Below are 45,164 nucleotides of genomic sequence, written 5' to 3' on the forward strand. Positions count from 1 at the left end.
CCACCTTCGGTTGCACGGTACACTTGGCTACGAGACACCGGTTGGTTACCGTAACCAGAGATTGGCGCAGCGAATCCTTGATAATGAGCTCGGATGTGCTAACGCTAGCGAGGCAGTCTAACTTTAATTGTTAGCTCCTGCCGAAGATCGTCACATCCGAGGAGGCTCATTGTCAAGGACAATCGGAATAGCATACGGAAAGAAGTTCTGCACCTTATAAAATTTTTCAAAAAAACTGTTGCCATTCCAAAACGCTATATTTAAGATTTCAAACAACTATATTAATAGGAAGAAAATTTCATTTTTCCTCTTAGTTCTATAAAAAGTGTGGCTAATTTGAGGCAAAATATTAAATTAAATTTGCCACAAATTAATGGCTCCACTATTATTTTAAATCAAGAAGTAGTAAATAATCTTATTTTTTACTACCAGACTGTCTTTAGATATTAGCTTTTCGTCACCCACTACAGTTGACATAGACCCACAAAAAACTTAAAAACCTTGCGATGTAAGACTGGCACGGAGAAGACCAATCTATCATCACAAGGTAAGAGTATTCAAATCTTATTGAAGACTCAAATAATAACAAATTTTAATTAAGGATAGTAATATCATAGATTTTTCTAGAAGTTTCTTGAGGTGAAATTTTCGTTACCTGTCTTTTATCTTCTAAGAAATTACCTTCTTCAAGTGAAGTGGAGAGACCACTCCAAGGTTCCAAAGCAATGAATGGACTTTTATTAGTTGTAGACCACAGAATCAAGTTCGGAAAATCATCAAAATCTACTCGAAGACCTTTACCAGACTTCCTTGACCGAAGCGTTACGCTACGAGACTTGAGCTGGTCAAGTGTAATGGCATCATGGGAAAAAAGTGAGTAGTCCAAATCGAGAATTTTTTGATTTTCCAAAAAAGGTGTCCGATCTTGCAAATCTAATAATCCTGTCTCAGGAAAACTCTTTGGTATCGAGCAAGACTCAACCTCACTAAATTCAATATAATAATCCTCATAGTTTTCACCTTCTACTAAAGGACTATTGAATGCTGGATGGGCTCCAATAAAGTAAGGCATTGTTTTTTCCATTTCCAAGTTCGTTACCTGAAATTCGGTTCTAATTGATTTACCATTCAAGGTATAAACAACTCTCAGTTCAAACTGATATAGGTAATTATCAAGCATCTCAGCATTTGGTTTAATACTAAAGGTCACGCTATTATCATTGACTTCTTCCAGAATAAATTCTTCTTTTCGAACAAAACCATGTCTACGAATAAGACCTGTAAAAAAGGGTCTTTCTTGAGGTCTATAAATAGCCCAATCATTTCGTAAACTACCACAGATAGGAAATAGAATAGGCGCCTGTCCATTCCAATAATTTGGATCAGCTTGCCAGAGATACTCTATCCCATCCTTGTCTTTAATCGAAGTCAGTTGACCACCAAGTGTTTTAAACTGAACAGTAAGATACTCGTTTTTTAATTCGATAGTCACAACTAATTCCTTTCTTTTTATTATTGGAAAGGCAAATAATTTACCTCGAAGTGAATAGTCTCACGTATTTCTACATCGAGTGATTGTAAAAATTCCCATTCAAATGCTGATAACTCTAAATCAGAATGGCAAATCCACTCTTTTCCAGTTGAAACATACCATTTACCACATTTTAGCAACGGGGTAGCTTCAAGCTCAGGAATCATAGGACAATCTTCGAAACTAACAATATATACCTTTTCAAAGCCTGGTCTAAATAAGTGTTGTACTTTTTCTAAAGTATCGGATAACAATTTTTTACATTTTCAAGTAATATTACTCTATCACTTGAGTTTCTGCTACTTTCTTATACCAATGAGCTGATTTCTTAGGATAGCGTTCTTGCGTGTCAAAGTCTACATAGAATAGTCCATAACGTTTTTCGTATCCGTTTGACCATGAGAAGACATCCATAAGTGACCAGATGAAGTAACCTTTAACATTTGCACCATCCGCAATTGCGTCTGATAAAACTTCCAAGTGTTTCTTCACGTAATCAATACGACCATCATCATAAACGGTATTATCTACAAACTCATCTTTGTATCCAAGACCGTTTTCAGTGATGTAAATCTTCTTGTAGTTTGGATAATCATTTTTCACTCGCATGATTTGGTCATACAAGCCTTCAGGATAAATAATCCAGTCCCAATCCGTTCTAGGCACATAATCTGGTGCGATTCGGCGACCAACACCTTTAATCTGGTACTTAGAACTTCCTTTTTCACCCTTACCATTGTGAATGATTTCAGTCTCACCATCAAAGGCTTGCATCCAATCACTCATGTAGTAGTTGATACCAAGGAAATCGTTCAAATCTTTAGCTGCTTCAAGTGCTTGGAAGTCTTCATCACGAAGATCAAGTTCTCCACCATTTTCAGCTAGGATGTGGTTGACCCCTTCCATCGTTTTATCTGAATAGTGTCCAAGGTAGGTTGCATCCAAGATAAATTTGTTATGGATGATATCTTCTAACTCAGCGGCACGAACATCTGCTGGATTTTCTGGATCATAAGGGTATTTGGTTGGCAACGCATGTACTACACCAATTTCGCCTTTATAACCTTTATCTTTATACAATTTCACAGCACGTGCATGAGAAACCATCATATTGTGGTGTGATTGGAAGACTTTGGCAAGATCATATTGAATGCCTGGAGGGAATTTACCAACCAAGTATTGACCATCTCCAATTGGGCCAATTTCATTGAAAGTTGTCCAGTAGTTTACTTCTGGGAACTCTTCAAAACAGAAAGCGGCATAATCTACAAAGTGTTCTATATTTTCGCGGTTTAAGAAATCTCCATCTGAGTGAAGAACTTCTGGTGTGTCAAAGTGGTGCAAAGTCACGAATGGCTCAACATGACGTTTGTGGCACTCGGCAAAAAGATTATGGTAGAATTCAACACCTTTTTCATTTACTTCGCCATAGCCAGTTGGGAAAATACGAGACCAGGCAATTGAAATACGAATACCATTAACGCCATATTTTTCAGCTAATTCTAAATCAACAGGATATTTATGGTAAAAATCACTTGCAGGCTCTGCTGTGTACCAATAATTGTCTTCAAGATACTTATCCCATGCAACTGGGCCTTTACCATCCGTGTGAGTCGCACCTTCTGCTTGATAAGCAGCTGTAGCACCACCAAAAATAAAATCTTTAGGAAGTGTTTTAGTCATAACTATAAATCCTTTCAAAAAAAGCATTTGAGACGATATTCTGAGTTCCGGAAACCAAGGAAATGAAATGCAATGATATGGTTAACAATATTATAAGGAATTGAAAGAATAATCTCGTCTCAAATAACTTTTACAAATTTATTAATCAAACTGTTGTTGAACAAATGCAAGAGCACCTTGTCCATCACGTGTCAATTTGATATATTGAGCTCCTTCAGTTTTTGCAAGTTTAATGCCCAATTTATCCGTTTCAGCCTTCATATCATCGAAGTTTGAAGCGACCTGTGGAGCCAAGATAACCAAGTCAAACTCTGGCAACATTTCACGGTGAGCACCGTAACTACCCGCTGCCGCTTTGACTGGAACATTGTATTCTGCTGCTGCTTTGTTCAAGGCATTGGCAAGCAAGCCACTTGTACCTCCACCTGCACAAAGAACAAGGACATTAGTTTCTTTTGTGATATTATTGTTTGCTGCTACATCTTCTTTAGCAACGCCTGCTTTTCCAAGAACGGCATCTGCTTTAGCAGTATTGAAGTTTGCAGCTACTTTTTCTTTAAGAGCATCGTTTGTTTTACCAGAACGTTCTTCTTCAAGAATTTGTTCATCGTATACCTTAACAAATGGGTAATAAATGATAGTATCAACAACTACCAAGAGTCCGGCTAAGATAAATGATAGAACTTGGAAGTTAGTACCGAGTACAATTCCCAACGGACCAGGAGTAACCCATGGAAGGTTGGCAGAGAATGAGTTCATGTTCAATGTGTCAACAAAGAATTTAAAGATCCAAACGTTGACAATCGGAGCGAAAATGAACGGTACAAAGAAAATCGGATTCAATACGATTGGTGCACCAAATAAGATTGGCTCATTAACCCCAAAGAATGTTGGAACAACTGAGGCACGTCCGATGGCACGGTTACGTTCTGATTTACAAATCCACATGAACAAGAATGGAACAATCAATGTAGCTCCTGTTCCACCCATGGTAACAATAAACATTTGAGTACCAGAAGTGATAACTTTATCTGCATGTTGTCCAGCTTGGATAAGATGCAAGTTGGCATCGATATTGGCATAAGTGATAGCAGCGATTGCTGGTTCGACAATTGAAGGACCGTGGATACCAACAAACCAGAAGAAGGCATAAGCACCAAAGATAAGTGTAATTCCAAGGTAACCATCTGCAGCTGAGAAGAGAGGAGCAAGAAGGGTACCGATTGATTCTGCAACGGTTACACCAAGAGTTCCCTTAACAATGAGTTCAAATCCATAAAGGAGAACAACCGCTACAGTGAATGGAATCAAGTCTTTAAATACTTGAGAGATATTTGGTGGAACCTCTTCAGGCATACGAATAGTAACATTATTTTTCACACAGACCTTGTAAACATTAACTGTCACAAAGGCTGCAATAAATGCTGTCAAAAGACCTTTTGTTCCCGTGAAGGCTGTCAAGAAGCCTCCTTCTTTTGCAGGCTCAGCTGCCATCAAAAGGAACCCTACCATAGACGCTAGCATCGTAGATAAGAAGTTAATCTGATTGGTCGCAGGTAGGTCACGGTTCATTGAGTCCGTCAAAGCTTTAGCGGTAGTACCACCAACAAAGAATGCTAGGATACCCATCGAATAGCTATAAGGAGTCATCAAGAAGGTCTCAATGTCTTTTGACCAGTGGAATCCCCAAGCATTTGGGACATAGGCAATAAGGATAAAGATAGATGAGAAAAGGATGACTGGCATACCAGCGATAAATCCATCACGAATAGCACGAAGATAGATGTTTCGAGAGATTTTCTCAAAGAACGGTTTCCCTTTCTCAATAAGTTCAATGAGTTTATGCATTATTTTGCTCCTCTTTTATAAAGTTCGATGAGGTGATGAATCACATCTTTTAATAAGACAGTAGTCATTAAGTGGTCCTGACCATGCATCATGGTAACGCTGTATGGAAGTTCCTCCCCAGAAGCTTCTCGAGCCAACATAGCTGTCTGAGAATTGTGAGCCTCTGCAATACAGCTTCCTGCTTCTACTACAAGACTATCTGCCTTAGCGAAATCACCATTTTCAGCCGCTTTAAGCGCTTCTAAAAGTTTAGAGCGAGCATCTCCAGCATAAGCAACAATTTCAAACCCTAAGAGAGTCATCTCTTCTCTGTTCATAACAATATCCTCCGTTTTATGTTTTTACTATACTTTATCAGTCCATGGACTAGCTGTTTTAACAAGAACTTTGTTAAGTTCATCAATATTTTCGAATCCAGTAGTACGCAACCATTCACGTGCTGCTTTTTCACCTTCTTTGATGTAAGGTTCTACAGATCCTGCCCAAGTAGCACGTCCACAAAGCACACCATTAAACTTGGCACCTGAGTCGTGAGCAAATTGCAATGTTTCTTGGAACAATTTAGCAGATACACCTGCACTTAGGTAGATGTATGGAAGGTTAGTCGCTTCTTCTTGTGCTTTAAAGAAGTCAGCAGCTTCAGCTTTACTGTAAACTACTTCACCATCAGCAAAACCTTCGACATATTTAACGTTAACTGGTACTTCTACTTTAAGAACATCAATGTTAAAGCGTGGATCAGAGAAAACTTTCATCGCTTCAATGACTTTGCGAGGTTTCACTTTTGCATATTCAACAGAACCTGCATCTGAGATTTCTTCATCATAAGCAAGGATTTCCAAGAAGAAAGGAATATCTTCAGCGACACATTCAGAACCAACACGTTCAATATAAGCTTGTTTTTGTTGGTTAAGTTCATCTGAGCTGTCTACATCATAGTAAAGCAAGAACTTAACGGCATCAGCGCCTTGCTCTTTGATACGTTTTGCAGACCAAACATCCAAGCAGTCAGGCAAACGTTTTGTACTTGATGTATCATAACCTGTTTTTTCATAGGCAAGAAGAAGACCTGCTTCTTTATCCAATGCTTTTGTTGCTGGAAGTCCATATTCAGGGTCAAGCAACATTGAAGAAGCGTATTTTGTAAGTTCATCAGCAACCAAAACCTTTAGTTCTTCCATTTGAGCTACAGTTGGTTCTGTATCTTGATACTGTGCCATCAAACGTTTCAAAGCACCACGTTGGTCAAATGCCAAAGCTGAAATAACACCGTTTTTATCTGAAATTTTTTCCAAAGATTTGCGTTTCTGTTCTGTAAGTACCATTTTTATACCTCTTTTACTCCAATTTGTGAGTTTAGTGTTTCGTAATTAGTCATATTCACATGCCCTGTCATTGTTTCTTGAGCATTTAACATACCCAATGTCATCGCATGTTTTAATAAGTCAGCGTCACTTTTTTTACTATTTAAAGCTGATGCAATACCAGCTACCGTTGAGTCCCCTGATCCGACTGGATTAACAACTGGGATATCAGGAATATCTACCTTATAGAAAACATCACCATGTTTTGCAAAGGCACCGTTTCGACCTAATGAGACCACTATCCATTCGATACCACTAAAAAGTGACTCTTTAAGAACGTCTTTGAGTTCTTCAATATCTTTTGTTACTTCTTTTCCAAGCAACTGTGAAAGTTCCTCATTATTAGGTTTGATGGCAGTAGGTTTAGCCGACGATTTTAGAACTGTTTCAAGAGGTGCACCTGAACAATCCAAAACGACTGCTACTCCTTCATCCGAAGCAAGTTGGATAAGTTTTTCATAATAATCGTTGGGAAGTCCTGAAGGTAAACTTCCTGAAATTGTCACAACTTCTGATTGTTTAATAAGATTGCTATAGTGGTCAAGAAAGCCTTCTGCTTCTTCATGAGAAATTGTTGGTCCTTGTTCCAAAATTTCTGTTTGGTTACCCTCGTGTAAGATAGCAATACAGTTTCTAGTGTTTCCTGAGATTTTATAAAAAGCTGGACTAACAGGAGATTGTTCTAATTCGCTTTCAATAAATTCACCAATTTTACCACCTAAGAAACCTGTAGCAGTAACTTTATCACCAGATTCATACAAGACTCTAGTAACATTTAAGCCTTTTCCACCAGCTGTCTTACTAACATCTTTCACCCTATTCACTGTATCAATTTTCAATGTTTCTAGAGGATAAGAGATGTCTACTGAAGGATTTAGTGTGACTGTCAGAATCATTTGTTATACCTTAATCGTGGTAGTCACCACGGTCCCATCTTTCAAGGAATTCTGTAAAGAAATCTTCATCTGCTTGATGTGCATTATGTGTTTCAACGTGTTCGATTTTTGCAATCAATTTTTTATTTTCTTCTGTTGGTTTGTACTCAGCTTCAATGAAAGCTTCAATGATGTCATTCATAAGAAGACCACCAGTAATCTTTCCACCGAAACCGATAACATTCGCATTTAACTCTTCTTTTGCATATATAGCTGATGTCATATCACGAACCAACGCTGAGCGAACACCTGGAACTTTATTGACTGCATTGTTAATGCCGACACCTGTACCACAGATACATACTCCCAAGTCTGCTTGACCACTTACTACTGCTTCACCGACTTTTTTACCATAGATAGGGTAGTGAGTACGTGCGTGGTCATATGTCCCGAAATCAAGGACCTCATGTCCTTTTGATTTCAAGAATTCTGATACTGCCATTTTTTCATCTGTGACAATGTGGTCACATCCAATTGCGATTCTCATTCCTTAACTCCTTTTCTTAACACATTTTGTTAAGCATATCTACTCGGATTTGATGACGTCCGCCATCATATTTACCATTGACGAAACCTTTAGCGATGTTTTTAGCAAGCTCATCACCGACGATTTCAGCGCCAACCGTAATCATTCGTGAATTGTTATGTCCACGTGTCATATAAGCTGAGCGTTCATCTGAAACTTCTGCTGCAACCATACCTTTAATTTTAGTTGCTACCATGAATGGACCAGCTCCATAAGCATCAATTACAATACCTAAGTTTTGCTCATCTTTATTTACTTCAGAGGCAACTGCCAAGGTAACATCAACAAAATCTTGTCCGTCCTTAGTCACATCAATTACCTCAAAACCTTCTTCTACAAGAAAATTTTTCACAACATCTTTTAATCTCGTACCTTTGAGATCTGCACCAACAACAATAGCCATTTTGACCACCTCCTAAATTTTAGAAAGAAATGCTACGTAGAAGTAGAAAACATTTTGCAAAATGTTCGAAAAAACGTTTTCATCATTTCTTTGTTTATATAATATCAAGCATTCAAACAAAAAGCAACACTTTTTTGTTTATTTTTTGTTTTTTTTATTTGTTTTTTTAAAAAATAGATAACACCGTTAAATTATTGTTCATTTTTGTTCATTTAATCCATCACAAAATGGACGTGAAATATCTATTCAAGTATTACAAAAGTCTTTTACTTTCTATAACTTACTGATTAAGAGGTCCTACTTTATTTTCGTCTTATACAAAATCTGACCTAAGCTAATATACGTCAATCCTCTGTTCTTATTTCATCATCTAACATTTGTTTTTGTTTGAAATTGTTTGTTTTACCTTGAAAATATTGTCTTTTATGATACAATTAAAAGAGAATTATCTTTGGAAAAAAATTACTTTATGAAAGAAGGGTCTTCATATGAACAAAAAACGACGATTAGAAAAAATTTTAGATATGTTAAAGATTGATGGGACCATAACCATAAAAGAAATAATAGATGAACTAGATATTTCCGATATGACAGCCCGTAGAGACCTTGATGCTCTAGAAGCTGATGGACTTTTAACACGTACTCATGGTGGTGCACAATTGCTTTCCTCTAAAAAGCCACTTGAAAAGACACATATCGAGAAGAAAAGTCTAAATACAAAAGAAAAAATTGACATTGCTAAAAAAGCCTGCTCTTTAATCAAAGATGGCGATACTATTTTTATTGGACCTGGAACTACACTTGAACAACTGGCATTAGAATTGAAAGGTCGTAAAGGTTATAAAATTCGTGTCATTACAAATAGTCTCCCTGTGTTCTTGATTCTAAATGATAGCGAAACCATTGATTTATTGCTTCTTGGCGGTGAATATAGAGAAATAACTGGAGCTTTTGTAGGTTCAATGGCTTCGACAAATTTAAAAGCAATTAGATTTGCCAAAGCTTTTGTTAGTGCAAATGCTGTTACCCATAATTCTATTGCTACATATAGTGACAAGGAAGGTGTGATTCAACAACTTGCCCTAAACAATGCTGTAGAAAAATTCTTATTAGTAGACAGTACTAAATTCGATCGATACGATTTCTTTAACTTCTATAATCTAGATCAACTCGATACCATCATTACAGATAACCAGATTAGCCCTCAACACTTAGAGGAATTTAGCCAGTACACTACTATTTTAAAAGCGGACTAGAATTATGACTTATAAAAATATTGTTTTTGACCTTGATGACACTCTTTATGACCATCAACTCCCCTTTAAACGTAGCGTTGAGAAATGTTTTCCAACGATTGATATCCAACAAATAGATAACATTTACAAACGTTTCAGATATTGGTCTGATGTTGCTTTTCCTAAATACACGAAAAAACTCATCAGTATTGAGCAGCTTAGAATTTTTCGCTGTCAGAAGACTATGGAAGAATTTGGCATCGATAGTATTTCTAGGACAGAAGCTCTAGACTTCCAAGCTGACTATGAATATGAACTCGATCAGATTACGATGATTCCTGAGATACATCAACTACTGCTGGCTCTACATAAAAACCGCATCCCAATAGGTATTCTAACTAATGGCCCTGTTGACTTACAGAGTCGAAACTCCAAAATATTGGTGCCTATCAATATTTTGAAAAGCAAAATATCATCATTAGTCAGTCCACTCACGGAGGAGCTGCAGAAAATAGCTATGAAGGTAATGTAAAAAACTTACAAAGTTACCGAAATGTCCAATTATCTAAAAGGGCTATAGAAATTCTTAAAGAGGAAATTGAGTTAAATCACCAACATATGAGATTCAATCCTGATTATAAAGATAATGGATGGATTTTTACTTCCAAAAGTCGTCATAAACCCGACTATAATGGAACACCTCTTCATTATAGTGTCCTTAACAATTTCCTCAACTCACCTGAAAATGGAAAATTAAATCGAAAAGGTAATCCAAAACGAGCAGGAATTGATATTGATAATAAACTTAGTTTTAATAAACATATTACGACCCATATATTCCGTCATACGCATATTAGTTTCTTAGCAGAGTAAGGAATACCCCTAGAAGCAATTCAAGACCGTGTAGGGCATTCTAGAGGTAGTCGTGTAACAGAAATTTATTTGCACATCACTAAAAAAACAAAGTATCAAATTATACCTATCCTTGATACTCTTACACAATAAGTGTGGCAAATCTGTGGCAAAACATAAGAAAAAGGCTTGTCCATATTGGACAAACCCTTTATTTTCAAGCTTATATAACCTAATTAAGCTTTACCAGCTGATTAGAATAGGATGTTGCATGTTTTACTACGTCTTTTTCATAGAGTTTCACTAATTCGTCAAAATTTGGGTGCTGTTGTTTGAACGTATCATTATCAATGATAACAACATTTCAAGATCAAGTCCTAAAAAACCGCTATATTTGCCAAAATTCGCTTTTAAATAAGCAAATTCGTTCTCTGTAATAAATGGTGTATCTGTTCTTGGATAACTCAATAATTTTGCTTCATACAGTCCTTGCATAGCTTTTAAAGTTTGGCTCGCTGTCGCTTTATAAAGCTGATTGACTTTTGATTGCAAACTACTTAAAGAAAACGAACTCGGACTATTCGTTTTCTTCTCTTTGGTTTGAACATCAGCAATTATCCCCTCTTGATTGCCTATTTTAGCTTGTTTAGAAGAAACAAAAGCTAAAAAGCTCCTCTTGGGTTTTAAAACGCTGTGTGGGGCTTAGAACGCCCTTAAATGACCCTTGTTTTACTTAGCTTCCACCTCGAAAAAAGGTTCTTTTTTAAAATTCTCTATGGCTTCCTGGCGCTGAAAAATAAGGTATAAGGTGGGCGTTTGAACACGTCCTAGTGAAAATGTACTTTGTACGCCCTTCTGTTGTAAATTTAACGTATACAAAGGGCTTGCGTTCATGCCGATCAACCAATCGGCAATTTGGCGTGTTTGCGCTTCTTGATAAAAGGGATAGTAATTCATTCCTGGTTGCAAATTTTGAAAACCGCTTCGGATCACATCTTTTTCTAAGCTATTGATCCATAGTCTTTTAAATGTTTTATCTTTTGAAAAGGCATTTGCATTATGGATAATCGACCAGGCGATATTTTCACCTTCTCTGTCGCTATCTGTTGCAACAATAATTGTATTTGCCTTTTTGAGAAGTTCTGCAACAATTTTAAACTGCTTTCCCTTATCTTTTGCAACTTCAAAATCGTATCGATCAGGAAAAATCGGCAAAGATTCAAGTTTCCAATTTTGCCACTTTTCGTCATAATGACCTGGTTCTGCTAATTCCACTAAATGCCCAAAACCAAAGGTGATAAACGTTTCATCTGTAAATAGTGGGTCTAGCAAATAACTAGCTCTAAATATAAAAAACGCGATGAATAATCATAAATGTGATTGCTTCGTCGCGTTTTTTATTTTTGGCTGCTTTGTGTTGAAAAGCTTCCGCTTTTCTTCTAGCCTCAAGGGATAATTTGGTTAGATTCATGCTCATAAGCATCATTCCAATGTCAGTAGGTGCAACGTTCTTGCCTCTGACATGGGTTCTTCACATACCAAATACACCTTTCAATCGATCAAAAATAGTTTCTACGTCAATTTTGCATTGAGCGTAGAGGGCTTTTCCATAATCACTTTCAAGGCTATTATTTAAAATCGCTAAGGCGTGAAGGCAAATGCTGTTCATATCTCAAAACGGTTTTCTGACTCGCAATTTTTTCTCTTTGTCTTCCAAGTTGATTCCTAAGAGATCACCAACATGCGCCATCACCTTATGAAACTGCTTCTCAGTGATATGAAGATCATAATGGGCTGTCGAGGGAAATAACCACTCAGAATTGATATTTTCTTGGGCCAGCCAATCATGATATTGCAACAAGTCTTGCTGAACAGGCTTTAAATATAACGTGTTTGCTTTACCGGTCTTTTTATCATGAATAAAGGTTGCATTTTTGACAGAGCCGTCTGGATTATAGACATCTGATTTTTTTAATGTCATGACATCACTCACACGTAGTAGCGTGGCCTTACCAACTTGAAAAACGGTGTAATTTCGGCGACCAGCACGGAAACTATCGAGAAGTGTATCTTGTACCATCTTTAAGACGCTGGAGTCTTTGATGGGTAGGACAATTTGTTGCACCATGATTCATGTATACCTTTCTGAAATTAAATAATTAAATAAATAATTAATTAAATTGTTTATTTATTGATGACCAGGACCGTATTTCTAAACTTCTTTTATGGTTTATTATATCACTTAACAAAAAAACAGCCCCCATTATCTAGTCACTAGATAATGGGGGCTGTTTTAATCAGTTTTCAAAGGGGCGATTTTCTAATTATAGACCCTGAGTTAAGGAATGTACTGATGTTTTCTAGTATAGTCCCTAGTTTGATAATATTTATTGTATTTTTCTGTATTTAGTTATTCGATGATATCGAGGCTAATATGTCAGTCTTCCAAGCAGCCATTGGTTGGTATATCAATTTTTATAATCGCAATCGTATCTCAAATGTTGCCTAAGTAACTGAATAAAAATAGTCCAATTTATTGACTTCTGAGCAGCCGCTGAAGCTATTAAATTATTGAAAGGAATCAGCCTTTTAAAAAGTCAACAAAGAAATTCTGCTTTAAATCATATTAGGGTATCACAAATACTTTACAAATATGTTTTGCGTCGCATCAAAAGCCAGCAAATTAGACTTAGTATAGCAGAGATAATCAATACGGCTAAAACACCATAAGAAGACTTTTCAAACGGGACATGGACATTGATTCCCCAAAAGCCAAAAATAATTGCTGGAATAGTCAAAACAATTGATATCTCGGTTAGGGTTTTCATAATCATGTTTAGCTGATACGAAATCATATTGTTTATCATATTTTCCAATTTGTCCAAATATTGGCTGTAACTTAAAATGATTCTATCCATTGTATCACTTGTATCGTATAAATCATCAATTATTTTTTTAGTACTAAAATCAATATCGTCAATAGTTGTGAAATTTTTTTTAATGAAATCAAGCGCTTTATGGTTAGCTTTATAAGTTGTTGACAAAGCTATCATGTATTTTTGAAGAGTCAATAAATCACCAAACGTTGGTTTGAGTGAACCGGACGTTGATATTTCTGAGTCTAAATCATCAATTTTTTCCTTGACTCCACGAAGGTCGTTAAGCATCATATAGAAATCTTTTTGCATGATCTTTAAAAGTACTTCCTCCACGAAATGATTGACATCACGTAAAACCATATTGGATAAGAGTTCGGGAATGAATTTTAATTTTTGTTTTGTAAAAATTATCAACTTATTTTTAAATACCAAGAAAACAACAGATGTCGTCAGGGTATCTAGATGCCCACCTTCATGTACCTCGGGAAACAAAAAACTTACGAGCAAACTTTTTTCATCGTTCTTATCTATCATCGTGTCATATGCAACTCGATCATCAAACGTTAGTATATTGCCTATTTTAAAGTCATATTTATGTTCAGAAGATTCGATATATTCTCGTTCGTCACCATAAACATAAACAACAGAAGAATTTTTGATATTTGATTCTGACGAAACTAATAATGTATCTTTTGTTAAGGAATAAGTTTTCAGCATTGTAATCCTCCTGCTTTATATTTTTCTCAGAAATAAATGCGTAATTGTTGTGGAATAAATACGTTATCAGTTTTAAAAACATTTTGTCTTATGTATGATAACCTGCCAAAAATTTTATCTCACACATTATCTAGACAATCTTGTCTCCAGCTTCTAATGTATTATCTAATTTGTAATTATAGACCCTTTTTTTTTTTTCATATACTTTTTTGGCTTGTAAAACACCTAAATTTGTATACTCTCTAATCTTTTTGATAACTACTACGTCTTTCTTATTTTCCGAAATCATAGCTTTAATAATCTGTTGTTCTTCATCCGTCATAGACCGAATTTCTGGTTCTGTAAGAACTTCAATTAAGTTATCACTAAAATTAGATGAAACAAGAAAAAGTATTGCTAAAATTAAAAAAATATCATCATCGGTAAAAAAGTAATAAATAATAAAAAATAATGTAATACCATATAATACCCAGTTTAAATATTTATAGTTAAAAAAATTTAAAAACTTCACTTTATCTCTCTTTTCTATTTAAAATATCAAACAAACATTTTTTGTAGAAATCCTTTTTTCTGCTCTTTCAACAAATCTAACTTACGTTGATGAAGAACGATAGTGTCATCGGTTCTGTTGCGAAGTTTGAAAATCAAACGCGCCCTCTCTGAACTCCAAATATCTTAGGCTGTTATTCCCATTAATACCTTGATTTCAGTAGACACCGAAAAGCCGAAGAGCGTTCCATTTCTTCGGTTCTTTTTATATATTCCTCGAATGGTCTCCATGCCCTTAATCGTGGAAGAGGCTGTACGGAGACTTTGATAAAATTTATTTCGTCGTTTAATAGGTCGATGGTCTTGTTCTATTAAATTGTTAAGATACTTCACAGTTCGGTGCTCTGTCTTAGTATATAAACCCACACTCTGTAACTTTCTAAAGGCGGAGCCAAGAGAAGGTGCTTTATCGGTCACAATTGCTTTCGGCTCACCAAACTGTTTATGGAGTCGTTTTAAGAAAGCATAGGCTGCTTGCGTATCCCGTTTCTTTCGTAACCAGATATCTAAGGTTAAGCCGTCCGCATCAATTGCACGATAAAGATAATGCCAACGTCCCTTAATTTTGATATAGGTTTCGTCCATTTTCCATGAATAGAAGGATTGTCTATTTTTCTTCTTCCAAAGATAATAGAGGACTTTGCTGTACTCTTGTACCCAACGATAAATCGTAGTATGACAAACATTTATTCCACGATCATATAACAATTCCTGAACTTCACGATAGCTTAGATTGTAACGCAGGTAGTAACCAACAGCGACAATAATGACGTCTTTTTTGAATTGTTTGCCTTTAAAATGATTCATTACTCTGTCCTCTCTGTCTTTTTTCTCAATTTTTACACTAAAATAGATTTTTTGGAAAACTTTGCAACAGAACCGATAAAGAAATAGGGTTGGAAAATTATTATACAAAAACAGCATTGAAACATATCAAGGAAGAATTTGAAAGAATGAATCAACACACACCTTTTCAATATCCGATAGACTTCTTTTTCTTAGCTCAATACACTGGACATTATTGGGGAGAAGTAAAGACTGAAGACAATGGTTACGTGAATGCTTATATTGATAGAAATACTATAGTTTTTGATGGTCAAAGTTGGAAGATAAATCGCATAGATTCTGAAGGAGAGAACGTTGCTAAAATAGAAGTTACAAACGATAATATTCGTCCAACAAACAATTCGTATACATTTGACTCTTCTATCTTAGAGAGTCAAATAAAAAACAAAGAAAGTGATCCAATAGCTGAATCATTACAATTAAATGATCACAAGTACCAAAATATGTCTGTCATTTTCAGCAATCCTGCAATTAATTCGTTACTGTTATCTAATATGAGTGGAAAACCTGCTTTGGTTGTAACTTTAAATAAAGAAGATTCAATTTGGAAAATCAACACAGTAGAGTATGGATATTAATTTTGACAGGTGAATATTATGAATAAAGTAGCGTACGAACAGAAAGAAAAAGACGTTTTAAAACTACCATATTCCACAAGGTACCAGGCATTGAAGCAAGAGAAAATTCGGTTGAAAAAAATCGAGATTGCCGTTCCTGTAGTTATCAGGACAAAATAAAAAAAGACTACAACCAAATAAATGCTTCGTAGAAAGTATAAAATTTGCACGAGATGTCAAAGAAGCTATTTATTGCATTGGCCAATTTCAAAAAAGTGAATTTTTTCATGCTTGGATAGAATTTAAGGATCAGGACTATTGTTTTGATGGCACATTTCAAGCCTTCTATCCAAAAGAAAAATATTATGAATATCTAGGACTAAAAAAGCTTTATACGAAGTCTTCTGCAGAAATAACGGAATTGGCGAATAAGTATGAAATGCATGGATTGTATCCTGAAGACTGGCAAAAATTAAAAAGTCTACTTGTTAGTAGTTCGTCATGAAAGTTATAAAACCCGAACAACTTTTAAAAAGGAAGTTCGGGTTTTTTTATAGTGAATCAAGTAGCTTTGGTCTGTATTTATTGATATATGAAGACTCTAACGCATTTAAAATCTGATAAGTGGTTAGTTATCCGTTTAAACTGCTTGTAATAACAATTTGAATCTTTTTTTGTTCATTTAAACATTCCTTCTTTACAAACGAGAACATATGTTTGTATAATTGTAACGAATGGAGTGTTATTTATGATGGATTATTCAAAAGAGCCAGTAAATGATTACTTTTTGATCGATATGAAAAGCTTTTACGAAAGTGTCGAATGTATAGAAAGGAATTTAGATCCATTAACGACTGAATTAGTCGTCATGAGTCGAGCGGATAATACAGGATCAGGGTTGATTTTAGCTTCTTCACCAGCTGCAAAGAAAAAATATGGGATCTCTAATGTCAGTAGGCCAAGAGATCTACCTCAGCCATTTCCTAAAACGTTACATGTCGTCTCACCACGCATGAATCTCTATATTAAGCGAAACATGCAGGTAAACAATATATTTAGAAAATATGTAGCAGACGAAGATTTATTGATCTATTCGATCGATGAATCGATCTTAAAAGTGACCAGATCACTGAACCTTTTTACGACTGAAGGAACACGAAGTCAACGGAGAAAGAAGCTGGCTCAAATGATCCAGGAGAATATTAAAGAAGAGCTAGGATTGATTGCTACGGTAGGCGTCGGCGATAATCCCCTTTTGGCTAAACTAGCCTTAGACAATGAAGCAAAGCATAATGAAGGATTTGTTGCGGAATGGACGTACGAAAACGTTCCTGAAAAAGTATGGAATATTCCTGAAATGACGGATTTTTGGGGTATTGGCTCTCGAATGAAGAAAAGAATCAATCAGATGGGGATTATGAGCATTAGAGATCTTGCTAACTGGAATCCTTATACGATTATAGACTAGGTGTGATTGGCTTACAGCTGTACTTCCATGCTAATGGGATCGATCGAACAGATATAGCAATCCCACCAGAACCGACAAAAGAAAAGTCCTATGGTAATTCACAAGTGTTGCCACGTGATTATACTAGAAGAAATGAAATCGAGCTGGTTGTAAAAGAAATGGCGGAACAAGTAGCCATTCGTATCAGACAGCATAATTGTAAAACAGGATGTGTCCATTTAAACATTGGTACATCGATCTTAGAAACGAGACCAGGGTTCTCACACCAGATGAAAATCCCTATCACAGACAATACAAAGGAATTGCAGAATTATTGTCTTTTCTTGTTTGATAAGTATTATGAAGGACAAGAAGTCCGCCACGTCGGAATCACTTACAGCAAGCTATTTTATACTGATTCGCTTCAGCTGGATTTATTTAGTGATCCACAAAAGCAAATTGACGAAGAAAATTTAGATAAAATTATTGACAAGATTCGGCAAAAATATGGTTTTACGTCGATTGTACATGCTTCTTCAATGTTAGAAGGCGCTAGAAGCATTACTAGAAGCACACTTGTTGGTGGTCATGCGGGCGGAAATGGGGGAATTAAAAATGATTGATTACAATGATCGTGGTCGTTTAAAGTGGGCAGGGTTTTATTTATCTGATCATACTGAAGAGATCGATGCGGACAATGAGCAACGTACCAATCATAATTTGGCAAAAGAACAAATGACGACTGAAGATATTGTGAAAGTATTGAACGCTGCAGTCATAAAAAATAGATCAGTATGTATCCAAAAAGAAGAACGAAACGCTGAAGGATACTATCCATACGATATTGTTGGAAAGATCTTAGGTAGTGATGAGCTGGGAATCTACGTTGGAAAAGACAAAATTCACTACGACGAAATACGGCACATTGAATTTTACCAGGATAATAAGTGGAGTCGACTAGAATGAACATTATCCAGCAATATGAGCTAAAGTATATAACATGTATAGTTATATACAAATATTTAGCTTCGGTTGGTATAAACTTAATAAGTGACTTTTTGAGCCAAAAGTAAGGAATTACAAAAAGAGAAAGAAGAGAAGGAAGAATGAAAAAGGTATTATTTGCGGTTAGTTTAGTTGTTAATATAGCACTAGCAGGAGGATTATTTTATACCATTACAGAAATGAATAAGCTTGATGACCAACGGGAAAGCTTAGCAATCAGTAACGAACAATACAAAAGGAAGCTAGATGAAGCTAGCAGTACCAACGTGGACACTCAAGAAGCCGTAGAATCCTCTACAATTGTTTATAGCAATGAATCCAGTGAAACCCTAACAAATTCGGAAAGAAGCACAGCTCCAGCTACAGAAACTGTTTCTCAAAAAGCTACTATAACAATAGGAAGTAAAGTATTCACGTTTATAGTAAATGGCTTGACAATAGAACACGATTCTAGCAGAACAGGAAAAATGACCGAGCTTTCTCATGAGTTTCCAGTGATTGTTACTACTCCTAGTGCTACCCTTAACGGTATATTGGTGCAAGACAACAATGATAATAATTGCTATATAATGGTAGACGGTCAAACTCTATACAGAGGAACATACCAATAAATTTTGAGTCTTAATATGACTGATATTTATAAAAAATTCCTGATATTAGAACAAGAATACGCTGTCTTCAAATGTATAATATCACAATAGCACGATATAGCAATATTGTTATATCGTGTTTCATAATAATTAAGAGCTTTAAAATTAGTATTTATTAGATACTTAAAAGCTATTTTAGTATTGATAAATTGTTACCAGCAACAAAAAAGAAGTTACTTAGTGCTAACTTTTGAGCAACTGCTAGAGGAGGTAGGATATGGCTAATTATCCTGTAATTTTTATTGTATTTTCTAGAAATGTAATTATTCTCTTAAACATTCCAGCATATCCAAGTATATAGAAAATTTACGTTTTCTGTATAGTTGGATTTGAATTATAGCTATTTGTAATTTACTTCAATTATTTCGCTATAGCAGCTAATAACACTATAAAGACACATACAGCAACTCCTTAAATGGGTTTCGTATGTGTCTTTATAGTGTTGATCACTTCATATTTTAGTTGGTCAAAATCCTTATCATATGTAGCAATATATACCACTAAATTTACAGCATCTTTTTGATCAATAGCTAAAAGCTGTCCATTGATTTTCAAAAAGACAAAAGTAGCTAAGAAAGCAGTACGTTTATTTGCATTATGAAAAGGATGTTTCTTTATCAATTGTATAAGTAGGATAGCTGCTTTTTCATAAATCGAAGGATAAACCTCTTCACCAAAAGCTGAGGCTCGAAGTTGTCCTACACACATTTCTAAAGCATTCGCGTCCTTTACACCAATGGGTTCATTAGGAGAGTATTTTTTTATTTGGATCACATTCATTTTTATAACATCTTTGGCTTCTAGGTAATGAACACTCATTTATCGACAAGCTCTCTAAAAGTAGTATCATATTCAGTTAATGCTTGAGATATTGCTACATCGATCTCATCAGATAAGGTTTGTTTTTTTGTAATTGCTGCTCGAAGTTTTTCTTCATCTAAAAAAACCGTATCTCCAGGATTTAACCCATTTTCTTTAAGAAACTCCTTTGAAATAGTTAATACTACTGAATTCCCTACTTCTCTGAATTTTCTTTCTTTGATTGCCATAGTCTTCTCCCCTTTTTTGTTTGTATATACAGTATATACGCTTATTGATTTTAAATCAATCGTAGTCCCTCTCATGTCTAACTCTATAGAAAGATTGTTCTTTCTATAGAATTAAGAAAAACCAAAAAAATTTTTAGAATACAAACTGCTATCCCCTCGCCTATTTATATATACCATTTATTTTATATGATTATATAGAACCTTACATAATTTGTGTTTTCCAAAAAAAATATAGCATACCAATTGACAAACGTCCCTATAATTGGTATAGTCCAATCGTAGGGATACTCCTCTCTCCTACTTATTGAAAGGATGAATGACATGAAAAATACAGAAATATATCAAAAAATAGATACAATCATACTTCATATGCCCGATTATATAAAAGATTTTGTTCAAGATCGTGAAGATAAAGATCAATCACCTCGAACCACTTTAGAATATCTAAAAAATTATAAGCTCTTTTATGAATGGCTTCTGAGTGAGTCTATCGTTCCTGATACTTCAATCACCTCGATAAGACATTTAACTGCCTATGACCTAAACTTGTACAAATCTCATTTGAAACGTCGCGCAAAAGAAAATGTAAAAAAAGATACAACAAAAGCTAAGCTCGAAGATAATAATAACTTAGGCCTATCCACTTCTACTATCAATAGAAATATAACAGCATTGAAAGTTCTATTTAAATATCTTTCGAAAAGTTCCAATAATCCTCTAGGAAAACCATACTTAGACGATAATCCTATGGACCAGGTAGCAACTATCACAGATAAAACAACTTTAGCAGCTCGTGCAAATGCCATTGAGAAAAAATTATTTCTAGACGAAGATACACAAAATTATCTAGATTATATTGCCAATGAATATAAAAATACTTTGAGCAAACGAGCTCTGATCTATTACCATCGAGATGTAGAAAGAGACCTGGCGATCAATGCACTGATTTTAGGATCTGGATTGAGACTCTCCGAGGTTGTAAATATTAACTTAGATGATCTATCTTTGGATAAGAATAATGTGGTAGTAACTAGAAAAGGAAATAAGAGAGATGCGGTCAATATAGCAGCGTTCGCAATGGAATATTTAGCTAATTATCTAGCTATTCGGAAAGAAAGATATAAAGTGACAGAAAACGAAAAAGCATTATTTCTAGCAATTTACCAAGGAGAAGCCAAACGTATATCCGGTATTGCAATCGAACGGATGGTAGCAAAATATTCGAAAGGATTCAGAGTCCAAGTCAGTCCGCATAAACTGCGTCATACATTGGCTACTAGACTCTACCAACAGACGAATTCTTTGGTATTGACTGCCCAACAATTGGGACATTCAAGTACCAATACAACGACTTTATATACCCATATAGACAATGCGGCTACAATTGATGCATTGAATTCATTATAAAAAAAAGTCCAACTACAAATAGATTTCGTAGTTGGTTTTTTTTATCTCTAATCATGCAAAGATTAAATACCTAATTTAAATCCTTTTAAGGAAGCACCGATTTCATCTTCTGTAATTCCAATATATCTTTTAGTAATCGATTGAGAACTATGATTAAAAATAAACATTAAGGTAGCAATGTCTCTAGTTTTTTTGTAGTAGTGATACCCAAAAGTTTTTCTTAATGTATGTGTTCCTATATCATCTCTTCCTAATTTTTCCGCTATATCCGCATATATCTGATAGACACGATCCCTTGTTATATGTCGACCTTGTTGCCGACTTGGAAACAACCAATCATTTTCTTCTTTGCCTTCAGTATATAATAAAATCTCTTCTCTCAAATTATCTATGAAAATCGGTTTTCGCTTACCTGTTTTACGTTCAACAATAATAGGCTTACTTTTACCTCGTATATCTCCAACTTTTAATCCTATAATATCTGACATACGTAAACCATTATTGATTCCAAACAAAAATAAAAAACTATCTCTTTCCGGATTACTTGTTCTTCTTAGCCAAAACTGAAAATCTTGTATCTCTTCATTTGTCCTTAACGGTTGTACATTATAGCTCACTATTGTTTCCCTTCTTAAAAATATTCTGAGTTCATGATTATATATATACTTTACCATAATCATAAACTTATATACATACTCTGTTCAAAGTCAAGAAAATCAAGGGATTTAGTTTATGATTTTATATCATTTCAGTAACTCAGAATATTCCGACTTTTTTGTACAAAAAAATTAACCTTACTTATATGAAGATTCTAAGCTCTTATTTAAATTTTAGACGGGCAGTTTATCCGTAGAAGTTCTTAGAATAGCTAATTTACATAATTAAATTATATGGAATTTAAGTTTGAACAATATACTAAGAACTCCCCTTACTATAAAGTGAAATAAATTAGCATATGAATAACCGTGCTACCAAGCTTTTCATTAATAAAATATTTTTATTAATATTTTATAACTTTACGCAAGATCATAATTTTGTCTGTGTAGATATTTCATTATATCACTAAAGATAATAAGATTTAATGACCTCATTAATATTGTTTGCTAGGTCCAAACTCTTATTAAACTTTCTTTGCTATAAAACCCAAACATAGTAATAAAAGAATAACTTATTACCTTTAAATTATACTACCAACAAATGGTAGTATATTATTAATTTATATAATATGAAACCTAAAATATAGTAGTATGTTAATTTATACTAAATTAAATAAAGTACTACCTTTAATAGGTAGTACTTTATTATCAAGCCATTATTCCTTCTTCTACTAGTTCTTTTTGTCACATAATTTTGCAATCAATAAATGTTGCGCAATAAGTATAAGAATTCCATTTTCTAAATTTGAAAGGTGATCCATAATTTCATGTTCAAGTAGTTTATTAATTGTCCACTTGTCGCTTCATCTAAAAATTTTATAGGTTTTAGGAATGCTATTCGCTTATTTTAGGAAGATTTTAACTGTTTGCTGTAGATATATATCATACTAGTATCGTAATAAAAGTACTCTAAAACAAGAATTTTCAAATACGCAAAATTAAGTACGAAAGAGTTGAAACAAATTTGGAGAAAAATGAGCATAGAATGTCTAATGAGTTAAATAGACCTAAAAATTATCTAAAAGTGGAGCAAAATTAGGAATTACAAACAAAACACTAAATTAGTTTATATAATTTTCCGTAATATTTAATATATATGAAAAGGAAAACGTAGAAAATTACGTCTACGTTTTCCTATTTAGTTCTTATTTTTATTAAATTTTATATTTGCTCTTTTCACTTTTCGGAATAAATTAACTGTGACTCTTGATACCTTCTTTTATATATTGCTAATGTATTTTCTCCATTGCTATGAAAATAGAATCAACATATTTATAATATCTATCTAATCTATTTTCATTTAACCGCAGCATCTTATTAAATAACGTGTAAATAAGAATATAAAAGTTATTGAACTAATTAATAAAGATAGAATCATCGTAGTTGGATACGTAGATGAAACCTCAACTATAGTTCTTTTTCCCGTACTTTTAATAGACACTAAACCATTGTCATTTTCTATAGTGCTCTTTTTCCCATTTACTTTCACAACTGTTCCCCAATAATTGAATACAGGTAATGTGATATTTTGCTCATCGGCATCTTCTACTGTATAGACTATTTGGTTCTGTTGCGAAGTTTGAAAATCAAACGCGCCCTCTCTGAACTCCAAATATCTTAGGCTGTTATTCCCATTAATACCTTGATTTCAGTAGACACCGAAAAGCCGAAGAGCGTTCCATTTCTTCGGTTCTTTTTATATATTCCCCGAATGGTCTCCATGCCCTTAATCGTGGAAGAGGCTGTACGGAGACTTTGATAAAATTTATTTCGTCGTTTAATAGGTCGAGGGTCTTGTTCTATTAAATTGTTAAGATACTTCACAGTTCGGTGCTCTGTCTTAGTATATAAACCCACACTCTGTAACTTTCTAAAGGCGGAGCCAAGAGAAGGTGCTTTATCGGTCACAATTGCTTTCGGCTCACCAAACTGTTTATGGAGTCGTTTTAAGAGAGCATAGGCTGCTTGCGTATCCCGTTTCTTTCGTAACCAGATATCTAAGGTTAAGCCGTCCGCATCAATTGCACGATAAAGATAATGCCAACGTCCCTTAATTTTGATATAGGTTTCGTCCATTTTCCATGAATAGAAGGATTGTCTATTTTTCTTCTTCCAAAGATAATAGAGGACTTTGCTGTACTCTTGTACCCAACGATAAATCGTAGTATGACAAACATTTATTCCACGATCATATAACAATTCCTGAACTTCACGATAGCTTAGATTGTAACGCAGGTAGTAACCAACAGCGACAATAATGACGTCTTTTTTGAATTGTTTGCCTTTAAAATGATTCATTACTCTGTCCTCTCTGTCTTTTTTCTCAATTTTACACTAAAATAGATTTCTTGGAAAACTTTGCAACAGAACCGTTACGTCATTTTTGCTTTTGCCAACTCTTCAAACTCCTGTGGGGTTAGATAGTGAATCGAGCTATGGATTCGATTTCGGTTATAAAACCCTTCAATGTAGCTAAATAGTGCTCGATTTGCTTCTTCAAAATCTGAGTAGCTAGTCGTGTAGACTTCTTCCTTTTTCAATGAAGCATGGAAAGATTCGATTCCAGCATTATCATAAGGTATTCCCTTTCTACTATAAGAATGCCTTATTTTGTTGGTTTCAAGCCATTGTTCCACTTCTCTGGCTGTGTATTGGCTACCCAAGTCAGTGTGTAGAATCATTCCTTCTGGAATGTCATAATTCATTTTTGCTTTGTTCAGCGTTTGAATGACACAATCCACAGTCATTCGTTTTGAAAATGTATAGCTAATAATCTTTTTCGTGTGTAAATCCATGATTGAAGATAAGTAACACCAACCATTTTTCTTAGTAGGAATGTAAGTAATGTCAGCTGCCCATTTCTCACAGATAGTCTTAGTAGAAAAGTCCTGATTTAAGAGGTTCTCTTTTGAAATAATCGGTCTATTAGATCTTTGAGGTCTATATTTTTTAACTACAATCGACCTTAAATTTAATTGTTTCATTAGCTTTTGGACATGTTTAAGAGACACTGAAATACCTTTTAAAATTTTCTTTATATCGGGTCATAAAAATTCATCCTCTCGTAGATAAGTTTAATTTATTCTTGTCTCTACGAAAAGCTGTCTAAGATTTGATACTAACACCAACATGAGTCCGTACTTAAACACTGTACAGCAGATGGTCTCTTATGTTTAATTACACGACTAAATAACTCTTATTCATAATTCTTGTTCAAATACTCTTGAATGCTATTACGTATTTCATCATGCTTTATAGGGTTATAGGAGGTTTCTTTATTGCGCCAGTTGGAACTATCATATAGCCACACAGGCATTTTTTGTCGTTCTTTACTTTCCCAATCATAACGTGGAAAAACATGGGCATGCAAAAAATTATCAGTATTTCCTAAAATGTCATAATTAACTCTAGTAGGTGTGCAACTATGAATAATAGCATCTCCTAGAATACTCATGTCGGAAAGAAACTGTTCGCGTTCCTCTAAAGACAAAACATTCAAAGAGTTAACTTCTTTTTTGGGTAATAGCACACAGTAGCCAGGTAAAAATTGAACATCTCCAAAAACAGCATAGCCACCTTTTAATTCTTTTATCAGCATTGGATTAGTCCCATTTATTGCAGATAAAATTCGATTTTCGTACCATTCCATGTAAATCACTCCTTTTTGACTTGGATAATTTTTAGTATAGCAAATTATCTAATCACTCAGCTTATTACCTGATGTTTTTATAATTTTTCTTTTATTACGCGTCAAAGTGCTCTTACTGATTCCGGTCATTTTCTCTACCTCTTTATAGGAATGGTCCTCCAATAGGTTCATAGCCAAATTGATTTGTTGCTGGCTGAATTTTTTCGGTCGCCCTTCCCGGAAGTCGGGTTTCTGTTTGGCCAATTCTTTTCCCTCTTGTGTACGCTCCACAATCAGATCCCGTTCAAAATCCGCAAAAGCACTGAAAATTGTGAAGATCAATCTTCCCGTGGACGTATTTTCAATAATCCCCAGATTCAACACATTGATCCGCACGCCCTTCTCAAATAAGAGTTTGATCGTGTTCAATGCGTGTTGCGTGCTGCGAGCGATGCGGTCCAACTTCGTCACAACCAAAGTATCCCCTGTCTCAATTTCCTGAAGGAGTTTTTGGAATTCGGGGCGATCACTTTTTGTTCCCGTAATTTTCTCGAAGTAAACCCGATCGCAGCGTTCCTCCTCGAGTTGACGCAGCTGCCCTTCCAGATCTTGCTGGCGGGTACTCACCTGTGCATAGCCATATTTCATGTTCTCTGCTCCTTTTTTCATTTCTGATTTCAGGGTACGGTGAATAATTCGGCAAAAATTATAATTCAAGTATGATATAATTTCTTCAATTCTTAAGGCTAATTGTATAGACGTAGTTTTGAATCTTCTTTGCGCAGAAGCATAGATACCGATTCACAAATTAATTTTTAGGAGATGATAAAATGGAATATAACTGCTACGGGCAACCTATCGGACCAAGTTTAAAAGAAAGTTGTTTTAGAGAACTTAATGCAACAATAATAGAAGGAAACACTTGCGATTTAATCCATGCATCAGAGAGCCATGCACACGTATTCTATACCGATATTTTCAAAAAAGGACTTACTCCGCCAGATTGGACTTATCTGCCCTTCCCATCCTTTCCATCAGAAGAAGCGTTTGCTGATATCTTCAACAAGACTTTTTTGTCCGACGACCCTTACTTTTTTGGAATTTGGAATAAAGAGCATTCAAAAGTGCTAGGCACGCTTGCGCTAATGCGTAACGATCGACAAAATGGCGTTATCGAAGTAGGTTATGTAATATACAGCCAGCAATTGAAAAAAAGCATTCAAGCTACCGAAGCACAGTATTTGTTGGCAAAGTATGTTTTTGAGACTTTAGGGTACAGAAGATACGAGTGGAAATGCGATAGTCTAAATGAGCCTTCTAAATTAGCTGCAAAGAGGTTAGGATTTGAATATGAAGGCACATTCCGGCAGGCAATTATATACAAAAATAGAAATCGCGATACATCGTGGTTCTCAATGCTTGATTGTGAATGGGAACGGAACAAAAAAAGGCTTGAAAAATGGTTATCGCCGGATAATTTTGACCAAGACGGAAAACAGCTGCTTTCTTTAAACAACCTAAAATAATTGGTAATTACCTTTGTCAGTTTTGGGTACACCCAAATTAGACATAATTAAAGAAAAAACGTAGGCTTCTATTTTCGATACATGATTTTATGTAATTTCATGTGTTACAACTTAATAGGAATTTAAATTTTATTATTAGATTTTTTAATCATTTACACGAAAATTAATTTTATAAAGAGCATACTCTATACTCTTATTTTTTTCAAGAACTCAAAAAAGCGGAAAATCCCAGATTTAAAAATCTGAGTTTCCGCTTTTGTCATTTCAAGGATGGACTATTGTCTCAGCCTCTTCTAATTTATTCTTAAGATATTTTTACTTTCTCTGCAGGTGCTGATACATCTTTTTGTTCTTTTCGACCTTTCAACTTATACTTCATTAATCTCATGCCATTGAAAATTACCACCAAGATACTACCTTCATGAACCAACATTCCGATAGACATATTCATCCATTCGCTGAAGAAGACGCTGGTCAACAAGACCAACACTACTCCAATTGAAATCACGATATTTTGTTTCATATTATTTGCGGTGGCTTTTACTAATCCTAATGCGTGAGGCAAGTTGCTGAAGTTCGAGTTCATTAAAACGACATCGGATGTTTCAATCGCTACGTCCGTTCCGCTTCCCATTGCGATGCCAATGTCTGCTAAAGCTAAGGACGGACTGTCGTTAACGCCATCTCCAACAAAGGCTACAATTTGACCACGTTTTTGAAGTTTTCCGATATAAGCCGATTTGTCTTCCGGCAACATGTGGCCGTGAGCTTCGGTCAAACCAAGTTCGCCGGCGACCACATCAACGGTTCCTTGGTTATCTCCTGAAAGAACGACTAGATTTTTCACGCCCAAGTCTTTTAATTCCTGCAAATTAGCTTTCACACCCGGACGGACTTGATCGCGAATGCCCATCAGTACTTTTAATTCACCGTCGACCGCTGTCAAAACGAGAGAGTTCCCTTGTTGTTCAAACCGTTTGACATCTTTTTGCACTTTTTTGCTGAGAGTGACATTTTCTTTTTCCATCAAGGCCACATTCCCAACAGCCACTCTATGTCCAGCTACACTTGAAACGATTCCGCCGCCTTTCACGACTTCAGTTCCTTCAACAGGATAAAAGTTTGTTTCTCCAATTTGATTTAAGACCGCTTTTGCTAATGGATGATCTGATTCCCGTTCCACACTGGCCAGATAGCCAAGCGTTTCAGCAGGATCTTTTTCATACAGTTCAGTCGCTGCAACGGTTGGGTTTCCGACAGTTAAAGTACCTGTCTTATCAAATACAATTGTATCCACATTGCTGAAGTCTTGAATGACTTCACTCCCTTTTAAAAGAACACCGTTACGAGCACCATTCCCAATACCGGCAACGTTTGAGACAGGCACTCCGATAACTAATGCGCCTGGGCAACCTAGAACCAAGATGGTGATTGCTAACTCAATATTTTGGCTGAACGCCCATACAACAATTGCCAGAACCAAGACAGCTGGTGTGTAGTATTTAGAAAAGCGATCAATGAACCGTTCCGCTTCGGATTTAGAATCTTGTGCTTCTTCCACGAGTTCAATAATTTTTCCAAATGTGGTGTCCTCACCAACTCGGTCAGCTCTGATTTGAATCGTTCCGTTTTCTAAAATGGTTCCTGCAAAAACTTCTGCATCAGCTAGCTTGTTGACTGGAACAGCTTCACCTGTAATGCTAGCTTCATTGATATGCCCTTCACCCGTAAGGACTATGCCATCTACTGGAACTTTCGCACCCGTTTTAACGAGCAAGATATCCCCTTCATCTATATCATCCACTTCTACTTCTTCAAATTCGCCATTATCCATTTGTTTCAAGGCGCTTTCGGGTGCCATTTCAGTCAATTCTTTGATAGCAGATCGCGTTTGGTTCAATGTTCGTTGTTCCAAGTAGTGTCCGAATAAGAATAAGAACGTGACAATAGCCGATTCTTCATAGTTTTGAATAAAAAGCGCACCAATCGCTGCAATACTGACTAAGACATCAATACTGATGACTTTGACTTTCATTGCTTGAAACGCTTGAATGGCAATTGGCGTAATCCCAAAGACAGAGGCGATGATCAAAGACCACTCTGAAAGTCCTACGTTTTCTAAAACAAAGTGACTGAAGAAACCGAGTACGATTAACAATCCACTGATGACGGTGATAACATTTTTCTTGCTTAATATATATTGTTGCATGCTTTTTCCCTCCAAATTTAATTTCTCTTTTATTGATAAACACAGTATAAGATAATTGCCTAAGTAATTAATTGACTGACATCAAGTTTAGAAAGTTCTCTTTTATCGTTTCTAAGCACCTCGAATCGGATTGCAACAAAAAAAGCAATCCTGGAAAAATAGCTTTTCTTCCAGAATTGCCTAGTTCATTTAATCTGTTAAGCGGCCTTGACTTTTGCTTTAAGGACCGGATAGCCTACGTTTTCGATAGCTTTTTGAATCTCTTCAATCGAAGTGACAGCTGAATCAAAATTGGCTTTGACTTTGCTGGAGTTGAATAATACTTTAATGCTGTCTTTATCAACACCGTTAACTGATTTTACGGCACCTTCAATTTTTTGCATACAACTTGGACAAGACAACGTTTCTAATTGCAATATAGCTTTTTCCATAATTCCTATCTCCTTTATGTGTTTTTATTTTATCGGCAGCAGATTAATGAACACTGCCTTTTCCTCTTTACAACTGTAGTATAGCTCCCTTTTAGCAAACGAAAATTGACGCATATCAAGTTTTGCACTTCTTTTTATCTTTTTGCTCAATTCACCATCTTAATAGTCTTTTTCTGCCCCTTATTGCCATCAGAATAATAAGAAATTGGTGGATAATCTTGTCTGCGTATAAACCATACTACAATCGCGCCAATAAACAGGGCCAGAGACAAGGCTTGCGAAACGCGGATCCACTCGCCAATCCATAAACTGTCCGTTCGCATACCTTCAATGAAGAACCGACCCACTGAGTACCACAAAACGTAACTCAAAGCGACTTCTCCTTGACGCAAAAGCTGTTTTCGGTTCCGTATAGTGACGATGAGGACAAAGCCCAACAAACTCCACAATGACTCGTATAAAAAAGTCGGATGGTAGTAGGTAGGTACCATTGATATTCATTTGTTCAATGATAAATTCAGGTAAATAAAGATTTTCCAAGAATTGACGAGTAACCGGTCCACCATGAGCTTCCTGATTCATAAAATTGCCCCAACGACCAATGGACTGGGCTAACAATACATTGGGCGCTAAAATATCAAGAACGAGTGCCAAAGAAGTACCTTTTTTCTTTGCATACCAATATAGCGTACCCCCTCCTGCAATCAATCCCCCATAAATCGCAATGCCGCCATTCCAAATCGCAAGGATTTGTCCTGGATTTTGCAGATAATAACCAAGTTCAAATAACACATAATAAAGCCGAGCGCCGAGGAGTCCAATCGGAATTGCCCATAAGGCCATATCGATAATGGTATCCTCTTCCAGTCCTTTTTTCTTTGCTTCCTTGGTGCTCAACTGGAGAGCCGCTAATATGCCCACTGCAATAATGACTCCATACCAATGAATCACAACAGAACCAATCTCCACCACATGGGGATTCAAAACGCCTAATACGAATCCCATTCTATTTGCTCCATTACTTCAATTTTTCGCGTCATTCTAGTCATAGTGATGCTGAACAAGATTCCGGCTAAGCTCCATGGAAACCAAACAGTGAATACACTTTTATCTCCCTGGTCACTCGCTTCGTAATACGCCACTTTTCCGTGTCCGATTACGCCGGCTCCTTTTACAACTTCCTCTTCTTTTTCCATAGCTAACCTATCTGCCTCAACAACGTTAGACGTTTTTGCTTCGCCGCCAATCGTGTTCTTGGTGAAAGGGACGACAAAGAATGCACCCGCTGCTGACAACGTGATGGCAACTATCACCCAAAAACAATGCACATTCACCCCTACTTATTTTTACGTTTTGTTCGACAACCCTATCTTAAAGAAAAATAAAACAAAAAAACTTGAGGGTTATCATGTTTGTGCTTTTATTTTTCCAATGAATGAAGGTCGTTCTGTCTTAAAAAAGCCAAAAACGGACAGATGGAAGCAAAAGCACTGAGTTCTGTCCCGTTGTTAATGAAGAGCGACAGAACACCAACGTGTAGAAAAAAGTGTGTCCGATTATTCGCTGTAAAGCAATAAATCATCTAAATCCTGAATCTTGATCCTTTTCCCAGACAGCTGTTGAATCAATCCCTCGTCCTCCAATTCTCCAAATTTGCGACTGATGGTCTCAGGTGTCGTTCCTAAATAGGAAGCAATGTCCTTTTTTGCCATCGGCAGGGTGATGGTGGGAGAGTTGCCCATTTCAGGTTCCACATTTTCTGCCAAAAACAAAACTAAACGGGTAATGACACTCTCCACGGCTACTTGTGTCGTTTGACGTTCTGAACTTTCTAACCGTTTAGACATTTCCGCCAATAGTTTTAAAGAAATAGCTGGGTATTGTTCCAGAAAATCTTGGACATCTTTTTGCTGAATCATACAGACAACGGTATCTCGGGTTGCTTCGGCATATTCCTCGTGTACTGCATCCGGGTTGAACAAGGTCCATTCTCCGGTGAAATCACCAGGGTTCAAGATCCGCACTAGCTGCTCTTTGCCAGAGTCTGCCAATCGATAAATACGGATTTTCCCACGATTGATAATATATAAAGTATCCTCTTTTTCTTGTGAACGAAACAGAAACTCTCCTTTTTGATACTGTTTCGTGTGGGCTTTTTCAGCAATGTAATTCATCGCGCTATCCTCTAAGTGATTGAATATTGGAACCAAGCGGATACAGGCTGCGTGGTCGCCAATTTCATGATGGGTATGTTTAGTCAATTCATTCTCCCCCTTTATTTATTTTGTTTATATTCGCTGCTTTTATTATACAAGTCTCTTACTACAAAAAAATTGATGCACATCAAGAAAATGGAAAAAGGACTGGAAAGAATTCCAATCCCTAAATCAGCTTCTACTTTTACCTTAATCTTCATCCTCATCAAGAGCGTCATCATCTTCTAATGCTTCTTTACCAATGAACGCTTGCAGCATCCAAATGTTCTTGTCTAAGTCATTTTTAAAAGCAATCAATGTATCTTCTAAAGCATCGTCACCCTCGTCTTGAGCTAAACGAATCGCGCGAATAGTTAGGTCACGAGTGCTTCTGAAGTCCTCGATAATATTTTCAACCATGTCTTCTGCTTTAGCGTATTTATTAACTGCATCTTCCGAAAGCATCGAATATTTTTCAAATTCAACCGTTGTCGAAGCAGGTTTATGCCCAGAAGTAATTAGACGCTCCGCAAGTTTGTCGAACCATTTTTCATTTTCGTTATACAACTCTTCAAATTTTTCATGCAACGTAAAGAAATTGGCTCCTTTTACATACCAGTGATATTGGTGCAGTTTCACATGTAATGTATGCATGTTGCCTAAAAGATGATCCGCAATGGCCGCTGCATTAATTTTCGTATGATGAACATGTTCCTTGTGTTCTTGTTCTTCTTGCAATCTTTCTTGGGGTGTTCTTTCTTGAGTAGCTTTATTTTCAGTCATGATTTATTCCTCCTATAATTTTGGTTTGTTTAAAATAGCTTTCTTTGATTCCTCCTTTTTCTTTACTGAATTTAGTATAGGATAGATTTCAGTTAAAAAAATTGACGCTCATCAAGAAAAGTATTTCTTAATAGACGCCAGGCTTCTCTATTAAATTCAACTGAAATAATCAAAGGAATGAAGTCGTTCCCTCCAAACAAAAATTTCATTAAAGTAGGGCCTAAAAAAAAATAGCAACTATACTTTGTCAAGAGACCTGACTGCTATTTTTTTGCTTGTTATTCTTCAATTACCAAATGTCTTACCTTGCAGTATATTTAATACTCTTTCTCACTAGTGTTGCATGCAACACTAGTGAGAAAGAGCATTAATAAGATTAACCTAGAAGAATAACTTTACTTTATTTATGTCACACCATAAATAAAAATTGAAAAGAATTTTTTTATTTATTTTTAGTAGATCGATTAATAGGAGTTTTAGCTTGGGAGCGTCAATAATTTTGTGTAAATGGTTCTTCCCTACTGTAGATTGTTTCTAATTCTCCATCGGTTGACTCAGCATTTGTTCGAGCTCGCCTTCGGCCTGTTGGAAACCTTTATGACTGCGACCTAGGAATTTTTGGTTGTAAGTATCAAAAGACGAGACTAAGAAACGTTCCATCGACTCTTCATTTTGGAACTGTTCCTTGCAGTGGCTGTATTTCTTGATTTGTTTATTGAAAGATTCGATTAAATTAGTTGAGTAAATGCTTCGGCGGATACCAGGCGGAAACTCATAAAAAGTCAATAAATCTTGATTTTTTATCAGTGACTGCGTCACTTTAGGATAAGTTTTCTGCCACTTCTCAATCATACTCCCTAAAAAGGTATTTGCCTCTTCCTTTGAGCTAGCTTGATAAACAGCCTTAAAATCATCACAGATTTCTTTTCGATCTTTGACACATACTTTGTGAACAATATTACGGGAAACGTGCACACAGCAATGTTGAAAACGGGCTTTGGGGTAGAACCGACTAATCGCTCCTACCATCCCCTTTAAGCCATCCGTGATGAACAGGAGGACATTTTTCAAACCGCGCTCTTGAAGGTCCAATAAAATTTCCTCCCAAATCGTGATGGATTCAGTCGGTGCAATCGCATAGCTCAATACTTCCTTTGATCCGTCTGGGCGAATGCCAACTGCGATATGAATAGCTTCCTTGGCGACGGTTTTCCGCTTTAACGGAATATACGTTGCGTCCATATAAATAGCAGCATAACGGTCATGAAGCTCCCGCCCTTTAAACGCCGTTACCTCTTCTGTAAATGATTTTGTTATATTGGACATGGTTTGGGGCGTGTAGTGATGCCCATACATTTTCTCAATCAAGTCTGCGATTTCCGACATGGTAATACCTTTTCGGAAGAGGTGAATGACGGTCTCCTCTAACGTGTCATTCGTCCGTCTATAAGCAGGAACAGTCTGTTGCTTGAACTCACCATTGCGGTCGCGCGGAATCTGGAGATGAAGTTCCCCGTACTCGGTCTTGACTGTACGGTCATAGGAGCCGTTACGAGAATTACCCGTGTTAAAACCAATGCGATCGTAGTTTTCGTAATCGAGGAAAGCCGTTAACTCCGTTTTGAGAAGCGTATTGACAGCTTTTTCCAAATGGACACGGAATAATTCATTCAAATCGCCTTTGTTCGCTAGAGTCTTTAGAATTTCTGTAGTAAAATCGTTCATATGGAAGTCCTCTTTTCTGTGAATGTGTTGTGGTAACTCTATTCTACACAAGGGACTTCCTTTTTTCTATTTACACAAAATATTTTGTTATCATTGTTGAATCATCATTTATAAGTGAACGTAAAAGATAATAGATACCCAAAAACAGAAAGAAAAATAACGGTAATACACGGAGTAAAACAAACGGAGTTTCAAAAATGAACGCTTTCCAAAACCACATACCCTCCATTTCCCATAAACCTTGGGTAAAATACCATGATTTAAAGTTCAATATCTTATCCAAATTCCAAGAATTACTACTAAAAAAAATAAAGAAATACAATAAAAATAGAGTTCCATAAGTATAACCATATTTTACATATCTTTTCTTTACACTTTCTTGAGAATCAGTGTCAGAAAATATGTCACTTGTTACATCAGGATATTCTTGCTGAAAATACTGAGCGCCACCAGAACGACTTCCCTTTATTAGTTTCCAACCACTATCAGAAAACAATGTTACATAATCTTCATATTTTATTTTTCCCATACTTTTTTCTCTAAAATCAAGGCGCACATAAGGAATAAACGTTTCTTTACTAGCCAATTTTTCAAAAGTATATATAGGCACCACTGAACTAACCTATAACCTTCTTCTTGTATAGAATTAATCCATTCTTCTTCTTTTTTTAAGGATAAGAAAATTCTAAATTTTTTCATGTTATCTCCTCCTAATATCCAAAATCAGAAGATAGCTTAATCAAACTTCCTAGACGTTCTATTTCTAGTCTTAAAACTTCTTCTCCCAGATCAGTAATTTTGTAAACTCTTCTTCTTTTTTCCCTACTTGGAATTTCTTCTATCCAATTAAGTTTAAGTAAATTTTCAATCGCTCCGTACATAGTTCCAGCAGCTACCTTAACTGATCCTTCGCTTAACTTATCAATTTCTTGAATAATAGCATATCCATGAGCAGGTGTAGTTAAAACTAGCAGAATATAAAAAGTTGTTTCAGTTAAAGGTAAATATGGATTTCTAATCATATAAAGACACTCCTCTTAATATACAGTTCCATTATATAAAGCTTAACTATATACATAGTATATGAATTGACAGACATCGGTACGCCAATCGTCAAACAGCATAATGGTATCAATGAGATCACCTTATATTATGACTTGCCGCTCTTCTTTTATTTCATCATCGGGTTGACCTTCATTGGTTGGCTGATTTTATTCATCATGTTTATTAGAAGTCGGATACATTCATAAAAAAATGAGGTCGAGACAAAAATCGTTTATGAGAAATTAGAGAAAAAACGAACAATACATTTTTTGTATTGCTCGTTTTTTTTAAATTTCCGAAAAACCTGCCTTTCGGACGTCGTTTATTTGAGAGAGGTTAGGACAGAAGTGTTTAACTCTGAGAAATAAGAAGAAATGAACGAAAATTGCTTTTCAAATTTTTGTTCATTTCGGCTTATTTAAGAGGGAGTTGCTTCTGCTCCCGTCGTTTATTCGAGAGTCTGTAGCAAACCTGGTTTTTAGATTTGTCCCATATTCTTATTGTGACAATATTCCTTCGTTTCTCTTCACTCCAACGTGACTGCTACCCCATAATGATCACTGACAATCGGGCCATTTTCCCCGTCAAAAATACGTTGATAACTTGTAACAAAGCAATCTTGTGGTACATAAATATAGTCGATACGTAGCCCCTCTTTATTGTTTTCCCAGCCATCGATTCTCTTTTCGATCGTTGCTTCAGCTTGTTTTTTTTGCGCGATTGGATAAGCATCACGAATAGGCAACTGACTTTTTGCCACTAAATCGTACCCGCTGCCTTCAGCAGGATTGTTGAAATCCCCTAATAGATACAGTGGTGTTGTAAGAGGCGCTAAACTTGCTTCTAATTCTTTCCACTCAAATGCAAATCCGCTTTTTTCATCTGCCCACCGAGAAAAATGACAGCTTGCTACAGTAATACATTGTGTTTTGACAGAGGTTTGACCTACTAATATTTTTCGAGTATGGTAATCCTCTTTTTCTTTTGTTTCGGAGACTAGGTGCGTTTGACTAGTTAGTGGTTGTTTGGAAAGAAGCGCATTGCCTTCCTCATAGATAGCATAGCCGATATGACTCATTTCCCAACTCCAATAGTAAGTTTCACCTTGTTCTGCTAAGAGCTGGATCAAGCAATAGGCAAAGTTATCCGAGCGGACAGGCGTTTGTTCCTGCACCTGACTAAAATTCTTCAGCTGCTCACTGGTTAGTCGTTTTGCGTCCATCGTTTGATTGACTTCTTGCAATGCGATCACATCATATTGTTCATGACAGATTTTTTGAGCGATCTGTTTTAATTTTTCTTGTGGTTCCTCTTCTAACCAGCTATGCGTATTCAACGTCATTATTTTCATATAATTCTCCTTCTTAATGGGATGGGTCGAAACATTGCTCCCACCTTCTGGATCCATATAGGTAAAGACCCCAAAGTAGTTTATTCAAAAAATAAGCCAATAATCCCTGAAATAGGAAAAGCAATTTCGGGATTATCGGCTTACTTCTAGGAGTTACACACATCGAACACATTCTTTCGATATGAAATACACACATGAACTTCTGTGATTCTTTACAAGTTTATTTTCCCGATCACTGTTCCTCGTTCAGTGTCTCCTAATTTATTGATGGTCAGCCCATTGACTTTGTCATCTGTAAAGACTACTATGATCGTCGTTTCTTTCCCTTCGTTCTTGATTGCATCTAGATTCATCTGAGCAATCGTTGTTCCTGCTACTACTTCTTGGCCTTCAGAAACTAAGATCTCAAACGCTGGCTGGCTCATATGAACAGTATCCAGTCCCATATGGATCAAAACTTCTGCTCCTTCTGCTGTTTGCATGCCAATTGCATGCTTGGTTGGGAAGACACTCACGATTTTACCAGAAAGTGGTGCCGTCACTTCTCCAGTGGCAGGAATGACAGCAAAGCCATCACCCATCATCTTTTGTGAAAAGACTGGATCATTCACATCTGTTAAAGCAATTACCTCACCAGTTGCTACAGTGAATAATTCTTTTTCGATACCTAAAACATGTTTCTCTTCATTCTTCTCATTTTTATTTGTTGCCTCAACTGTTGGCTCTGGAATATCAGCGCCTGATTGTAGTAAATCTTCAATATCCGATTTCAACACATCCGCTTTTGGTCCATACACGGCTTGCACACCTTTGTCCTTAACGATCAAGCCCATCGCTCCAGCACGTTTCCATTCTTCTTCTGAACCGACTTTCCCAGGATCCTCGACGCTGACACGTAAACGAGTCATACAAGCATCTACATCCTTGATGTTTTCTTTTCCACCTAACAAATGGATGATCTTAATGATTTGTTGATCTGCATTAGTTGCAGAACCTGACGGCGTTTCTTCACTGTCGTTATCATAGTTCCCATTACGTCCTGGTGTAGCATAATTGAATTTTTTGATCAAAAAGTTTGCCACAAAATACGTCAATACTCCAAATAATATGACACAGATAACAAAATTGAGCAAGTCGATACCTAATCCTGCTTTGATCGCTAATGGTGTACGTGTCAATAGTTCAATGTTCCCAAATGAATGGACACGTAAAGGTAGAATATCTGCCATTGCAAAAGCTGCCCCTTGGATCACAGAATAAACAATGTAAAGAGGTACAGCTGCAAACATGAACATGAACTCTAATGGTTCGGTTACGCCTGTTAAGAAAACTGCAAGTGCTGCTGAAAAATACATTGATTTATATTTAGACTTTTTGTCTGGATCAACATTACGGTACATCGCTAGTGCTAATCCCATCAAGATACCGGAAGAACCAATCATTTGTCCCACTTTAAAACGAGCAGGTGTCCAGTTCGTCAATACGAATTCATATTGCGACATGTCGCCGGCGCCTTTCAAGTTGACCAAATCAGTCGCCCACGCTAACCATAAAGGATCTTGTCCAAATACTTGTGTTCCCGCTTGCGCACCAGATAATATCTCATAGGTACCACCCAGCTGCGTATAATTGATTGGGATCGTCAACATGTGATGTAAGCCAAATGGTAACAATAGACGTTCCAATGTACCATATAGGAATGGTGCTAAAATCGGAGCGCTTTCTTTTGACTCTGCAATCCACAATCCAAAGTTATTGATCCCTGCTTGGACATTCGGCCATACAATAGCAAGAATCAATGCAACAATCGTTGACCACAAAATAACTACAAAAGGAACAAATCTTTTTCCATTAAAGAACGATAATGCGTCAGGTAATTTACGATAATTGTAATATTTATTATAGGCCATCGCCCCAACGAACCCTGCAATAATCCCAACAAATACCCCCATATTTAGTGCTGGTGCTTCTAATACACTGGTAAAGAACCCTTTAACCATGATTTTCGTGCCAAACAAGGTATGCGTAAATGCGTCTTCATTTGCCAACATCTCATTAGTCACACCAAAAATTGCTCCTGTGATCCGATTGATCAATATAAATGAGATCCCCGCAGCGAATGCTCCCCCTGCTCGTTCTTTTGCCCAACTACCACCTATCGCTAGTGCAAATAAAAGATGTAAATTTCCGATAATTGCCCAACCAATATTTTCGATCACGCCACCCGTTGTAACTAAAGGTGCAAGATCAGGATTGATCAACGGAATCGATTTACCGATACTGATCATCAAACCTGCCGCTGGCATAACTGCCACAACGACCATTAAAGCCTTTCCAAATTTTTGCCAAAACTCAAAGCTAAATATTTTTTTCATTTCCTCGTCTCCTTTATGCAATCGGTTTCGTTGTTAGTTATTATAGTGTGTATTTCTTTTTTTGTAAATGCTTTATTTCGTATTTTTATGCTTTTTCTGTAAGTACCCAATCGTTCTTTATACATTATTTCTGTTCATATTATAGTAGTAAATATTGATACAATCGCTTTTGTTTTGTTTTTTCATCCACTTCAAAATTTAATTTCACTTTTCTAGTTGACTTACGCAATCGGTTGCGTTTATTATGGACGTATAAACGACAACGTCTAGGAGGAGAACAATGAAACAAATTAAACGGTTATTTCAGATCGACCCTTGGAAAATCAGCACGAATAAATTAGATAAAGAAAATTTACGCTTGCAAGAATCATTGACCAGTATCGGTAACGGATATATGGGTATGCGCGGAAATTTTGAAGAAGCATATTCTGGTGATCATCACCAAGGAACCTATTTAGCAGGTGTTTGGTACCCTGACAAAACACGTGTTGGCTGGTGGAAAAACGGCTATCCTGAATATTTTGGAAAAGTAATCAATGCAGTCGATTTTATCGCTATGGATCTTTTTATCGATGATCAGCTGATTGATCTAGCTACACTTACTACTGAAGATTTTTATTGGGAATTAAACATGAAAAACGGTGTTTTGACACGTAGTTATACAGTCACTACCCCATCAAACAAAGTTCGTCTTTCATTCGAGCGCTTTTTAAGTATTGTCAAAAATGAAGCCGCTTATATTCGCTTAACCATTGAAATGTTGGAAGGAAATGGAACTGTAAAAGTTATTTCTAAGCTAGATGGCAATGTCCAAAACGAAGACAGCAATTACGATGAACACTTTTGGAATGACATCGATCATGGCGTCAAGGAAGAAATAGCGTACTTAACGACTAAAACGATCCCGAATAATTTTGAGATCGAACAATTTACAGTGACCGCTGGGATGCGCCACTACGTTGATGGAAAATTATATACGCCAAGCTACCAAGAGGGCACCTTAGCAATCGAAGGTTCATTCACCTTTGACTTAAATGAAAATGAAACACTTCTTATCGACAAAGAAGTATTGATTTTCACAAGCCGAGATATCCCTGAAGCGCAACAAGCGACACATCTCTTTAAAGAATTCAACGAATTGAACGTTCACTATCCCCAAGCAAAAGAGGAGCAAACAGCCGCTTGGTCTAAACGATGGGAATTGGCAGATGTAGTCATTGAAGGAGACGATGAAGCACAACAAGGAATCCGTTTCAACCTCTTCCAGCTATTTTCTACTTATTATGGCGAAGATGAACGTTTGAATATTGGACCAAAAGGCTTCACTGGCGAAAAATATGGTGGTGCAACTTACTGGGATACTGAAGCCTATGCAGTGCCTCTGTACCTCGCTTTAGCGAAACCTGAAGTCACTAAGAATCTCTTGAAGTACCGCCATAACCAATTGCCACAAGCAATCCATAATGCACAACAGCAAGGGCTAAAGGGCGCGTTATATCCAATGGTCACTTTCACAGGTGTCGAATGCCACAATGAATGGGAAATCACTTTCGAGGAGATCCACCGAAATGGTGCAATCGCCTATGCAATCTACAATTACACGAATTACACCGGTGATACGGAATATTTGAAAAATGAAGGTCTGGAAGTTTTAGCAGAAATCGCCCGCTTCTGGGCAGACCGTGTCCATTTTTCAAAACGAGCAAATAAATACATGATCCACGGAGTGACTGGACCAAATGAATATGAAAACAACATCAATAACAATTGGTATACAAATACGATCGCAGCTTGGGTCTTGCGTTACACGCGAGAAAATTATTTGAAGTTCAAAGAAGAGAGCACTGCTAAAATCAGCGACGATGAATTGGCACATTGGCAAGAAATTGCTGAAAATATGTACTTCCCAGTAGATGAAGAATTAGGGATTTTTGTTCAACACGATACTTTCTTAGACAAAGATCTCAAACCAGTAGCGGAACTATCCGCAAGTGAATTGCCATTGAATCAGCATTGGTCATGGGACAAGATCCTTCGTTCTTGCTTCATTAAACAAGCAGACGTTTTACAAGGTATCTACTTCTTCAATGATTCATTTACAAAAGAAGAAAAACAACGCAACTTTGATTTTTACGAGCCAATGACTGTCCATGAGTCTTCCCTATCTCCTAGTATCCATGCTATTTTAGCTGCTGAACTAGGCATGGAAGATAAAGCCGTTGAAATGTATCAACGCACTGCTCGTTTAGATTTAGATAACTATAACAATGATACAGAGGATGGCTTACACATCACTTCAATGACCGGAAGTTGGCTTGCTATCGTACAAGGATTCGCGCAAATGAAGACAGATCATGAACAATTAAGATTTGCACCATTCTTGCCTAAAACATGGTCTGCTTATTCATTCCATATCAATTATCGCGACCGCTTGTTATTTGTCGCCGTTTCAAATGAACAGGTAACATTGAACCTCTTATCTGGCGAAGCATTACCGCTAGAAGTCTACGAAAAAGCGTATGTCCTTACTGATCATTTGACTATTCCATTACGAGAAGGTGAAGCGAATGTTTAAAGGTGTATTATTCGACTTAGATGGGGTCATTACAGATACCGCTGAATTCCATTACCGTGCTTGGAAAAAGCTAGGTGATGAGATCGGTATTCCCTTAGATCGGTCATTCAACGAACAATTGAAGGGTGTAAGCAGAGAAGATTCTCTGACTCTCCTTCTTGCTCACGGAAAAAAAGAAGAGCAATTCTCAAAAACAGAATTTCTCGAATTAGCGAAAAGAAAAAATGATTATTATCTTGAAATGATCCAATCGATCACACCAAAAGATGTTTTTCCAGGGATTTTAGAATTATTAAAAGACTTACGGGCAAACAATATCAAGATTTCACTAGCATCTGCAAGCAAAAATGGCCCTTTCCTACTTGCCAAGATGGGTCTAGAAAGCTACTTTGATGCGATTGCTGATCCGGCAAAAGTCGCTAATGGAAAGCCTGAACCAGATATTTTTCTACTTGCTGCGAAAGAAATCGGTTTGACCCCTCGTGACTGCATCGGGATCGAGGATTCAAAAGCTGGAATCGCTGCGATCATTGCTAGTGGTGCGCAACCTATCGGCGTAGGACGTTCAGAAGATCTTGGGGAGGATATTCCAATCGTACCTGATACAGCTTCATTGACTTTCGATTACTTGAAAAAAACGTGGCAGCCAAATGCCTGAACCTTCTATTTCAGTGACTCCTATCCCCAACACTGAATTAAAAAAAATAACATTGAAGAACGATGAATTGACCGTCGTTCTTCTAAATTATGGCGCTAGACTTCACCAAATCTTTGCTTCAGATAACAAAGGACATTTAGAAAACGTCTTACTTTCTTATGATGAACTTTCAGATGTTTTAACCGATGAAAGTTTCTTTGGAGCCACAGTCGGTCCCGTAGCAGGCAGAATCCGAAATGCTACATGGGGAAATCATCAACTTGAAAAAAACGCTGGCAACCATCATATCCACGGAGGAACAAATGGATGGTCTTTCCAATATTGGGATGTCGAAGTGTTCAAAAATCCACAGTCGATCGGCGTTGTCTTTTATTTACAAGACACTTTTTCCGATTATCCTGGTCCTATCACAGCAACGATCACGTATCAGCTAACTGCGAATAGCCTGGAAATGATCACAAAAACGAACAGTCCCGTCGAGACGATCTGCAATCCAACCAATCATGCCTATTTCAACCTTTCTGGGAATGGTAAACGCGACATTGATACACATGAACTGGCTGTCCAAGCAGAAAGTCTATTGGTATTAGATGAAGATAAACTACCAACAGGCGAACAAATCACTCAAGCGGATTTACCGATCAATTTCAAGAAACCACATACAATCGAAGAAATTCTCAACGCTTATCCAGAAGGACTTGATGACGTTTTTGTTCTTACTACACCGAAACGTTCAAAAAAGGTGCTGTGTCTTTCAGAAAAACAATCTGGACGCCAGTTGTCTATAGCAACAACAAATAGAAGTGTGGTATTATTTTCTACGACTGGTTTTGAAGCTGATTTTATGATCAACGGGAAACATATGCATTCAAACTATGGTTTAGCCATCGAGCCACAAGAATTTCCGGATCTAGTCCATTTACCTGAACTCGGTTCGATCGCTTTGTACCCTGGTCAAGAAAAGGTCAACCATACGACCTATCAGTTTACTATTTTACCGAATGAACAGATAGCAAATACTCAATAGTTGCTTGTTTTGATTACGAATAGCTCAGAAAAGAAGAGATTTTTATTTAGAAGAAAGGTGTTTAAATTATGGCAATTACGGTAAAAGATGTTGCAAAAAAAGCGGGAGTAGCTACCTCTACTGTCTCACGCGTCATCAATGACCATCCAAGTATTTCCGAAGCAACCAAAAAGAAAGTCCGAAAAATCATGGATGAACTTGGCTATGTACCGAATATCACTGCTAGAAATTTAGGTAAACGGGTTTCTAGTGCCATCGGCGTGATATTGCCGCCACTTGATTCTAAAGAACGAATCGGTAATCCCTTCTACTTAGAGATCATGGATGCAATCAATGAAGAAGCACGTCACCACGACATGACAATAGCCATTGCAACAGCGAAAAATTTTGATGTCTTATTAGAAAATGTCCAAAGAATGCACTTACAAAAACAAGTCGATGGCTTTATCTTAGTGTACTCTGATAGCGAAGACCCAGTCATCGATTATTTGTATCAAAACGAGATTCCCTTCACTCTGATCGGTCAACCTTATCAGCATGAAAATGAGATCATCTACGTTGATAACGACAACCAGCTATTGGGAAAACAGGCAACTGATTTTCTTATCCAAAATGGGCATGAACAGATTCTTTTCGTTACGAACACGACCCACGAAAGCCTCTATTTCGAACGCTATTTCGGGTATCAAAAAGCGATGATGATGGCTGGACTAGATGTTCACCCTAGCGTTGTGATCGAAAAGGCAGAAGACTATCTATCCTTTGACACTATCTTAAAAAACGCCGGTGCTACAGCACTTGTGGTAATCGATGATATTTTTGCACTTCGCACGATGCAATTAGCGCAAATGTACGGTTATCTTATTCCAGAAACCTTATCGATCATCAGTTTCAATAATTCGATTTTTTCTACACTGACTCATCCTTATCTCACAAGTATCGATATCGATATTTCCGAATTAGGGCGAGTAGCCATGCAAAAATTACAAGAATTGATCCATAACGAGATCAGTAGCGGCGTGCGCCTAGTCATCCCTCATCACTTGATCAAGAGAGAAACAGTTGTGCCACTGAACCCCAAGCAATAACTGGTAGGAATTGAAATGAAGAGATAGAATAACCAAAAGATGAGATTGAGACAAAAGTGTTTCTTACTTCTGTCTCAACCTCTTTTTTGAAATTCCCGAAAAGCCTGACTTTTGGACACCGTTTATTTGAGAGAAGCTGGGACAGAAGTGTTTAACTCCGAGAAATAAGAAGAAATGAACGAAAATTGCTTTTCAAATTTTTGTGAATTTCGGCTTATTTCCGAAGGAGTTGCTTCTGCTCTCGCCGTTTATTCGAGCGTCTGTAGAAAGACTGATTTTTAGATTTGTCTCGACCTCATTTTTTTATGAATGTATCCGACTTCTAATAAACATGATGAATAAAATCAGCCAACCAATGAAGGTCAACCCGATGATGAAATAAAAGAAGAGCGGCAAGTCATAATATAAGG

Annotated in this window: 42 protein-coding genes and 9 pseudogenes; 17 read left to right on the plus strand and 34 right to left on the minus strand. The window is 36.5% G+C overall.

Annotated features, from left to right (window positions below):
- A pseudogene (locus tag OZZ83_RS13015) lies at positions 1-121 on the plus strand (IS3 family transposase); the annotation flags it as partial.
- Positions 122-592: 471 nt separating this feature from the next.
- Here OZZ83_RS13015 and OZZ83_RS13020 read toward each other — a convergent pair.
- The 9 genes from OZZ83_RS13020 to lacA form a co-directional block, all read right to left on the minus strand.
- Positions 593-1,492 carry an aldose 1-epimerase family protein gene (locus OZZ83_RS13020; RefSeq protein ID WP_002303235.1) on the minus strand — a complete coding sequence of 300 codons (900 nt, stop codon included), beginning with the start codon at positions 1,490-1,492 and terminating at the stop codon, positions 593-595.
- A 20-nt stretch (positions 1,493-1,512) separates the two neighbouring features.
- Positions 1,513-1,785 (minus strand): DUF3884 family protein, encoded by a 273-nt coding sequence (locus OZZ83_RS13025; RefSeq protein WP_002305107.1) that lies wholly within the window; start codon positions 1,783-1,785, stop codon positions 1,513-1,515.
- A 22-nt stretch (positions 1,786-1,807) separates the two neighbouring features.
- Positions 1,808-3,214, minus strand: a complete 1,407-nt coding sequence (gene lacG / locus OZZ83_RS13030; RefSeq protein WP_002290548.1) for a 6-phospho-beta-galactosidase — start codon at positions 3,212-3,214, stop codon at positions 1,808-1,810.
- Positions 3,215-3,355: 141 nt separating this feature from the next.
- The gene (locus OZZ83_RS13035) at positions 3,356-5,062 is read right to left on the minus strand and encodes a lactose-specific PTS transporter subunit EIIC (RefSeq protein WP_002290549.1); all 1,707 of its coding nucleotides are present in this window, start codon (positions 5,060-5,062) and stop codon (positions 3,356-3,358) included.
- The gene (locus OZZ83_RS13040) at positions 5,062-5,379 is read right to left on the minus strand and encodes a PTS lactose/cellobiose transporter subunit IIA (RefSeq protein WP_002290550.1); all 318 of its coding nucleotides are present in this window, start codon (positions 5,377-5,379) and stop codon (positions 5,062-5,064) included. Before OZZ83_RS13040 ends, OZZ83_RS13035 begins: the two co-directional genes overlap by 1 nt.
- 27 nt (positions 5,380-5,406) lie before the next feature.
- Positions 5,407-6,387 carry a tagatose-bisphosphate aldolase gene (gene lacD, locus OZZ83_RS13045; protein ID WP_002290551.1) on the minus strand — a complete coding sequence of 327 codons (981 nt, stop codon included), beginning with the start codon at positions 6,385-6,387 and terminating at the stop codon, positions 5,407-5,409.
- A 2-nt stretch (positions 6,388-6,389) separates the two neighbouring features.
- Positions 6,390-7,322 (minus strand): tagatose-6-phosphate kinase, encoded by a 933-nt coding sequence (gene lacC / locus OZZ83_RS13050; protein WP_002290553.1) that lies wholly within the window; start codon positions 7,320-7,322, stop codon positions 6,390-6,392.
- Between the two features lie 10 nt (positions 7,323-7,332).
- Entirely contained in the window at positions 7,333-7,848 is a 516-nt protein-coding gene (gene lacB, locus OZZ83_RS13055; protein WP_002290554.1) for a galactose-6-phosphate isomerase subunit LacB, read from the minus strand.
- Between the two features lie 16 nt (positions 7,849-7,864).
- The gene (gene lacA / locus OZZ83_RS13060; RefSeq protein WP_002290555.1) at positions 7,865-8,290 is read right to left on the minus strand and encodes a galactose-6-phosphate isomerase subunit LacA; all 426 of its coding nucleotides are present in this window, start codon (positions 8,288-8,290) and stop codon (positions 7,865-7,867) included.
- Positions 8,291-8,778: 488 nt separating this feature from the next.
- Between lacA and OZZ83_RS13065 the strand changes: the two genes are divergently transcribed.
- Entirely contained in the window at positions 8,779-9,546 is a 768-nt protein-coding gene (locus OZZ83_RS13065; protein ID WP_002290556.1) for a DeoR/GlpR family DNA-binding transcription regulator, read from the plus strand.
- A gap of 4 nt (positions 9,547-9,550) precedes the next feature.
- Complete coding sequence (locus OZZ83_RS13070) at positions 9,551-10,057, plus strand: HAD family hydrolase (protein WP_002305103.1); 507 nt, start codon at positions 9,551-9,553, stop codon at positions 10,055-10,057.
- Between the two features lie 561 nt (positions 10,058-10,618).
- Here the strand turns inward: OZZ83_RS13070 and OZZ83_RS13075 are convergent.
- From OZZ83_RS13075 to OZZ83_RS13105, 7 genes and pseudogenes are all read right to left on the minus strand, one after another.
- A pseudogene (locus OZZ83_RS13075) lies at positions 10,619-10,741 on the minus strand (zeta toxin family protein); the annotation flags it as partial.
- Positions 10,681-10,845, minus strand: a complete 165-nt coding sequence (locus tag OZZ83_RS13080) for a hypothetical protein (RefSeq protein WP_162010749.1) — start codon at positions 10,843-10,845, stop codon at positions 10,681-10,683. The gene OZZ83_RS13080 and the pseudogene OZZ83_RS13075, both read right to left, overlap by 61 nt.
- Positions 10,840-11,652, minus strand: a pseudogene (locus OZZ83_RS13085) (DNA topoisomerase); the annotation flags it as partial. The pseudogene OZZ83_RS13085 and the gene OZZ83_RS13080, both read right to left, overlap by 6 nt.
- Before the next feature lie 397 nt (positions 11,653-12,049).
- On the minus strand, positions 12,050-12,505 hold the full coding sequence (locus OZZ83_RS13090; RefSeq protein WP_002303240.1) for a tyrosine-type recombinase/integrase: 456 nt from the start codon (positions 12,503-12,505) through the stop codon (positions 12,050-12,052).
- Positions 12,506-13,022: 517 nt separating this feature from the next.
- Positions 13,023-13,973, minus strand: coding sequence for a magnesium transporter CorA family protein (locus tag OZZ83_RS13095; RefSeq protein ID WP_002303241.1), 951 nt, complete (start codon positions 13,971-13,973; stop codon positions 13,023-13,025).
- Positions 13,974-14,103: 130 nt separating this feature from the next.
- Complete coding sequence (locus tag OZZ83_RS13100) at positions 14,104-14,484, minus strand: hypothetical protein (RefSeq protein WP_325066087.1); 381 nt, start codon at positions 14,482-14,484, stop codon at positions 14,104-14,106.
- A gap of 164 nt (positions 14,485-14,648) precedes the next feature.
- Complete coding sequence (locus tag OZZ83_RS13105) at positions 14,649-15,329, minus strand: IS6-like element ISS1N family transposase (protein ID WP_002319817.1); 681 nt, start codon at positions 15,327-15,329, stop codon at positions 14,649-14,651.
- Between the two features lie 89 nt (positions 15,330-15,418).
- On the opposite strand from OZZ83_RS13105, the gene OZZ83_RS13110 reads away from it, so the two are divergent.
- The 5 genes and pseudogenes from OZZ83_RS13110 to OZZ83_RS13130 all read left to right on the plus strand — a co-directional run bounded on the left by OZZ83_RS13110 (position 15,419) and on the right by OZZ83_RS13130 (position 18,988).
- Positions 15,419-15,946 carry a hypothetical protein gene (locus OZZ83_RS13110; RefSeq protein ID WP_224446568.1) on the plus strand — a complete coding sequence of 176 codons (528 nt, stop codon included), beginning with the start codon at positions 15,419-15,421 and terminating at the stop codon, positions 15,944-15,946.
- Between the two features lie 18 nt (positions 15,947-15,964).
- Entirely contained in the window at positions 15,965-16,105 is a 141-nt protein-coding gene (locus OZZ83_RS13115; protein WP_002343078.1) for a hypothetical protein, read from the plus strand.
- Positions 16,106-16,673: 568 nt separating this feature from the next.
- Positions 16,674-17,995, plus strand: a pseudogene (locus OZZ83_RS13120) (Y-family DNA polymerase).
- A complete protein-coding gene (locus tag OZZ83_RS13125) occupies positions 17,988-18,338 on the plus strand; it encodes a hypothetical protein (protein WP_002290348.1) in 351 nt (116 codons plus the stop codon). Before OZZ83_RS13120 ends, OZZ83_RS13125 begins: the two are co-directional and overlap by 8 nt.
- 140 nt (positions 18,339-18,478) lie before the next feature.
- Complete coding sequence (locus tag OZZ83_RS13130) at positions 18,479-18,988, plus strand: hypothetical protein (RefSeq protein ID WP_002295345.1); 510 nt, start codon at positions 18,479-18,481, stop codon at positions 18,986-18,988.
- Positions 18,989-19,438: 450 nt separating this feature from the next.
- On the opposite strand, the gene OZZ83_RS13135 is transcribed toward OZZ83_RS13130, so the two are convergent.
- Both OZZ83_RS13135 and OZZ83_RS13140 read right to left on the minus strand, forming a co-directional pair.
- Positions 19,439-19,846: a type II toxin-antitoxin system death-on-curing family toxin gene (locus OZZ83_RS13135; RefSeq protein WP_002307501.1), complete on the minus strand. Its 408-nt coding sequence runs from the start codon at positions 19,844-19,846 to the stop codon at positions 19,439-19,441.
- The gene (locus OZZ83_RS13140; protein WP_002295764.1) at positions 19,843-20,076 is read right to left on the minus strand and encodes an addiction module antitoxin; all 234 of its coding nucleotides are present in this window, start codon (positions 20,074-20,076) and stop codon (positions 19,843-19,845) included. Before OZZ83_RS13140 ends, OZZ83_RS13135 begins: the two co-directional genes overlap by 4 nt.
- A 321-nt stretch (positions 20,077-20,397) precedes the next feature.
- Here OZZ83_RS13140 and xerS point away from each other — a divergent pair, with 321 nt between their 5' ends.
- Positions 20,398-21,483: a tyrosine recombinase XerS gene (gene xerS / locus OZZ83_RS13145; protein WP_002295762.1), complete on the plus strand. Its 1,086-nt coding sequence runs from the start codon at positions 20,398-20,400 to the stop codon at positions 21,481-21,483.
- Between the two features lie 62 nt (positions 21,484-21,545).
- On the opposite strand, the gene OZZ83_RS13150 is transcribed toward xerS, so the two are convergent.
- The 5 genes and pseudogenes from OZZ83_RS13150 to OZZ83_RS13170 form a co-directional block, all read right to left on the minus strand.
- Positions 21,546-22,100 (minus strand): tyrosine-type recombinase/integrase, encoded by a 555-nt coding sequence (locus tag OZZ83_RS13150; RefSeq protein WP_002318477.1) that lies wholly within the window; start codon positions 22,098-22,100, stop codon positions 21,546-21,548.
- A 1,656-nt stretch (positions 22,101-23,756) separates the two neighbouring features.
- On the minus strand, positions 23,757-24,437 hold the full coding sequence (locus OZZ83_RS13155) for an IS6-like element ISS1N family transposase (protein ID WP_325066088.1): 681 nt from the start codon (positions 24,435-24,437) through the stop codon (positions 23,757-23,759).
- A 74-nt stretch (positions 24,438-24,511) separates the two neighbouring features.
- Positions 24,512-25,162: pseudogene (locus tag OZZ83_RS13160) on the minus strand (IS3 family transposase); the annotation flags it as partial.
- Positions 25,163-25,335: 173 nt separating this feature from the next.
- The gene (locus OZZ83_RS13165; protein WP_002314353.1) at positions 25,336-25,788 is read right to left on the minus strand and encodes an HIT family protein; all 453 of its coding nucleotides are present in this window, start codon (positions 25,786-25,788) and stop codon (positions 25,336-25,338) included.
- A gap of 48 nt (positions 25,789-25,836) precedes the next feature.
- Complete coding sequence (locus OZZ83_RS13170) at positions 25,837-26,415, minus strand: recombinase family protein (RefSeq protein WP_002314354.1); 579 nt, start codon at positions 26,413-26,415, stop codon at positions 25,837-25,839.
- 182 nt (positions 26,416-26,597) lie between these two features.
- Between OZZ83_RS13170 and OZZ83_RS13175 the strand changes: the two genes are divergently transcribed.
- Positions 26,598-27,293 (plus strand): GNAT family N-acetyltransferase, encoded by a 696-nt coding sequence (locus tag OZZ83_RS13175; protein ID WP_002314355.1) that lies wholly within the window; start codon positions 26,598-26,600, stop codon positions 27,291-27,293.
- Between the two features lie 304 nt (positions 27,294-27,597).
- On the opposite strand, the gene OZZ83_RS13180 is transcribed toward OZZ83_RS13175, so the two are convergent.
- The 9 genes and pseudogenes from OZZ83_RS13180 to OZZ83_RS13220 form a co-directional block, all read right to left on the minus strand.
- On the minus strand, positions 27,598-29,502 hold the full coding sequence (locus OZZ83_RS13180) for a heavy metal translocating P-type ATPase (protein WP_002314356.1): 1,905 nt from the start codon (positions 29,500-29,502) through the stop codon (positions 27,598-27,600).
- Positions 29,503-29,699: 197 nt separating this feature from the next.
- Entirely contained in the window at positions 29,700-29,933 is a 234-nt protein-coding gene (locus OZZ83_RS13185; RefSeq protein WP_002292161.1) for a heavy-metal-associated domain-containing protein, read from the minus strand.
- Between the two features lie 146 nt (positions 29,934-30,079).
- Positions 30,080-30,938, minus strand: a pseudogene (gene lgt, locus OZZ83_RS13190) (prolipoprotein diacylglyceryl transferase).
- Positions 30,923-31,261: a hypothetical protein gene (locus OZZ83_RS13195; protein ID WP_025477135.1), complete on the minus strand. Its 339-nt coding sequence runs from the start codon at positions 31,259-31,261 to the stop codon at positions 30,923-30,925. The pseudogene lgt and the gene OZZ83_RS13195 overlap by 16 nt, the downstream one beginning before the upstream one ends.
- A gap of 228 nt (positions 31,262-31,489) precedes the next feature.
- Positions 31,490-32,194, minus strand: a complete 705-nt coding sequence (locus OZZ83_RS13200) for a Crp/Fnr family transcriptional regulator (protein WP_002292156.1) — start codon at positions 32,192-32,194, stop codon at positions 31,490-31,492.
- A 144-nt stretch (positions 32,195-32,338) separates the two neighbouring features.
- Positions 32,339-32,911 carry a Dps family protein gene (locus OZZ83_RS13205; protein ID WP_002292150.1) on the minus strand — a complete coding sequence of 191 codons (573 nt, stop codon included), beginning with the start codon at positions 32,909-32,911 and terminating at the stop codon, positions 32,339-32,341.
- A 534-nt stretch (positions 32,912-33,445) separates the two neighbouring features.
- Positions 33,446-34,636, minus strand: coding sequence for an IS256 family transposase (locus tag OZZ83_RS13210; protein ID WP_442784194.1), 1,191 nt, complete (start codon positions 34,634-34,636; stop codon positions 33,446-33,448).
- Positions 34,637-34,706: 70 nt separating this feature from the next.
- Positions 34,707-35,335, minus strand: a pseudogene (locus OZZ83_RS13215) (DUF2812 domain-containing protein).
- An 11-nt stretch (positions 35,336-35,346) separates the two neighbouring features.
- Positions 35,347-35,658, minus strand: a complete 312-nt coding sequence (locus tag OZZ83_RS13220; protein ID WP_002291321.1) for a PadR family transcriptional regulator — start codon at positions 35,656-35,658, stop codon at positions 35,347-35,349.
- Between the two features lie 66 nt (positions 35,659-35,724).
- On the opposite strand from OZZ83_RS13220, the gene OZZ83_RS13225 reads away from it, so the two are divergent.
- Both OZZ83_RS13225 and OZZ83_RS13230 read left to right on the plus strand, forming a co-directional pair.
- The gene (locus tag OZZ83_RS13225; RefSeq protein ID WP_002291320.1) at positions 35,725-35,886 is read left to right on the plus strand and encodes a hypothetical protein; all 162 of its coding nucleotides are present in this window, start codon (positions 35,725-35,727) and stop codon (positions 35,884-35,886) included.
- A gap of 151 nt (positions 35,887-36,037) precedes the next feature.
- Positions 36,038-36,136 (plus strand): annotated as a pseudogene (locus OZZ83_RS13230) (DUF3788 family protein); the annotation flags it as partial.
- Between the two features lie 70 nt (positions 36,137-36,206).
- Here OZZ83_RS13230 and OZZ83_RS13235 read toward each other — a convergent pair.
- Complete coding sequence (locus tag OZZ83_RS13235) at positions 36,207-37,031, minus strand: endonuclease/exonuclease/phosphatase family protein (protein ID WP_016853323.1); 825 nt, start codon at positions 37,029-37,031, stop codon at positions 36,207-36,209.
- A 212-nt stretch (positions 37,032-37,243) separates the two neighbouring features.
- Complete coding sequence (locus OZZ83_RS13240; protein ID WP_010725663.1) at positions 37,244-39,406, minus strand: PTS transporter subunit IIBC; 2,163 nt, start codon at positions 39,404-39,406, stop codon at positions 37,244-37,246.
- Positions 39,407-39,686: 280 nt separating this feature from the next.
- On the opposite strand from OZZ83_RS13240, the gene OZZ83_RS13245 reads away from it, so the two are divergent.
- The 5 genes and pseudogenes from OZZ83_RS13245 to OZZ83_RS13265 form a co-directional block, all read left to right on the plus strand.
- The gene (locus tag OZZ83_RS13245; protein WP_174131342.1) at positions 39,687-41,981 is read left to right on the plus strand and encodes a glycoside hydrolase family 65 protein; all 2,295 of its coding nucleotides are present in this window, start codon (positions 39,687-39,689) and stop codon (positions 41,979-41,981) included.
- Positions 41,974-42,639: a beta-phosphoglucomutase gene (pgmB, locus tag OZZ83_RS13250; RefSeq protein WP_002316716.1), complete on the plus strand. Its 666-nt coding sequence runs from the start codon at positions 41,974-41,976 to the stop codon at positions 42,637-42,639. Before OZZ83_RS13245 ends, pgmB begins: the two co-directional genes overlap by 8 nt.
- Complete coding sequence (locus OZZ83_RS13255; RefSeq protein ID WP_325066089.1) at positions 42,632-43,666, plus strand: aldose epimerase family protein; 1,035 nt, start codon at positions 42,632-42,634, stop codon at positions 43,664-43,666. The genes pgmB and OZZ83_RS13255 overlap by 8 nt, the downstream gene beginning before the upstream one ends.
- 68 nt (positions 43,667-43,734) lie before the next feature.
- Positions 43,735-44,754 carry a LacI family DNA-binding transcriptional regulator gene (locus tag OZZ83_RS13260; RefSeq protein WP_002316718.1) on the plus strand — a complete coding sequence of 340 codons (1,020 nt, stop codon included), beginning with the start codon at positions 43,735-43,737 and terminating at the stop codon, positions 44,752-44,754.
- A 136-nt stretch (positions 44,755-44,890) separates the two neighbouring features.
- Positions 44,891-45,010, plus strand: a pseudogene (locus OZZ83_RS13265) (DUF3788 family protein); the annotation flags it as partial.
- Positions 45,011-45,164 lie beyond the last annotated feature (154 nt).

The organism is Enterococcus sp. E5-162, from assembly GCF_035725965.1.
Lineage (GTDB): Bacteria > Bacillota > Bacilli > Lactobacillales > Enterococcaceae > Enterococcus_B > Enterococcus_B lactis.

Coding starts and splice junctions, on each gene's coding strand:
- pgmB (WP_002316716.1), top strand. CDS start 41,974: ATGTTTAAAGGTGTATTATTCGACTTAGATGGGGTCATTACAGATACC.
- OZZ83_RS13235 (WP_016853323.1), bottom strand. CDS start 37,031: ATGAAAATAATGACGTTGAATACGCATAGCTGGTTAGAAGAGGAACCA.
- OZZ83_RS13115 (WP_002343078.1), top strand. CDS start 15,965: ATGAATAAAGTAGCGTACGAACAGAAAGAAAAAGACGTTTTAAAACTA.
- OZZ83_RS13090 (WP_002303240.1), bottom strand. CDS start 12,505: ATGGTGCAACAAATTGTCCTACCCATCAAAGACTCCAGCGTCTTAAAG.
- OZZ83_RS13240 (WP_010725663.1), bottom strand. CDS start 39,406: ATGAAAAAAATATTTAGCTTTGAGTTTTGGCAAAAATTTGGAAAGGCT.
- OZZ83_RS13130 (WP_002295345.1), top strand. CDS start 18,479: ATGAAAAAGGTATTATTTGCGGTTAGTTTAGTTGTTAATATAGCACTA.
- OZZ83_RS13260 (WP_002316718.1), top strand. CDS start 43,735: ATGGCAATTACGGTAAAAGATGTTGCAAAAAAAGCGGGAGTAGCTACC.
- OZZ83_RS13205 (WP_002292150.1), bottom strand. CDS start 32,911: ATGACTGAAAATAAAGCTACTCAAGAAAGAACACCCCAAGAAAGATTG.
- OZZ83_RS13125 (WP_002290348.1), top strand. CDS start 17,988: ATGATTGATTACAATGATCGTGGTCGTTTAAAGTGGGCAGGGTTTTAT.
- lacD (WP_002290551.1), bottom strand. CDS start 6,387: ATGGTACTTACAGAACAGAAACGCAAATCTTTGGAAAAAATTTCAGAT.
- lacC (WP_002290553.1), bottom strand. CDS start 7,322: ATGATTCTGACAGTCACACTAAATCCTTCAGTAGACATCTCTTATCCT.
- OZZ83_RS13165 (WP_002314353.1), bottom strand. CDS start 25,788: ATGGAATGGTACGAAAATCGAATTTTATCTGCAATAAATGGGACTAAT.
- OZZ83_RS13040 (WP_002290550.1), bottom strand. CDS start 5,379: ATGAACAGAGAAGAGATGACTCTCTTAGGGTTTGAAATTGTTGCTTAT.
- OZZ83_RS13255 (WP_325066089.1), top strand. CDS start 42,632: ATGCCTGAACCTTCTATTTCAGTGACTCCTATCCCCAACACTGAATTA.
- OZZ83_RS13070 (WP_002305103.1), top strand. CDS start 9,551: ATGACTTATAAAAATATTGTTTTTGACCTTGATGACACTCTTTATGAC.
- OZZ83_RS13095 (WP_002303241.1), bottom strand. CDS start 13,973: ATGCTGAAAACTTATTCCTTAACAAAAGATACATTATTAGTTTCGTCA.
- OZZ83_RS13155 (WP_325066088.1), bottom strand. CDS start 24,437: ATGAATCATTTTAAAGGCAAACAATTCAAAAAAGACGTCATTATTGTC.
- OZZ83_RS13185 (WP_002292161.1), bottom strand. CDS start 29,933: ATGGAAAAAGCTATATTGCAATTAGAAACGTTGTCTTGTCCAAGTTGT.
- xerS (WP_002295762.1), top strand. CDS start 20,398: ATGAAAAATACAGAAATATATCAAAAAATAGATACAATCATACTTCAT.
- OZZ83_RS13105 (WP_002319817.1), bottom strand. CDS start 15,329: ATGAATCATTTTAAAGGCAAACAATTCAAAAAAGACGTCATTATTGTC.
- OZZ83_RS13180 (WP_002314356.1), bottom strand. CDS start 29,502: ATGCAACAATATATATTAAGCAAGAAAAATGTTATCACCGTCATCAGT.
- OZZ83_RS13220 (WP_002291321.1), bottom strand. CDS start 35,658: ATGATTAGAAATCCATATTTACCTTTAACTGAAACAACTTTTTATATT.
- lacG (WP_002290548.1), bottom strand. CDS start 3,214: ATGACTAAAACACTTCCTAAAGATTTTATTTTTGGTGGTGCTACAGCT.
- OZZ83_RS13135 (WP_002307501.1), bottom strand. CDS start 19,846: ATGAGTGTTCATTACCTAGAAGCCAAAGATGTTATAAAAATGAATGTG.
- OZZ83_RS13210 (WP_442784194.1), bottom strand. CDS start 34,636: ATGAACGATTTTACTACAGAAATTCTAAAGACTCTAGCGAACAAAGGC.
- OZZ83_RS13175 (WP_002314355.1), top strand. CDS start 26,598: ATGGAATATAACTGCTACGGGCAACCTATCGGACCAAGTTTAAAAGAA.
- OZZ83_RS13170 (WP_002314354.1), bottom strand. CDS start 26,415: ATGAAATATGGCTATGCACAGGTGAGTACCCGCCAGCAAGATCTGGAA.
- OZZ83_RS13035 (WP_002290549.1), bottom strand. CDS start 5,062: ATGCATAAACTCATTGAACTTATTGAGAAAGGGAAACCGTTCTTTGAG.
- lacA (WP_002290555.1), bottom strand. CDS start 8,290: ATGGCTATTGTTGTTGGTGCAGATCTCAAAGGTACGAGATTAAAAGAT.
- OZZ83_RS13065 (WP_002290556.1), top strand. CDS start 8,779: ATGAACAAAAAACGACGATTAGAAAAAATTTTAGATATGTTAAAGATT.
- OZZ83_RS13140 (WP_002295764.1), bottom strand. CDS start 20,076: ATGGCAATCAAAGAAAGAAAATTCAGAGAAGTAGGGAATTCAGTAGTA.
- OZZ83_RS13245 (WP_174131342.1), top strand. CDS start 39,687: ATGAAACAAATTAAACGGTTATTTCAGATCGACCCTTGGAAAATCAGC.
- lacB (WP_002290554.1), bottom strand. CDS start 7,848: ATGAGAATCGCAATTGGATGTGACCACATTGTCACAGATGAAAAAATG.